51 protein-coding genes and 2 pseudogenes (1 of these 53 running past the window's edge) are annotated in these 57,671 nt (G+C 69.6%); 30 read left to right on the forward strand and 23 right to left on the reverse strand.

The window, feature by feature from the left end:
- Positions 1–302, reverse strand: a pseudogene (locus E3N94_RS04875) (Fe-S cluster assembly protein SufB); the annotation flags it as partial.
- A 428-nt stretch (positions 303–730) separates the two neighbouring features.
- On the opposite strand from E3N94_RS04875, the gene erpA reads away from it, so the two are divergent.
- Positions 731–1,087: an iron-sulfur cluster insertion protein ErpA gene (erpA, locus tag E3N94_RS04880; RefSeq protein WP_104099952.1), complete on the forward strand. Its 357-nt coding sequence runs from the start codon at positions 731–733 to the stop codon at positions 1,085–1,087.
- Positions 1,088–1,203: 116 nt separating this feature from the next.
- Here erpA and E3N94_RS04885 read toward each other — a convergent pair whose 3' ends face one another.
- Complete coding sequence (locus tag E3N94_RS04885) at positions 1,204–2,535, reverse strand: MATE family efflux transporter (RefSeq protein ID WP_233191240.1); 1,332 nt, start codon at positions 2,533–2,535, stop codon at positions 1,204–1,206.
- 297 nt (positions 2,536–2,832) lie between these two features.
- Between E3N94_RS04885 and E3N94_RS04890 the strand changes: the two genes are divergently transcribed.
- The 3 genes from E3N94_RS04890 to E3N94_RS04900 all read left to right on the forward strand — a co-directional run bounded on the left by E3N94_RS04890 (position 2,833) and on the right by E3N94_RS04900 (position 6,661).
- Positions 2,833–3,606: a DUF222 domain-containing protein gene (locus E3N94_RS04890; protein ID WP_241976745.1), complete on the forward strand. Its 774-nt coding sequence runs from the start codon at positions 2,833–2,835 to the stop codon at positions 3,604–3,606.
- 112 nt (positions 3,607–3,718) lie between these two features.
- Positions 3,719–5,683, forward strand: coding sequence for a M13-type metalloendopeptidase (locus tag E3N94_RS04895; RefSeq protein WP_134400978.1), 1,965 nt, complete (start codon positions 3,719–3,721; stop codon positions 5,681–5,683).
- 75 nt (positions 5,684–5,758) lie between these two features.
- On the forward strand, positions 5,759–6,661 hold the full coding sequence (locus E3N94_RS04900) for a serine hydrolase (RefSeq protein ID WP_166785362.1): 903 nt from the start codon (positions 5,759–5,761) through the stop codon (positions 6,659–6,661).
- A gap of 90 nt (positions 6,662–6,751) precedes the next feature.
- On the opposite strand, the gene E3N94_RS04905 is transcribed toward E3N94_RS04900, so the two are convergent.
- Together E3N94_RS04905 and E3N94_RS04910 are read right to left on the reverse strand one after the other, a co-directional pair.
- Entirely contained in the window at positions 6,752–6,985 is a 234-nt protein-coding gene (locus tag E3N94_RS04905) for a YbdD/YjiX family protein (protein ID WP_104099947.1), read from the reverse strand.
- Entirely contained in the window at positions 6,982–9,276 is a 2,295-nt protein-coding gene (locus tag E3N94_RS04910) for a carbon starvation CstA family protein (protein WP_104099946.1), read from the reverse strand. Before E3N94_RS04910 ends, E3N94_RS04905 begins: the two co-directional genes overlap by 4 nt.
- A gap of 164 nt (positions 9,277–9,440) precedes the next feature.
- Between E3N94_RS04910 and E3N94_RS04915 the strand changes: the two genes are divergently transcribed.
- Entirely contained in the window at positions 9,441–10,826 is a 1,386-nt protein-coding gene (locus E3N94_RS04915; RefSeq protein WP_104099945.1) for a glycine--tRNA ligase, read from the forward strand.
- A gap of 249 nt (positions 10,827–11,075) precedes the next feature.
- On the opposite strand, the gene E3N94_RS04920 is transcribed toward E3N94_RS04915, so the two are convergent.
- Both E3N94_RS04920 and E3N94_RS04925 read right to left on the reverse strand, forming a co-directional pair.
- On the reverse strand, positions 11,076–12,140 hold the full coding sequence (locus E3N94_RS04920; RefSeq protein WP_134342522.1) for an alcohol dehydrogenase catalytic domain-containing protein: 1,065 nt from the start codon (positions 12,138–12,140) through the stop codon (positions 11,076–11,078).
- Between the two features lie 88 nt (positions 12,141–12,228).
- Entirely contained in the window at positions 12,229–13,593 is a 1,365-nt protein-coding gene (locus E3N94_RS04925) for a glutamyl-tRNA reductase (protein WP_134400980.1), read from the reverse strand.
- A 71-nt stretch (positions 13,594–13,664) separates the two neighbouring features.
- Between E3N94_RS04925 and hemE the strand changes: the two genes are divergently transcribed.
- From hemE to E3N94_RS04985, 12 genes and pseudogenes are all read left to right on the forward strand, one after another.
- The gene (gene hemE, locus E3N94_RS04930) at positions 13,665–14,855 is read left to right on the forward strand and encodes a uroporphyrinogen decarboxylase (RefSeq protein WP_104099942.1); all 1,191 of its coding nucleotides are present in this window, start codon (positions 13,665–13,667) and stop codon (positions 14,853–14,855) included.
- A gap of 28 nt (positions 14,856–14,883) precedes the next feature.
- Complete coding sequence (locus tag E3N94_RS04935) at positions 14,884–16,365, forward strand: FAD-dependent oxidoreductase (protein WP_134400981.1); 1,482 nt, start codon at positions 14,884–14,886, stop codon at positions 16,363–16,365.
- An 88-nt stretch (positions 16,366–16,453) separates the two neighbouring features.
- Positions 16,454–16,786, forward strand: a complete 333-nt coding sequence (locus E3N94_RS16725; RefSeq protein WP_174720183.1) for a hypothetical protein — start codon at positions 16,454–16,456, stop codon at positions 16,784–16,786.
- Between the two features lie 31 nt (positions 16,787–16,817).
- Positions 16,818–17,234, forward strand: a complete 417-nt coding sequence (locus E3N94_RS04945) for a phage holin family protein (protein WP_166784747.1) — start codon at positions 16,818–16,820, stop codon at positions 17,232–17,234.
- A complete protein-coding gene (locus E3N94_RS04950; RefSeq protein WP_104099939.1) occupies positions 17,224–17,547 on the forward strand; it encodes a DUF3618 domain-containing protein in 324 nt (107 codons plus the stop codon). Before E3N94_RS04945 ends, E3N94_RS04950 begins: the two co-directional genes overlap by 11 nt.
- A 159-nt stretch (positions 17,548–17,706) precedes the next feature.
- Positions 17,707–18,381: pseudogene (gene hemQ / locus E3N94_RS04955) on the forward strand (hydrogen peroxide-dependent heme synthase); the annotation flags it as partial.
- Entirely contained in the window at positions 18,381–19,475 is a 1,095-nt protein-coding gene (locus tag E3N94_RS04960) for a ferrochelatase (RefSeq protein ID WP_134569913.1), read from the forward strand. The pseudogene hemQ and the gene E3N94_RS04960, both read left to right, overlap by 1 nt.
- Positions 19,472–20,425, forward strand: a complete 954-nt coding sequence (gene hemC, locus E3N94_RS04965; RefSeq protein ID WP_134342526.1) for a hydroxymethylbilane synthase — start codon at positions 19,472–19,474, stop codon at positions 20,423–20,425. Before E3N94_RS04960 ends, hemC begins: the two co-directional genes overlap by 4 nt.
- Complete coding sequence (locus tag E3N94_RS04970; RefSeq protein WP_134342572.1) at positions 20,425–21,216, forward strand: uroporphyrinogen-III synthase; 792 nt, start codon at positions 20,425–20,427, stop codon at positions 21,214–21,216. The genes hemC and E3N94_RS04970 overlap by 1 nt, the downstream gene beginning before the upstream one ends.
- Before the next feature lie 40 nt (positions 21,217–21,256).
- Positions 21,257–22,246 carry a porphobilinogen synthase gene (gene hemB, locus E3N94_RS04975; RefSeq protein WP_134342527.1) on the forward strand — a complete coding sequence of 330 codons (990 nt, stop codon included), beginning with the start codon at positions 21,257–21,259 and terminating at the stop codon, positions 22,244–22,246.
- Complete coding sequence (gene hemL, locus E3N94_RS04980) at positions 22,246–23,574, forward strand: glutamate-1-semialdehyde 2,1-aminomutase (RefSeq protein ID WP_134401036.1); 1,329 nt, start codon at positions 22,246–22,248, stop codon at positions 23,572–23,574. The genes hemB and hemL overlap by 1 nt, the downstream gene beginning before the upstream one ends.
- An 88-nt stretch (positions 23,575–23,662) precedes the next feature.
- Positions 23,663–24,013 (forward strand): hypothetical protein, encoded by a 351-nt coding sequence (locus E3N94_RS04985; RefSeq protein ID WP_104099932.1) that lies wholly within the window; start codon positions 23,663–23,665, stop codon positions 24,011–24,013.
- Between the two features lie 199 nt (positions 24,014–24,212).
- Here E3N94_RS04985 and E3N94_RS04990 read toward each other — a convergent pair whose 3' ends face one another.
- From E3N94_RS04990 to E3N94_RS05010, 5 genes are all read right to left on the reverse strand, one after another.
- Complete coding sequence (locus E3N94_RS04990; protein ID WP_134342528.1) at positions 24,213–25,229, reverse strand: MDR family oxidoreductase; 1,017 nt, start codon at positions 25,227–25,229, stop codon at positions 24,213–24,215.
- Positions 25,230–25,263: 34 nt separating this feature from the next.
- Positions 25,264–26,106, reverse strand: coding sequence for an ABC transporter permease (locus E3N94_RS04995; RefSeq protein ID WP_134342529.1), 843 nt, complete (start codon positions 26,104–26,106; stop codon positions 25,264–25,266).
- Positions 26,103–27,023: an ABC transporter ATP-binding protein gene (locus E3N94_RS05000; protein WP_104099929.1), complete on the reverse strand. Its 921-nt coding sequence runs from the start codon at positions 27,021–27,023 to the stop codon at positions 26,103–26,105. Before E3N94_RS05000 ends, E3N94_RS04995 begins: the two co-directional genes overlap by 4 nt.
- Positions 27,024–27,107: 84 nt before the next feature.
- Positions 27,108–28,322: a cysteine desulfurase-like protein gene (locus E3N94_RS05005; RefSeq protein WP_104099928.1), complete on the reverse strand. Its 1,215-nt coding sequence runs from the start codon at positions 28,320–28,322 to the stop codon at positions 27,108–27,110.
- A gap of 79 nt (positions 28,323–28,401) precedes the next feature.
- Complete coding sequence (locus E3N94_RS05010; protein ID WP_134569914.1) at positions 28,402–29,328, reverse strand: rhodanese-related sulfurtransferase; 927 nt, start codon at positions 29,326–29,328, stop codon at positions 28,402–28,404.
- 119 nt (positions 29,329–29,447) lie between these two features.
- Here E3N94_RS05010 and E3N94_RS05015 point away from each other — a divergent pair, with 119 nt between their 5' ends.
- Complete coding sequence (locus E3N94_RS05015) at positions 29,448–29,993, forward strand: YbhB/YbcL family Raf kinase inhibitor-like protein (RefSeq protein ID WP_104099926.1); 546 nt, start codon at positions 29,448–29,450, stop codon at positions 29,991–29,993.
- A 237-nt stretch (positions 29,994–30,230) separates the two neighbouring features.
- The gene (locus E3N94_RS05020) at positions 30,231–30,608 is read left to right on the forward strand and encodes a hypothetical protein (RefSeq protein ID WP_241976749.1); all 378 of its coding nucleotides are present in this window, start codon (positions 30,231–30,233) and stop codon (positions 30,606–30,608) included.
- A 177-nt stretch (positions 30,609–30,785) separates the two neighbouring features.
- Here E3N94_RS05020 and E3N94_RS05025 read toward each other — a convergent pair whose 3' ends face one another.
- Positions 30,786–31,424, reverse strand: coding sequence for a LysE family translocator (locus E3N94_RS05025; RefSeq protein WP_134400983.1), 639 nt, complete (start codon positions 31,422–31,424; stop codon positions 30,786–30,788).
- A 202-nt stretch (positions 31,425–31,626) separates the two neighbouring features.
- Here E3N94_RS05025 and E3N94_RS05030 point away from each other — a divergent pair, with 202 nt between their 5' ends.
- Positions 31,627–32,190 carry a thioesterase family protein gene (locus E3N94_RS05030; protein ID WP_104099923.1) on the forward strand — a complete coding sequence of 188 codons (564 nt, stop codon included), beginning with the start codon at positions 31,627–31,629 and terminating at the stop codon, positions 32,188–32,190.
- A 272-nt stretch (positions 32,191–32,462) separates the two neighbouring features.
- Here E3N94_RS05030 and E3N94_RS05035 read toward each other — a convergent pair whose 3' ends face one another.
- The 4 genes from E3N94_RS05035 to E3N94_RS05045 form a co-directional block, all read right to left on the reverse strand.
- Positions 32,463–32,975 carry a hypothetical protein gene (locus tag E3N94_RS05035; RefSeq protein WP_104099922.1) on the reverse strand — a complete coding sequence of 171 codons (513 nt, stop codon included), beginning with the start codon at positions 32,973–32,975 and terminating at the stop codon, positions 32,463–32,465.
- A 99-nt stretch (positions 32,976–33,074) separates the two neighbouring features.
- Positions 33,075–34,697: an NAD(P)/FAD-dependent oxidoreductase gene (locus E3N94_RS05040; RefSeq protein ID WP_134400984.1), complete on the reverse strand. Its 1,623-nt coding sequence runs from the start codon at positions 34,695–34,697 to the stop codon at positions 33,075–33,077.
- Positions 34,698–34,768: 71 nt separating this feature from the next.
- The gene (locus tag E3N94_RS16465) at positions 34,769–34,927 is read right to left on the reverse strand and encodes a hypothetical protein (RefSeq protein ID WP_166785361.1); all 159 of its coding nucleotides are present in this window, start codon (positions 34,925–34,927) and stop codon (positions 34,769–34,771) included.
- A 72-nt stretch (positions 34,928–34,999) separates the two neighbouring features.
- The gene (locus E3N94_RS05045) at positions 35,000–35,914 is read right to left on the reverse strand and encodes a LysR family transcriptional regulator (RefSeq protein WP_104099920.1); all 915 of its coding nucleotides are present in this window, start codon (positions 35,912–35,914) and stop codon (positions 35,000–35,002) included.
- A 141-nt stretch (positions 35,915–36,055) separates the two neighbouring features.
- Between E3N94_RS05045 and E3N94_RS05050 the strand changes: the two genes are divergently transcribed.
- The 5 genes from E3N94_RS05050 to E3N94_RS05070 all read left to right on the forward strand — a co-directional run bounded on the left by E3N94_RS05050 (position 36,056) and on the right by E3N94_RS05070 (position 45,674).
- Positions 36,056–39,676 (forward strand): bifunctional proline dehydrogenase/L-glutamate gamma-semialdehyde dehydrogenase, encoded by a 3,621-nt coding sequence (locus tag E3N94_RS05050; protein ID WP_134569915.1) that lies wholly within the window; start codon positions 36,056–36,058, stop codon positions 39,674–39,676.
- A 173-nt stretch (positions 39,677–39,849) separates the two neighbouring features.
- Positions 39,850–40,872 (forward strand): 3-oxoacyl-ACP synthase III, encoded by a 1,023-nt coding sequence (locus E3N94_RS05055; RefSeq protein ID WP_104099919.1) that lies wholly within the window; start codon positions 39,850–39,852, stop codon positions 40,870–40,872.
- Positions 40,869–43,682, forward strand: a complete 2,814-nt coding sequence (locus E3N94_RS05060) for an alpha/beta fold hydrolase (protein ID WP_241977357.1) — start codon at positions 40,869–40,871, stop codon at positions 43,680–43,682. Before E3N94_RS05055 ends, E3N94_RS05060 begins: the two co-directional genes overlap by 4 nt.
- 103 nt (positions 43,683–43,785) lie before the next feature.
- On the forward strand, positions 43,786–44,754 hold the full coding sequence (locus E3N94_RS05065; protein ID WP_134415332.1) for an NAD-dependent epimerase/dehydratase family protein: 969 nt from the start codon (positions 43,786–43,788) through the stop codon (positions 44,752–44,754).
- Positions 44,755–44,900: 146 nt separating this feature from the next.
- Positions 44,901–45,674, forward strand: coding sequence for an ABC transporter permease (locus tag E3N94_RS05070; protein ID WP_174720184.1), 774 nt, complete (start codon positions 44,901–44,903; stop codon positions 45,672–45,674).
- A 62-nt stretch (positions 45,675–45,736) separates the two neighbouring features.
- Here E3N94_RS05070 and E3N94_RS05075 read toward each other — a convergent pair whose 3' ends face one another.
- Entirely contained in the window at positions 45,737–46,174 is a 438-nt protein-coding gene (locus E3N94_RS05075; RefSeq protein WP_104099917.1) for an Lrp/AsnC family transcriptional regulator, read from the reverse strand.
- A gap of 434 nt (positions 46,175–46,608) precedes the next feature.
- Between E3N94_RS05075 and ddaH the strand changes: the two genes are divergently transcribed.
- Positions 46,609–47,400, forward strand: coding sequence for a dimethylargininase (ddaH, locus tag E3N94_RS05080; RefSeq protein ID WP_233191239.1), 792 nt, complete (start codon positions 46,609–46,611; stop codon positions 47,398–47,400).
- Between the two features lie 8 nt (positions 47,401–47,408).
- On the forward strand, positions 47,409–48,653 hold the full coding sequence (gene rocD, locus E3N94_RS05085; protein WP_134569923.1) for an ornithine--oxo-acid transaminase: 1,245 nt from the start codon (positions 47,409–47,411) through the stop codon (positions 48,651–48,653).
- A gap of 108 nt (positions 48,654–48,761) precedes the next feature.
- On the opposite strand, the gene E3N94_RS05090 is transcribed toward rocD, so the two are convergent.
- The 4 genes from E3N94_RS05090 to E3N94_RS05105 form a co-directional block, all read right to left on the reverse strand.
- Positions 48,762–50,021 carry an alpha-hydroxy acid oxidase gene (locus tag E3N94_RS05090; RefSeq protein ID WP_104099916.1) on the reverse strand — a complete coding sequence of 420 codons (1,260 nt, stop codon included), beginning with the start codon at positions 50,019–50,021 and terminating at the stop codon, positions 48,762–48,764.
- A 16-nt stretch (positions 50,022–50,037) separates the two neighbouring features.
- Positions 50,038–50,838 (reverse strand): GntR family transcriptional regulator, encoded by an 801-nt coding sequence (locus E3N94_RS05095; protein ID WP_134569916.1) that lies wholly within the window; start codon positions 50,836–50,838, stop codon positions 50,038–50,040.
- A 322-nt stretch (positions 50,839–51,160) separates the two neighbouring features.
- Positions 51,161–51,520, reverse strand: a complete 360-nt coding sequence (locus tag E3N94_RS17110) for a glycerophosphodiester phosphodiesterase family protein (RefSeq protein ID WP_241987069.1) — start codon at positions 51,518–51,520, stop codon at positions 51,161–51,163.
- A gap of 151 nt (positions 51,521–51,671) precedes the next feature.
- Positions 51,672–52,067, reverse strand: a complete 396-nt coding sequence (locus tag E3N94_RS05105; protein WP_134569917.1) for a sortase — start codon at positions 52,065–52,067, stop codon at positions 51,672–51,674.
- Positions 52,068–52,183: 116 nt separating this feature from the next.
- Between E3N94_RS05105 and E3N94_RS05110 the strand changes: the two genes are divergently transcribed.
- Positions 52,184–53,650: a peptide MFS transporter gene (locus E3N94_RS05110; RefSeq protein ID WP_134569918.1), complete on the forward strand. Its 1,467-nt coding sequence runs from the start codon at positions 52,184–52,186 to the stop codon at positions 53,648–53,650.
- A 241-nt stretch (positions 53,651–53,891) separates the two neighbouring features.
- On the opposite strand, the gene E3N94_RS05115 is transcribed toward E3N94_RS05110, so the two are convergent.
- On the reverse strand, positions 53,892–55,205 hold the full coding sequence (locus tag E3N94_RS05115; protein WP_134342539.1) for an MFS transporter: 1,314 nt from the start codon (positions 55,203–55,205) through the stop codon (positions 53,892–53,894).
- Between the two features lie 5 nt (positions 55,206–55,210).
- Positions 55,211–55,615, reverse strand: a complete 405-nt coding sequence (locus tag E3N94_RS05120; protein ID WP_233191233.1) for a MarR family transcriptional regulator — start codon at positions 55,613–55,615, stop codon at positions 55,211–55,213.
- A gap of 192 nt (positions 55,616–55,807) precedes the next feature.
- On the opposite strand from E3N94_RS05120, the gene E3N94_RS05125 reads away from it, so the two are divergent.
- Together E3N94_RS05125 and E3N94_RS05130 are read left to right on the forward strand one after the other, a co-directional pair.
- Positions 55,808–56,659, forward strand: a complete 852-nt coding sequence (locus E3N94_RS05125; protein WP_104099911.1) for an alpha/beta fold hydrolase — start codon at positions 55,808–55,810, stop codon at positions 56,657–56,659.
- A 9-nt stretch (positions 56,660–56,668) separates the two neighbouring features.
- On the forward strand, positions 56,669–57,671 hold the 5' portion of the coding sequence (locus E3N94_RS05130; RefSeq protein ID WP_104099910.1) for a biotin/lipoate A/B protein ligase family protein. The gene runs 47 nt beyond the window's last position; 1,003 of the gene's 1,050 nt are visible here — the first part of the coding sequence; it begins with the start codon at positions 56,669–56,671; the stop codon falls past the right edge of the window.

A 57,671-nucleotide genomic window follows, 5' to 3' on the forward strand; every position in this document is an offset into this window, starting at 1 on the left:
AGGTCGTCCCAAGTCTGGGCCTGCTTCTCCGTGGAACGCACGAAGTACTTGATGTTGTCGAAATCGATGCCCGACAGGTCAGCACCCCAAGTCGGCATCGGCTTGCGCTCAAACAACTCAAGGGCCTTGAGGCGACGCTGCAGCATCCACTCAGGCTCGCCCTTGAGATTGGAGATATCGGTCACCACCTCCGGCGAAATCCCGCGGCGGGCGGAGGCACCAGCAGCATCGGAGTCGGACCACCCGAACTCGTAGACACCGAGCCCCGCAAGTTCGGGGCGGTCAAGAAGGACGTCAGACATATTTACCTCTTCTGCCACCCCGGCAACCCGGATATTAGTCCGGTCATCCCGAGCCGGACTCCGTGAGGAGACCGGCTGAGAACGAGTTGTGAGGACGGCTCAGGTGCGCACCGCTGAGAGATCAAAGACAATCAGGGCCACGCCGTGCTGCGTCGCGGTCATCTGGACCGCGCGCATAAAAAAAACGGGAACACTTCACCCTAGGCTTCAGGGTTTCATCTGGCTACACTTCGGCTCGTTTTGGCGGGTCACCGGCAGGTCGTCGAGGGGTCGTCGGGGAGGCGCGGGCACGCAACGGATGCCGGCGGCAGTCTCCGGGGTTCGCAGAACGGCCGCGGGAGCTTAGAGTGTCTGAATACTCGCGCAGGCGAAACGCTCAAGCGGAGCGGTCCCGACGCGTCCATGCAGCGTGAAGTCCGAGGAGTCTCATGACCGACACCATTGCCCCCATCGCACCGGCCCACGGCGTCGGCCTGACTGACGCTGCCGCGCTGAAGGTGCGCAGCCTGCTTAGCCAGGAGGGTCGCGAAGACCTGAACCTGCGCGTAGCCGTGCAGCCCGGAGGCTGCTCCGGCCTGATCTACCAGCTCTACTTCGACGAGCGCATTCTCGAGGGCGACGTCGTCGTGGACTTCGACGGCGTCGGGGTCGTGCTCGACAAGATGAGTGTGCCGTACCTCGAGGGTGCCTCGATCGACTTCGAGGACACCATCGCGAAGCAGGGCTTCACGATCGACAACCCGAACGCCGGCAGCAGCTGCGCCTGCGGCGACTCCTTCAGCTAGAGTCGCCGCCGCCGTGCCTGGCCTTCCGGCGCCGGTCGCGGAGGCTGGCGCACGGGAGAACCTGCGCCCACCTTCCGAGCTGCGCCGCGGCCGTCAGCGCTGGGGCTGCCCCGGTGTCAGCGGGCGCCGACGACCATCCACTTCGCCGCCCGGGCGCGCAGCCCGAGCGTCACCCCGCGTGCGCCGAGGTAGCCGAACGCGAACGCCGCCATCAGCCAGGCCAGTCCCGCTGGTCCCGACGGCGCCAGCAGCAGCACCGCGACGGCCAGCGGCACGAACGCGGCCAGGTTCACCAATCCGGTCAGGGCCAGGTAGCGCGCGTCGCCGGCACCGATCAGCACTCCGTCGAGCACAAAGACCACCCCGCCGAGCGGAACGGATAGCCCGAGCACGATCAGGGCCGCCGGCAGCAGGTCGCTGACCTCGGTCGCGTTCGTGAACAGTCGGCCGAGCACGCCGCTCGCGGCGATCACCAGCAGCCCGAGCGCGGACCCGCTGAGCACGCCCCATTCGAGGCAGCGCCTGAGCACCGCGCGCACCTCGGCCAGGTTGCCGGCGCCGAGGCCCCGGCCCACCAGCGCCTGTGCCGCGATCGCCAGGGCGTCAAGGGCGAACGCGAGCGTGGCAAACAGGGTCATCGCGATCTGGAAGGCGGCCAGCTCGGGAGAACCGAGGCTCGTGGCCACGAAAACCGCGAGCAACATGGCCGCACGCAGGCTCACCGTGCGCAGGAACAGCCAGCCGCCGGATGCCGCGCCCCGCAACATCCCGACCCGATGCGGGCGCAGCGGCGCACTCTCGCGGCGGGCGTGGCGGCCGACGACGGCAAGATAGACCGCGACCATCGCCCACTGTGCCACGACTGTGCCGAGGGCGGATCCGACGATGCCGAGTCCCAGGCCGTAGATGAACACCGCATTCAGCAGGATGTTGACCGAGAACCCGATCCCGGCCACCCACAGCGGGGTGCGGGTGTCCTGCAGCCCGCGGAGCAGCCCGGTCGCCGCGAAGACGAGCAGCATGGCAGGCAGTCCGAACATCGATGGGCCCAAGTAGCTGACGGCCGCGGCGGTGACGGCGGGCTCGGCGCCGAACGCGCCGACGAGCAGGGGGGTGGCGAACCAGCCCGCAATCGCGAGCAGCACACCGAGGCCGAGGGCCAGCCAGAGTCCGTCGATGCCGACGGCGACCGCACGGCGGCGGTCACCGGCCCCCAGCCAGCGGGCCACCGCGGGCGTGGTGCTGTAGGCCAGGAAGACCATCAGGCCGATGATCGTTTGCAGCACGGCGCCGGCCAGGCCGAGTCCGGCCAGCGGAACGGCGCCGAGGTGCCCGACCATGGCGGAGTCGGCGAGCAGGAAGAGCGGTTCGGCGATGAGCGCGCCGACGGCGGGAATGGCGAGGCGCAGGATCTCGCGGTCGATGGGCTGCGGGCGGAGCACGGTGATGGTGATGCCAAAACTCTAGTTCAGCCCCTCCGCACCCGGTGTCCGCTTCCGGTGGTCGAGCCTGTCGAGACCCGGCGAGCCAATCTCCGCGCTGCCAGACAAGACTTCGAAACTAATGCTATAAAGTGTCCATAATAAGTGACAGAGACTCGACTACCTGTACGACATCAGGTACCCTCGTACCATGACGAACCTCGCGGATGACCTCAGTCGGGCGGCCGACGCCGTCGCCCTGCTGGGCTCCTCGATCAGGCCGGCATCACCGCCCGGGAGAAGCAGGCCCACGACGACCGCTCCCTGAAGGTCTACCGGCTGAGCAATGGCAACGTGCGCCTGAACGGGCTCTTCGCCCCCGAAGACGGCGAGTTCGTGCTCTCCACCTTCGACTCCATCACCAGCCCCCGCCGCGGCGGAGTGCGCTTCGTCGACCCGGAACGCGCCGCCTGGGCCCAAAAAATGCAGGACGACCCGCGCAGCACCGAGCAGATCAACGCGGACTCCCTCGTGCAGCTGCTCACAATCGCCGGCGAAGCCGACCCCGGCCGGGTCTTCGGCGGACGCCGCCCCTCGGTGCGCGTGATCGTGACCGAGAAAGCCCTCACAGCCGAACCCGCCGAGCCGGGTGCCGCCGAACCCGCCGCTCACGGGCAGATCGAAGGCAACCCGGTCCCCATCTCGCAGGAAACCATCGACCGGGTGCTCTGCGACACCGGCACCCGCGGCACCAAGTTCGACGACATCGGCCAAATCATCAACGTCGGCCGTGACGAACGACTCTTCACCGAGAAACAACGCGCCGCGATGGGAGTGCGCGACGGCGGATGCCGGTGGGTCGACTGCGACCGATCACCAGCCTGGACCGAAGCCCACCACATCAACGACTGGCTCACCGACAGCGGAGACACCAACCTCGCCGACGGAGTACTGCTCTGCCACCCGCACCATCTACTGCTGCACAACCAGCACTGGAAGATCACCCGCACCGGAACGCAACACTGGCTGCGGCCACCGGTGGAGAACGATCCGGAGCAGACACTGATCGCGCTGCCGAGCAAGGCGGTGGGGCTGTAGCTCCGGGTCTCGGCGCGCTCGACCAGCGAGCCGGGAGGTCCACCGCCATCCGTGTGCACACCCGATAGGTCTCTACCAGCTCGGCCACTGTCACACCGAATAGGGTGGAGGCATGACTGACCAGGGGACCGCATCCGGAATCGACCGCGACGAACTTGACCTCGAGGTGCGTCCGCAGGACGACCTCTTCCGCCATGTGAACGGCAAGTGGATCGCCCGCAGCGAGATCCCGGCCGACAAGGCCCGCTGGGGCTCGTTCTACCTGCTCGCCGAGGAATCGGAGAAGGCCGTCCGGGAAATCATCCTCGAAGCCCAGACCGCCGCCCCCGGCACCGAGGAGCGCAAATTCGGCGACCTCTATGCCAGCTTCCTGGACGAGGACCGCGTCGAAGAGCTCGGAGCGACCCCGCTCGCGGCCGATCTCGCCATCGTCGACGCCGTCACCTCCATCCCCGAGCTGCTCGGCACCCTCGGCCGCCTCGAGCGCGCGGGCGTGCCCGGCGCCTTCGGTCTCTTCGTCGACAACGATCCGGGGGACCCCGAGCGCTACCTCGTCTTCGTCGAGCAGGGCGGGCTCGGCCTCCCCGACGAGTCCTACTACCGCGACGAGAAGTTCGCCGCGATCCGGGAGTCCTACCAGGCGTTCCTGACCCGGATGTTCGGCCTCGTCGGCACCCCGGATGCCGCCGGTCGCGCCGAGCGCGTGTTCCTTCTCGAAACCGAGCTCGCCACTCACCACTGGGACAAGGTGCGCTCGCGCGACAGCGAGAAGACCTACAACCTCAAGACCTGGGGTCAGGTCACCGCGTTGGCCGCCGGCGCCGACCTGCACCTTTGGCTTGACGGGCTTGACGGCCCGGCCGGTGCTCTCGACGAGGTTGTCGTGCGCCAGCCCAGCTTCGTGACCGGTCTGGCGGAGATGCTCACCGAGGACCAGCTCGAGGGCTGGAAGGACTGGCTACGGTGGCAGATCATCCGTTCCAGCGCCGCGTTCCTGTCGAGCGATTTCGTCGAGTCCAGCTTTGACTTCTACGGTCGCACCCTGACCGGCACTCCCCAGTTGCGCGAGCGCTGGAAGCGTGGCGTCTCGCTCGTCGAGGGGGCGCTCGGCGAGGCCGTCGGGCGCATCTACGTCGAGCGGCACTTCAAGCCCAGCGCGAAGGCGAGCATGGACATACTCGTGGCCAACCTGGTCGAGGCCTACCGCCGGAGCATCACCGAACTCGACTGGATGACCGCGGAGACGCGCGCCCGTGCGCTCGACAAGCTCGAGAAGTTCACCCCCAAGATCGGCTACCCGGTCAAGTGGCGGGACTACTCGACCCTTTCGGTCGACCCGGCCGACCTGATCAAGAACGTGCGCGCCACGAGCGAGTTCGAGTTTCAGCGGGAATTGGGCAAGATCGGCAACCCGCTCGACCGCGACGAGTGGTTCATGACCCCGCAGACGATCAACGCGTACTACAACCCGGGCTTCAACGAGATCGTCTTCCCGGCCGCCATCCTGCAGCCGCCGTTCTTCGACGATGCCCGCGATTCCGCCTCCAACTACGGCGCGATCGGCGCCGTCATCGGCCACGAGATCGGCCACGGCTTCGACGACCAGGGCTCGAAATACGACGGCACCGGGCTACTCACCGATTGGTGGACCGAAGATGACCGCACGGCCTTCGAAGAACGCACCGGCTCCCTGATCGAGCAGTTCAACGAGCTCGCCCCGCATCAGGTTCCCGACCACCACGTGAACGGCGCACTCACCATCGGCGAGAATATCGGCGACCTCGGCGGGCTCTCCATCGCTTGGAAGGCCTACCTGATCTCGCTGGACGGCCAGGCGCCGCCCGTGATCGACGGACTCACCGGCACCCAGCGCTTCTTCCTCTCCTGGGCACAGGCCTGGCAGCTCAAGATGCGTGACGAGGAGGCCGTCCGCCTGCTCTCGATCGACCCGCACTCGCCCAACGAATTCCGCTGCAACCAGATCGTGCGCAACATCGACGAGTTCTATACGGCGTTCGGCGTCACCCCGGACGACGCTCTCTGGCTGGACCCGGAAAAGCGCGTTACGATCTGGTGACCTCAGCGCGACCGTAAGCCCGTGTCACCGGGGTCGAGCAGCCCGAATCTACGTAAGGACCTGCCCACTGTGGCCATGCCATCCCAGGACTCAGAGCGCCGGTCTCGCCACTCCTCGGCGCGCCGCGGCAGGCACGGCGGCGTGGACGCCACGGCGAACTTCAGCCGCGGGTTCCAGGCGCTCGGTGACCTCGCGGTCGACGGGGTGCAGGTCTCGGCCCGCGCCACCGATTTGGTCACCGGCCGGGTGCTGTTCTCCGTGGACGACCACGTGGTCATGCCCACCGCCGGCATCGGCACGGTGCTTCTGCTGATCGAGGTCGCCGCCCGGCTCCGCGACGCCGACTTCGGCGCGTACACGATCCTCGATCGCACCGTGTCCGATTCGGTCGCCGGATCCGGCCTCTGGCAGCACCTGCAGGCTCCCTCGCTGCCGATCGCCGACCTCGCTGCGCTGATCGGTGCCATCAACGACAACCTGGCCACCAATGTGCTGCTCCGCGCAGTCGGCCTGGACGCGGTGCGGTCCCGCGCCGAGCAGCTCGGACTCAGCCGCACCGCCCTGCTCGACCTTGTGCGCGACCGGCGCGGTCCCGATGACGCGCCTCAGCTCTCGGTCGGCAGCGCCAAGGAGCTCACCTGGCTGTTCACGGCGCTGGCCCGGGGGGAGGTCGTCGATGCGGAGGCGAGTGAGCGCGTGCTCGGCTGGCTGTCGCTCGGCGCCGACCTGTCCATGGTCGCCAGCGCGTTCGGGCTCGACCCGCTCGCGCATCGGTCCGGAGATCACGGCCTCCTGCTGGTCAACAAGACCGGAACGGATGCCGGCGTGCGCAGTGAGATCGGCATTCTGCGCGGCCCGCGCGCCGGGGTGACCTACATGGTCTCGATGTCCTTCGCGGACACCCGCCTCTCGTCCCGGCTCGCGGTGCTCGACGGGATGCGCGCGGTCGGCCTCGACCTGCTGGAATACGTGCACTGACCGGCGCCGCCGGTGAAAACAGGAAAACAGGGCTGCCCCCGCGAAGGAATCCTTCGCGGGGGCAGCCCTGGGCGATGGTGGCGCACCCGCTCAGCAGCACCGACCCTGGGGGTTGATGTCCTGGCGGTCGGTCTGGTCGCGCCAGAATTCGCGTTCCGTCATCATCACTGGTCCGGAGCAGGCGGCGGCATCCGGGTCATGAATCGATTCGTCGTGGGCCTCATGGTGGGCCTTGTACTTGTCGTAGGCGTCTTCACCCATGACCCCCCTCATGAACCAGGCGAAGCTCTTCGCGCCGTGGCGGACACTGGCGAGCAGATTCATCGGCGGGTCGTCCTCCCTGCCTTGTCCAGCTTGGCCTGGGCGATCTGGGTGTCCCAGCGTGCGGCCAGCTTCTTCTCTTCCGGAGTGGCTACGAAGCCGGACGGGGCGAACATCTGCGACGCCACCGCGTCATCCTCGTTGGTGCCGAAGCTGCGGGACTTGTAGGACTTCCAGGTGGCTTGCACGGCGGTGACCATCACGATGATGGCCAGCACGACGAACAGGATCGAAAGGACGCCCTGCACCATCGTGTTGCGCACGACCGCCTCCATCGCCTCGACGGTCTTCGCCGTGCCGAAGCTGGTGAGTCCCTCATCCAGAGCGTTGGAGAACGCTCGATTCTGGGCGAAGTAGCCCACGGCGGGAACGGTCGAGAAGATCTTCAGGAACGACGCGTAGATGGTCACGACGGCGGCGAAGGTCAGCGGCAGCGCCACAACCCAGAGGTACGTGAACAGCCCTCGCTTGGCCACGATCGCCAGGCAGACGGCCAGGGCGATGGCCGCCAGCAGCTGGTTCGCGATTCCGAACAGCGGGAACAGGGTGTTGATGCCACCGAGCGGGTCGGTGACGCCCATCACGAGCACGGCACCCCAGGCGGCGACCATGATCCCGGTCGTGACCCAGGCGCCCGGGCGCCAGGAGGTGTTCTTGAACTTCGGGAAGAAGTTGCCGAGGCTGTCCTGCAACATGAACCGGGCCACGCGGGTTCCGGCATCGACGGCGGTCAGGATGAACAGCGCCTCGAACATGATCGCGAAGTGGTACCAGAACGCCATCATCCCCGAGCCGCCCACAAGCTGGTGCATGATGTTGGCGAGGCCGACCGACAGTGTCGGGGCGCCGCCGGTGCGGGACACGATGGTCTCCTCGCCCACGTTCTTCGCGGTCTCGGTGAGCATCTCGGGGGTCAGGTTGACACCGGTCAGTCCGAGGCTGTTCACGAATGTGACAGCACCCTCAACGGTGCCGCCGGTCAGGGCCGGAGAGGAGTTCATGGCGAAGTAGATGCCGCGGTCGATCGACAGCGCGGCGACGAGCGCCATGATGGCGACGAATGATTCCATCAGCATTCCGCCGTAACCGATGAACCGGGTCTGGCGTTCCTTCTCGATCAGCTTCGGTGTCGTGCCGGAGGCGATCAGGGCGTGAAAGCCGGACAGGGCGCCGCAGGCGATGGTGACGAAGAGGAACGGGAAGAGCGAGCCGCTCACCACGGGGCCGCCGCCGTTCACGAACTCGCTGGCGGCCGGGGCCGAGATCTCGGGGCGGACGATGATGATGGCGATTGCCAGCATCCCGATCGTGCCGATTTTCATGAAGGTGGACAGGTAGTCCCGGGGGGCCAGGAGCAGCCAGACCGGAAGGATGGCGGCCACGAAGCCGTAGACGATGATGCCGATCGCGAGGGGCAGCGGTTCAATGGCGAAGAAGGTTGAGCCCCACTCGGTGTCCGCGATCATGCCACCACCGATGATGGCGGCCAGCAGCAGGATGAAGCCGATGATCGAGACCTCGGTGACCCGGCCCGGGCGGAAGAAGCGCAGGTAGACGCCCATGAACAGGGCGATCGGAATGGTCATCGAGACCGAGAAGACGCCCCAGGGGCTGTCCGCGAGGGCGTTGACGACGACGAGGGCGAGGATGGCCACGATGATGACCATGATCGCCAGAGTCGCGACGAGGGCGGCCGTGCCGCCCACCTTGCCGAGCTCGTCCCGGGCCATCTGACCCAGGGAGCGTCCGCCGCGGCGCATTGAAAAGAACAGCACCATGTAGTCCTGCACCGCGCCGGCAAGCACGACACCGACGATGATCCAGATCGTGCCGGGCAGGTAGCCCATCTGGGCGGCCAGCACGGGGCCGACGAGCGGTCCGGCGCCGGCGATCGCGGCGAAGTGGTGACCGAAGAGAACCCGGCGGTCCGTGGCCGCGAAGTCTTTGCCATCGGCCTTGTACTCGGCCGGCGTCGCGCGCCGGTCATCGGGGTGCAGCAGGTGCTTCTGGATGTAGTTGGAGTAGAAACGGTAACCGATCAGGTACGTGCAGACGGCGGCGAAGACGAACCAGATGGCGTTGACGGTCTCGCCGCGAACGACGGCGAGCATCACCCAGCTCAGCCCGCCGAGCAGCGAGATGCCGCCCCAGATCCCGATCTTCAGGGGGGTCCAGTGGGCTTCCTCGGCGTCGTGGGTGGTCTGGTCGAGAGCAACGGGCAACAGGAGGGGATCCCGGTCCAGCTCCTCACCCCGCTTGGCTGAATCGTGTGGCGTTCGGGGCTTGGTGCCCATGATCTCTCCTTTGAGGTACCCGCAAGGACTGCGGAAATCCTTAGCAAGGCTAACAGCTTGGCGGCACCTTCCGGACGGACGCCTAAAATGGACGGAGCGCCGGGCGGCTTCTGCCTGTCCTGTGTGCTTTCCAGATCCCCCGCCCTCTCGACCATTGGAGCCCCGTGGCCGCCCTCTCCCGCCTCGATTCCGTCATCGCCCTTGCCCGCCACCGCGGGTTCGTGTTCCAGGCCGGTGAAATCTACGGTGGGTCCCGGTCTGCCTGGGACTATGGGCCGCTGGGCGTGGAGCTCAAGGAGAACATCAAGAAGCAGTGGTGGCGCTTCATGGTCACCAGCCGCGACAACGTGGTGGGCCTCGACTCCTCGGTGATCCTTCCCCGCAAGGTGTGGGAGGCATCCGGTCACGTCGAGGTCTTCAGCGACCCGCTGGTCGAGTGCACGAGCTGCCACAAGCGCTTCCGCGCAGACCACCTCGAGGAGGAATTCGAGGAGAAGAAGGGCCGCCCGCCCGAGGGCGGCATCGACGGCATCCCCTGCCCGAACTGCGGAAACCGTCATATTTGGACCGAACCGCGCGCTTTCTCCGGCCTGCTCAAGACCTACCTCGGCCCGGTCGACGACGAGGCCGGCATGCACTACCTGCGCCCCGAGACCGCGCAGGGCATCTTCGTGAACTTCGCCAACGTGCTGCAGGCTGCTCGCATGAAGCCGCCGTTCGGCATCGGCCAGATCGGCAAGAGCTTCCGCAACGAGATCACCCCGGGAAATTTCATCTTCCGTACCCGCGAGTTCGAGCAGATGGAGATGGAATTCTTCGTCGAGCCGGGCACGGATGAGACGTGGCACCAGTACTGGATCGACCAGCGCCTGAAGTGGTATACCGGCCTCGGCATCAACGTCGACAACCTGCGCCTGTTCGAACACCCGGCCGAGAAGCTCTCGCACTATTCCAAGCGCACCGTGGACATCGAGTACCGCTTCGGTTTCAGCGGCAGCGAATTCGGCGAGCTCGAGGGTGTTGCCAACCGAACCGACTTCGACCTCAGGACGCACGCGGAGGCATCCGGCAAGGATCTGTCCTACTTCGACCAGACGAAGAATGAGCGCTGGGTTCCCTACGTGATCGAGCCGGCGGCCGGACTGACCCGCTCTCTGATGGCGTTCCTGGTAGACGCGTACCACGAGGAGGAAGTGCCCAACGCGAAAGGCGGCGTCGACAAGCGCACCGTGCTGAAACTCGACCCGCGCCTGGCGCCGATCAAGGTCGCCGTGCTGCCGTTGTCCCGCAACGAGGCGCTCTCGCCGATGGCCAAGTCCCTCGCGGCGCGGCTGCGCGAGTCCTGGAACGTGGACTTCGACGACGCCGGCGCCATCGGCCGCCGCTACCGCCGCCAGGACGAGATCGGCACCCCGTACTGCGTCACGGTCGACTTCGACTCGCTCGAGGACCAGGCCGTCACCGTGCGTGACCGCGACACCATGGCGCAGGAGCGCGTGCCGCTCGACAAGCTCGACGCCTACCTGGCCGAGCGCCTCCGCGGCGCATAGCCGAGTCCGCCGGCCGCGCGCTTTCGGCTGGGGCCGGGGGTACCGCTGGCGGTACCGGTGGGGTGCTGGGGCCGGGGGATACCGGTGGCGGTGCCGGTGCCGGTGGGGTGCTAACTCAGGAGAAGTCCCGCGGGCGAGCTTCGGCGGTCCCGGAACGGCGGCACCGCGGCGACCGGACACACCGGTTTTCCTGAGTTGGCCCCACAGGTGGAGGGAGACGGATACCTAGCGAGCCGCCGCCGCACGAGTTCAGGGGCGGGCGAGCTCGATCAGGGTAACGCCGCCCGGCGTGGCCGGGTCACTCATGGCGGCGAGGGCGGCGGGCGCCTCGGCCAGGCTGAGGCGGCGGCCGATCAGGTCCTGCGGGCGCAGCCGGCCGGAGGTGACCAGGGCCAGCAGGGCCGGATAGTCGCCCGCGGGCATCCCGTGGCTGCCCATCACGGTCAGTTCGCGGGCGATGACGTCGCCGAGCGGAAGCCGTGGGTCTTCCGCCAGCAATCCGATCTGGACGTGGCGTCCCCGGGTTGCCAGTGAACGGATGGCGATGCCCACCGTGCTCTCCCGGCCGAGCGCCTCGACGCTGACCTGCGCACCCGCACCCGCATCCGTGCCCCTGCCTGTCACCGAGCGGATCCGCGCCACCACCTCATCGTTCGAGAGCCCGGCGGAGTCCACCGTGAAGGTCGCGCCCACTCGCGCGGCCGTCTCACGGGCCGCGGCACTGATGTCCACGGCGATCACGGTCGCACCGAGCGCCGCGCCGATCATGACCGCGGAGAGACCGACGCCGCCGCAGCCGACCACGACGAGGGTCTCGCCCGCCTGCAACCGGGCCTGATGCACGAGTCCGCGATAGGAGGTGGCGAAGCGGCAGCCGAGCAGTGCGGCGGCGCCGGCATCCAGTCCAACGGGAATCGCGATCAGGTTGACGTCGGCGTTGTGCAGGGCCACCCGCTCCGCATAGGAGCCCCAGTGGGTGAAGCCGGGCTGGGTCTGGTTGCGGCAGACCTGGCCGTTGCCGTCCCGGCACTCCGGGCAGTCGCCGCAGGCGCAGACGAACGGCACGGTGACGCGCTGGCCCACGGCGAAGCGGCGCACCTCGGGCCCCACGGCGTCGATCACGCCGACGAGCTCGTGGCCCGGAACGTGCGGCAGGGCGATGCCGGCGTCGTGCCCGAGCCAGCCGTGCCAGTCGCTGCGACAGAGGCCGGTGGCCTCCACTCGCACGACGACCCCGGACGCGGACGGCACCGGGTCAGGAACCTCCCGCAGCTCGGGTACGGCACCGAACGCGTCGAACCAGACGGCTCTCACCCGCGGATCCCGGCCGTGCTGTGCACGCTCGCACCGTGCAGGCTCGCACCGTGTGCGCTCGCACCGTGCGGGGCCAGGCCGCCCACCGTCAGGATGCCACGGGGCCGATATCGGCGACCGTGGCCGCGGTCCCGGCGGCGGGCAGCTCAACCTGGACTCCGAACAGGGCATCGAGTCCGGTCAGGAATGCGGCCTGCTCGCCCGCTCGGGCCAGCTCGCGGGATCGCACCATCGGGGTGTGCAGAAGCACGCCGGCCAAGTGGCGCAGGGCCGCCTCGGTCTGCTCGCTGTTGTCGCCGCGGTTGCGCGCCCGTTCGATCTCACCGTCGAGGAGGTCGAAGACGTAGCTGCGAAGGGCCACGACGGCCGGGGCGAGGCTCTGCTCCTCGGCAACCGCGGAGAACTTGCGGGCGGCGCGGCCCACGAGCAGTCGGGCGTCGCTGGTGGCGTTGAGCTCCTCGAGCGGCGCGTGGATGCGGATGGTCTCGAGGTCGAGCAGCTCGACGCCGGCCAGGTCGGTGACGTCCGGGTCGACGTTGCGCGGCAGACCCAGGTCGATGATGAGCCGGCGCGGGATCTCGGTCGGGGCATCCGTCATCGGGCAGGAGGGCAGTGTGCGCGCTTCGGCGGCCGGGAGCTGCAGGGAGAGTGCGCGGCCCGAGTGGAGCAGGGCCGCGTCGATCACGTGGGTGTCGGCGGTCGTGCAGGTGAGGATCAGGTCGGCCTCGGCGGCTTCGATGGCGAACGCCGACTCGGCGACGGCGGTGATCTGATGCGAGGTGGCGAACTTCTGAGCGCGGCCCGAGGGGGAGTACACCCGCACGTCCTCGGCGCCGAGGTCCCGCAGCGCGGCGAGGGAAGCCCCCGCGTAACGGCCCGTGCCGACCAGGAGCACGCGGGTCTGGGCCCAGTCCGTGATGCGGCTTTCGGCCAGTTCGAGGGCCAGGCGCACGAGTGAACGTCCCGCGGCTCCGATGCCGGTGCGGTTCTTGACGCCCCGCGAGGTCTGCGACGCACGCTGGAAGAGGCGTTCGAGTTCGGGGCTGGTGGTGCGGGAGAGCCGGGCCTGCTCGAGGGAGCGGCGCACCTGGCCGGCGATTTCGCCCTCGCCGACGACCACCGATTCGAGGCCGCTCGTCACGGCGAAGAGGTGCTCGGCGACGCCGCTGCCGTGCACCAGGTCCAGGGTGTTCCGCAGAACGTCGACGGCCACGCCGGTGCTCGCACTGACGCCGTCGATGGCGGCGTGCACGGCCGAAAGTGGGGAGGAGCCGAGCGGTTCGTCGAGGTCGAGGTAGGCCTCGAACCGGTTGCAGGTGGCCACGACCACGGCACCGACCAGGGCCGGGTGCCGCTCGAGAATGCCACCCGCCGTGTCGTTCGCACCGACAGACAATTTCTCCAGCACGTCGAAGCTGGAGTTCTTATGGCTGGCGGACAGGCAGATCAACACCAGACGAGTCTACGACCTGTGGCTGAGGGCCCGAATCGCCCGAGTGTCGGAAGTTTGACAGAATCTAGATAATGAACCTCGACGCGCAACACCCACTCGCAACCGGACTCACGGCCGATTCACGTCTCATCCGCGCCTACCAGGGCACCAGGCCAGACGTCACCCCCGTCTGGTTCATGCGCCAGGCTGGCCGTTCGCTGCCCGAATATCGCTCGCTGCGGGTCGGTACGCGCATGCTCGACGCCTGCCTCGACCCGGAGATGGCGAGCGAAATCACGCTGCAGCCGGTGCGCCGCCACAACGTCGACGCCGGCATCCTCTTCAGCGACATCGTCATTCCGCTCAAGCTCGTGGGCGTCGACGTCGAGATCGTCGCAGGCACCGGCCCCGTCCTCGGCACGGCCGTGCGCACGGCGAAGGATGTCGCGGAGCTCACTGCTCTCGACCCTGCCGTGCTTGAGGGGAACCTCGCCCCGATCACCGCGGCGGTCGCGCGCACAGTCGCCGAGCTCGGCTCGACGCCGCTGATCGGATTCGCCGGGGCCCCGTTCACGCTGGCGGCCTATCTCGTGGAGGGCGGTCCGTCGAAGGACCACATCAACGCTCGCACGCTCATGCATGCGGACCCCGACGCCTGGGCCACCCTGATGGAGTGGACGGCCGAGGTCACCGGACGATTCCTGCGCGCGCAGGTTCTGGCCGGCGCCAGCGCCGCCCAGCTATTCGACTCCTGGGCCGGCGCGCTCTCGCTGGCCGACTACACGCGCTTCGTCGCTCCTGCCTCCACCGCGGCGATCGCCCACGTGCGCGACCTCACCTATGGCGAGGGCGCCGCGGGCACAGATGCCGAGGGCGTCGCATCCGTGCGCCGCAACGTGCCCGTTGTGCACTTCGGAGTGGGCACGGGCGAGCTGCTCAGGGAGATGCACGGGGTGGGCGCCGACGTCGTCGGAGTCGACTACCGGGTGCCGCTCGATGAAGCCAACCGTCGCCTCGGCGGACTGGTCCCGGTGCAGGGCAACGTCGATCCGGCGCTCCTCGCGGCACCGTGGCCGGTGCTCGAAGCGCATGTCCTCGACGTGCTCGAGCGTGGGCGCACGGCACCGTCCCACGTGCTGAACCTGGGCCACGGCGTTCCGCCGATGACCGACCCGAACGTGCTGACTCGCCTGGTGGCCTTCGTGCACGAGGTCACCGCGGTCTCCGCCGGCCCGGCCGCCGCCGTCCCGGAAGCCCCGGCCGCCGCGCCGTCCGCGTCCTGACAATCGCACGCAGGCTCAGGGGGCGCGAATGAAAGACGTCATCGTCATCGGTGGAGGGGTGGCGGGCCTGATCGCCGCCCGAGCCTGCGCCCGGGTCGGACTCAGCGTGACCGTGCTCGAAGCCACCGGTGTGCCGGGCGGAGCACTCGGCAGCCACCAAGTGGCCGACCTCACCCTCGACAGCGGTGCCGAGAGCTTCGCCGTGCGGCGCGACGCGGTGGCCGAGTTCATCGCCGACCTCGGTTTGTCCGACGAGGTTGTCGCGCCGAACCCCGCCGGCGCGTGGCTGCACCTGCCCGACGACCGCGTGCCGAATGGTTCGGTCAGCGTTCCGCTGCCCAAGGCCGGCGTGCTCGGCATCCCCGGTTCTCCGCTCGCCGACGACGTGCGCCGCGTGATCGGCTGGAGTGGCGCCTGGCGCGCCTACGCGGACCGGCTGATGCCGGTGTTGACGATCGGCCGGGAACACAGCCTGGGTGAACTCGTGCGCAAGCGCATGGGGCGCCGCGTGCTCGAACGGCTCGTCGAACCCGTGACCGCGGGGGTGTACTCGTCCGCGGCCGACGATCTCGAGATCGACGTCGTGGCCCCGGGCCTCAACTCCGCCCTCACGGTGACGGGTTCGCTCTCCGGGGCCGTGCTGTCGTTGCGCTCCGGCGCCCCGGCCGGCTCGAACGTGGCCGGGCTCCGGGGCGGCATGTTCCGGCTCGTGACCGCTCTGGTGGCCGACCTCGTGTACTTCGGCGCCGAGATCGTGACGGATGCCCCGGTCACCGCATTGCAGCGCTCCGGCACCGAGGACGCGCCCACCTGGACGGCCACCTGCGCGGCACCGGACACGGCGGCGGACGCAGACGCGCCGGCAGCCCCGGCGCCGGAGACCACCCTCGACGCCCACTTCGTGATCATCGCGACTCCAGGCGCGCAGGCGCTCGGCCTACTGGCCGGCCTGAGCCCGGCCCATGCGGCGCTCGCCGAACTCGACTGGCCGCAGCCGACGGCGATCGAGCTGGCCACGATCGTCATCGACGCCCCGGAGCTCGACCTGCACCCGCGCGGCACCGGCGTGCTGGTCGCGGCCGCGACCCCCGGGGTCACCGCCAAGGCGCTCACCCACGTGACCGCGAAGTGGGACTGGCTGGCCGAGGCCGCCGGACCGGGCCGACACGTCATCCGTCTGTCCTACGGTCGCGCCGGCCAGGACAGCCCCACCGCCGGTCTTCGCGATGACGAGCTCCTCGCGCTGTCCCTGGCGGACGCCCGCACGATCCTGGGCGTCGACCTCGACGCGACCGCCGTGCGCGGTTTCGCGCGCACGGTCTGGGGCGATGCCCTCTCGCCCGCGACCGTCGGCGCACCCGAGCGGGTCGACCAGGTGCGCGAGGTCGTGGCCGCCACCCCGGGACTCGAACTCACGGGTGCGTGGCTCGCCGGCACCGGCCTGGCCTCGGTGATCCCGGATGCCGTCGCCGCGGCCTCCCGCACCCGGCAGGAGGCCCTCGGCATCTGATCGCCGGGTCACCGGCCGTGCCGACCTGCTCTTATCCCTAATGGGGGATACTCTGAGGGATACGTGCACCTTGAGGAATGGAGTGACAATGCGGGGAAAGCTTCTGTTCATCACGGGTGGACTCGTCGGATACGTCCTCGGCGCGCGCGCCGGGCGCAAGCGCTACGACCAGATCGTGGCCGCGGCAGACAACGTATGGAACGCGCCGCCCGTTCAGCGCCGGGTGAACGAGGCTCGCGACTTCGCGCTCGAGCGGGTCGGGGATGTGCCGTCGGCACTCCTCGAGACCGGCAAGAAGATCGCCTCGGCCCTGCAGTCCAAGGCGTCCAAGACGTCCGGGACCAGTTACACCGTGCCGACGCCGGCGACCGCAGCGCCGACCGCACCGACGACGGTCGCCGACGACACCACCACGAAATAATCACCGCGACACTCCGAACGAAGGGGAAACTGTGAGAAACAGCGAATTCAACCCGAAGAGCCGGAAATCGACGTTCGACCTTCTCGGTGAGCTGCCCGGTCAGATCATCGCCCTGGTCAAGGCCGAACTCGACGCGGCTAAGGCGGAGTTCGCCGGTAAGGCCAAGAACATCGGGCTGGGCATCGGGCTCTTCGTCGGGGCGGCCCTGTTCGCGTTCTTCGCGGCTCTGGTGCTGGTCGCCCTCGCGGTCATCGCGCTCGCCCTCGTCCTGCCGCTCTGGCTCGCGACCCTGATCGTGGCGGTCGCCCTGTTGCTGCTCGCGCTCCTGTTGGGGCTGGTCGGCAGAAACCGGCTGCAGGCTGGAACGTCATCGGATCCGGACGGCGTGACGGAAAGCATCCGTCGCGACGTCGACGCCCTCAAGGGAGTTGGCAAATATGAGCACTGAAGTGAACACGACGACACATGAGGCCGTCCGCGGGAGCGTCGCAGCTGTCACGGTTGAGGCCGTTCCGCGCACCAAGACCGAGTTGCGCGCCGAGGCCGCCCGTGCCCGCGTCGAACTCGCGCAAACGCTCGACGCGATCGAGTACAGGCTCAACGTGCCGAGGCAGTTGCGCGTACGCTCGCGCCTGGCCAACGTGCGCCTGCGCGAACTCGGCGAGAAGAATCCCCTCGCACTGGCCGGCATCGTCCTGGGCGCGGCCACGGCCGCGGTGGGCGCCATCTGGCTCGGTGTCAGGGCCGTGCAGCGCCGCTGAGGCCAACGGAAGCCGGTACCCGACCGCGCAATTTTGGCTCTCGCGGCAAAGGAGTAGAGACTAGTAGTTATGACTCACCCGGCTGCCGGAGAGGCAGTAAACCCACCTCACTCCACCACCTCTGCCGAGACCCACGGAACGACTGACGCGCCAGACGCGTCGCCGCAGGGTTTCACGCTCTTCGCTGTGCTGCGCAAAGATCCGAGCAACCCGGACGACCTCGACGGCCACGATGTGCCCCGAGCCGTCCTGGAGCTCGACGACGTCATCGGTCTGGTTGAGGCCGAGGGCGTCACCGTCCGCGGCTTCTATGACGTCTCCGGGCTCCGCGCCGACGCCGACGTGATGATCTGGACCCACGCACCGGAGGCCGAGACCCTGCAGTGGGCCCACCGCCAGCTGCGTCGTAGCCGCCTCCTCAAAAGCCTCCTGCCGACCTGGAACGCCATGGGCGTGCACCGCGACGCCGAGTTCAACAAGAGCCATGTGCCTGGGTTCCTGCGCGGAGTGGAGCCGAAGGGCTGGCTGACCCTCTACCCGTTCGTGCGCAGCTACGAGTGGTACCTGCTGCCGGAGGCCGAGCGCAGCGCCATGCTCGCCGACCACGGCCGCAAGGGCGCGGCCTTCCGCGGAGCCATCGCCAACACCGTCTCCTCGTTCGCCCTCGGCGACTACGAGTGGCTGCTGCCGATCGAAAGCGACGAGCTCACCGAGCTCGTCGACCTGATGCGCGAACTGCGCAACACCGAGGCGCGCCGCCACGTGCGCGAAGAGGTCCCGTTCTACACCGGCCGCCGCATCTCGACGGCCGAACTGGTGGAGGTTCTGCAGTAATGACTACCTACGATGCCATCCTGCTCGCCGGCTTCGGCGGCCCCGAGGGTCAGGACGATGTGATCCCGTTCCTGCGCAACGTCACCGGCGGGCGCGGCATCCCCGAGGAGCGCCTCGAAGAGGTCGCCAAGCACTACCGCCATTTCGGCGGGGTCAGCCCGATCAACGACCAGAACCGTGTGCTTCGCGCCGCGCTCCAGGCCGAACTCGAACGCCGCGGCATCAACCTGCCCGTGCTCTGGGGCAACCGCAACTGGGCACCCTACCTGCGCGACACCATCAGCGAGGCCAACGACAACGGCCAGACCCGGCTCCTGGCCATCGCCACCAGCGCCTACAGCTCCTACTCCGGCTGCCGCCAGTACCGCGAGGACTTCGCGGCCGCGCTGACCGCGACCGGGCTGGAGGGCGTGGTGCACATCGACAAGGTGCGCCAGTTCTTCGACCACCCCGGATTCGTCACCCCGTTCGTGACCGCCCTCCAGAAGGGGCTCGCGGATGTCGTGGCCCAGGTCCCCGGAATCGACCTGGCCACCGAGGTCGAAATCCTGTTCTCGACCCACTCGATCCCGATGACCGACGCCAACAAGAGCGGCCCGGCCGAGCGCGGCTTCGGCGAGGGCGGCGCCTACGCGGCGCAGCACCTCGCCGTCGCCCAGAAGGTCATGGTCGGGGTGGACACCCCGTGGCAGCTGGTCTTCCAGTCCCGCAGCGGGCCGCCCACCATGCCGTGGCTCGAGCCCGACATCAACGACGCCATCGCGTTGCTGCCGAAGCGGGGCATCCGTGCCATCGTCATCGTGCCGCTCGGCTTCGTCAGTGACCACATGGAGGTCATGTGGGACCTCGACAACGAGGCCACCGAGACCGCCGGGGACCTCGGCCTGGTGTCCGTGCGGGTGCCGACGCCCGGCGTCGACCCGGCCTTCGTGAGCGGGCTCATCGACCTGGTTGAGGAGCGCATGAACGACACCCCCGCCGACGCTCGTCCGCACGAGACCGACCTCGGACCCTGGTACGACGTCTGCCGCCCCGGTTGCTGCGAGAACGTGCGCCTGGGCTTCAAGCCGGCCGTCGCCGGGATGGCTCCGTGAGCCTGATCCGCGTCGGAACCCGTGGCAGCGCGCTCGCCCTGGCGCAGACCACTGCGATTGCGAACCGCATCGCGACCGCGTCCGGCTCCGAGGTCGAAATCGTCACGGTCACGACGCACGGCGACACCTCCCGCGAGTCTCTGTCAAGCCTGGGCGGCACGGGCGTCTTCGCCAGCGCCCTGCGGGAGTCGCTCCTGGCCGAAGAATGCGACGTCGTCGTGCATTCCTTCAAGGATCTGCCGACGGCCGCCTACCCGGGCCTCCGAATCGGCGCCACCCCGAAGCGGGCGGATGCGCGCGACGTGCTCTGCGCCCGCGAGGGGCTGAACCTGACCACGCTGCCCGAGGGCGCGCGAGTCGGCACAGGGTCACCGCGCCGGGCCGCCCAGCTGCGATCGCTGCGCCCGGACCTGGACGTCGTGGACATCCGTGGCAACGTGGAGACCCGTCTGAACCGTGTGGCCGAGGGCGACCTCGACGCCGTCGTGCTCGCCGCCGCGGGCCTCAGCCGGCTGGCGCTGCTCGAGTCCGTGGACGGCGAATACCTGGAACTGTCGGATTGGCCGACCGCTCCCGGCCAGGGCGCGCTCGCGCTCGAGGTGCGCGACGGGAAGCTCGACCGTACTCTCGCCACGGCCCTCACTGCGATCAATCACTCGACCAGCCAGACCACCGTCATGGCCGAGCGTCTGGTGCTGGAGCGGCTCGAAGCCGGCTGCGCCGCGCCCATCGGCGCCATGGCCGCGATCGACGACGGGCTCCTGTTCCTCACCGCCACGGTGTACAGCCCGGACGGCTCCCGCAGCGTCGTGAGCTCCCATGCCGCCACCCCCGACTCCCACTCCATTGCGCACCTGGCCGAAGCCGCGCAAGACGTGTCCAACCGTGTTTCGTTTGACCTGCTCGCCGGCGGCGCTGCCGACTTCGCCCCGATCAAGGTGACTTCGTGATGAACTCGCGTTACAAGACAAAAGCCAGCCTCGCCAAGCCGCTCACCGGCTGGCGGGTTCTCGTGCCGCGCGGCGGCCCGTGGGGCGACCACGTCGCCGCCGACCTGCGTTCCAAGGGCGCCCAGCCGATCGTGGCCCCCATGATCAACTTCGCCCCGACCGACGACGCCCCCGCGCTCGAGGCCGCCCTGGCACGCCTCGCGGCGGGCGACTTCGACTGGATGACCGTGACCAGCGCCACGACCGTTGACGTTCTGTCGTCGCACCGTGCCGTCGTGGCCGCGTCCACGCGCATCGCGGCGGTCGGCGAGACAACGGCCGCGGCTCTGATCGCGGCCGGTTACCGGGTCGACATCGTCCCCTCCGAAGACAACTCGGCCCGCGGACTCCTCGAGGAGTGGGAAACGGCCACCTCGGGCCAGGTGCCGCTGCGCATCCTCACTCTCCGCTCGGAAATCGCCAAGCCGCTGCTGACCGAGGGGCTGCGCCGGATCGGCCACGACGTCGAATCGGTCGTCGCATACCGCACCATCGGCGTCCCGGTCGACCAGCGCGTCGTCGCGGACGTCGCGGCCGGCACTGTCCAGGCCCTGCTCGTCACCTCCGGAAGCGTGGCGCAGCAGGTGCAGGACCAACTCGGGCCGATCCCCGAATCGACCGTGGTGGCCTGCATCGGGCCGCGCACGGCGCGGGATGCGGCGGCCATCGGCCTGCGCGTCGACGTCGTGGCCGATTCGCCCAGCGCCGAGTCCTTGATCCAGGCCCTGGTGCACGTCGCCCAATCCCGCTGACGGTTCGCGCACGCCCGGCCCGGCGACGTAGCATTGACGGGTGATAAACCCCGTCATCCGCCCGCGACGGTTGCGCACCACTCCCGCGCTCCGTCGCTTGGCCAGCGAAATCCGTCTGCACCCCTCCGAATTGGTTCTTCCGATGTTCGTGCGGGAGGGCAGCGGCGACCCGATGCCGATCCAGTCGATGCCCGGGGTGGTTCAGCACACCATTGACAGCGCCCGGCGGGCGGTGACCGAGGCCGCGGGAGCGGGCATCGGCGGCGTCATGCTCTTCGGGGTGCCGACCGTGCGCGACGCCGTCGGCTCCGGGGCGACCGATCCCGACGGCATCCTCAACGCCGCCACCCGCGCGCTGGCCGACGAGGTCGGCGACGCCCTCGTCGTGCAGACCGACCTCTGCCTCGACGAGTTCACCGACCACGGCCACTGCGGATTGGTCGGCGCAGACGGCAGCGTCGACAACGATTCCACCCTCGAGCGCTACTGCGACATGGCGCTCGTGCAGGCGGCCTCCGGCTCGCAGCTACTCGGCCTGAGCGGAATGATGGACGGCCAGGTTGCCGCCGTGCGCCAGGCGCTCGACCAGAACGGCTACGTCGATACGGCCGTGCTCGCCTACTCGGCCAAGTACGCCTCGGCCTTCTACGGTCCCTTCCGCGACGCGGTGGAGTCAACCCTCGACGGTGACCGGCGCAGCTACCAGCTCGACCCGGCGAACCGCCGGGAGGGCGTGCGCGAGGCCCGGCTCGACATCCAGGAGGGCGCCGACATCGTGATGGTGAAGCCCGCCGGCAGCTATCTCGACGTGCTCGCCGAGGTCGCCGCCGTCAGTGACGTTCCGGTCTGGGCCTACCAGGTGTCCGGTGAATACGCGATGATTGAGGCCGCAGCCGCCCACGGCTGGATCGACCGCCGCCGGGCCGTCGAGGAGTCCGTGCTCAGCATCCGTCGCGCCGGAGCGGACGCCGTGCTCACCTACTGGGCGGTCGAACTGGCCACCTGGTTCAACGAAAGACAGGCCCGATGATGTCCCGCAACGACGATCTCTTCGCCCGCGCGCAGCGCGCCATCCCCGGCGGAGTGAACTCACCCGTTCGGGCCTTCCGGTCGGTCGGGGGCACCCCGCTGTTCCTGGTGAAAGCGAAGGGCGCCTACGTCACCGACTCGGACGGGCGTGAATACGTCGACCTGGTCAGCTCCTGGGGCCCGGCCATCCTCGGCCACGCCCACCCGGAGGTCGTGCAGGCGGTGCAGGATGCCGCCGCGCTCGGCCTGTCCTTCGGTGCCTCTACGCCCGGCGAGACCATCCTGGCCGAACTGATCGAGGAACGCGTCGGCGCGGTCGAGAAGCTGCGCCTGGTCTCGACCGGCACCGAGGCCACCATGACGGCCATCCGTCTGGCCCGCGGTTTCACCGGTCGCGACCTGCTGATCAAGTTCGCCGGGCATTACCACGGTCACTCGGACGGACTGCTGGCTCAGGCAGGGTCCGGCCTGGCCACGTTGGCCCTGCCCGGCTCGGCCGGGGTCACGGCAGCGACGGCCGCGCAGACCCTCGTGCTGCCGTACAACGACCTGGATGCCGTACGAGTCGCCTTCGAGGCGCACCCGGGCCGGATCGCCGCCGTGATCACCGAGGCGGCGGCGGCGAACATGGGTGTCGTGGCTCCCGACGCCGGCTTCAACGCCGCGCTCACCGCCCTCGCGCACGAGCAAGGCGCGCTCCTCATCATCGACGAGGTCCTCACCGGCTTCCGGGTGCATCCGGCCGGCTACTGGGGACTGGACACCGTGGGCCAGGGGCAGGCGGACTACACGCCGGACCTGTTCACCTACGGCAAGGTCATCGGCGGAGGCCTGCCGGTGGCGGCCCTCGGCGGTCGCGCCGACGTGATGGACTTCCTGGCTCCGAACGGCCCGGTCTATCAGGCCGGCACGCTCTCCGGGAACCCGGTGGCGGTCGCCGCCGGCATCGCCACCTTGCGGGCCCTGGACGAGAGCGTCTACGAGCGCATCGACGCCACCGCGCTGCTGCTCTCCGAGGCCGTCTCCGCCGCCTTCTCGGCCGAGGGTGTCGCGCACAGCGTGCAGCGGGCCGGCAACCTGTTCAGCTTCGTATTCGGTGCCGAAGCCGCCGCCAGCGCGCCTCGGAACTACGCTCAGGTGCAGCGCCAGGAGACGTTCCGCTACGGTCCGTTCTTCCACTCCATGCTGGATCAGGGCGTTTCGCTGCCGCCGTCCGTGTTCGAGGCCTGGTTCGTCTCCAACGCCCACGACGAGCGCGCGGTCGGCTGGATCCTTGACGCCCTCCCTGCCGCAGCGAAGGCCGCGGCCGCCGCGACCCCGCAGGTGTGACCCGCAGGTGTGACCCGTACACCCGGGAGTTATTCCTTTGTGAGGTTCCGACAGGTGGATTTCGTCCCGGAACAGGCAGACTAGACGCATGGCTTCCCTCCGCGTTCACCCTGACCGGCTTGAGATCCACCTCACGAAAGCGGAGAAGACCCTCGCCCTGCGGCGCGAGGACATCGTCGTGCCGCGCGGGAACATCCGTTCGGTGACGATCACGGATGACCCGTGGATCTGGATCCGCGGGATCCGTTCTCCCGGGGTGGGCCTGCCCCTGGTGGTCGCGGTGGGCACCTGGAAGTTCCGCGGCGGCAAGGACTTCCTGGCGATCAAGCGCAAGCGCCAGGCGGTCGTGATCGACCTCATTGACGACGAGTTCTCCCGGGTGATCCTGACCACCAACCACGCCCCGGACCTGATCGCGTCGCTCAAGCTCGGCGGTTGACCGTCCCACTGGTCGAGCACGTCCGCTGTCGAACCGATTCGACGGAGATTCTACCGATTCCGGACTGAGACGGATGTTTAGGGCCTGTTTTGAGCAAAATCTCGGCTCCCCTGCTGTATCCGTCGAATTCGTTCGGGACGACGTTAAGCCGCAGCGGCAGCGGCAGCGGCAGCCGCAGCCGCAGCCTCGGAGTCGCGTGCTAGCGGCGCACGTCGACGACGGTTCGACCGTGCATGGTGCCCGCGAGGATGCCCGCGGCGGCATCGAAGCTCGCCTCCAGCGGGATCACCTGGGTGAGGTGGTCGAGCAGGCCCAGGTCGAGGTCCGAGGCGAGGCGCTGCCAGGCCTCCTCGCGCTGGGCGAGCGGAGCCTCGACCGAATTGATCCCGATCAGGCTGACGGCGCGCAGGATGAAGGGCATGACCGTGGCCGGAAGGTCGGCCCCCTGGGCCAGGCCGCAGGAGGTGACCACTCCGCCGTAGTTCGTCTGGGCGAGGACGTTGGCGAGGGTGGCGCTGCCGACCGAATCGACGGCCCCGGCCCAGCGCTGGCCCTGCAGCGGTTTGCCGGCCTCGCTGAGGGTGCGGCGATCGACGAGTTCGACGGCACCGAGCCCGCGCAGGTAGTCCCCGAGCTCATCGATGCGGCCGGTTGACGCGTGCACCTGGAAGCCGCGGGCGGCGAGCAGTGCCACGGCGACGCTGCCGACCCCGCCGGCAGCGCCGGTCACGAGCACGGCACCGGACTCCGGCGTGACCCCACCCCGTTCGAGGCCAAGCACGGACAGCATGGCGGTGAACCCGGCCGTGCCGATCGCGGCGGCCCGCACGGCGCTGATACCGTTAGGCAGCCGCACCAGGGAGCCCCCCGACACGCGGGCCCGTTCGGCCAACCCGCCGTGGTGCGTCTCGCTCAGACCGGCCCCGTTGAGGATGACCTGGTCTCCGGCCGACCAGCGCGGGTCGGCGCTCTGCTCGACCGTTCCGACCAGGTCGATCCCGGCGACCAGGGGCCAGGCGCGCACGACCCCGGGGCGGCCCATCAGGGCGAGCCCGTCCTTGTAGTTGATGCTTGAGTACTCGACCGCGATGGTGACGTCGCCGGCCATCAGGAAGCCGTCGTCAACCACGCGAATGGCCGCGCTCTGCGTCTTCCGGCCCTCGGCATTTTCGATGCGGTCGACGACGATGGCCCGGAACTCAGTCTCAATACCCATGCGTCGAGACTACGCGGGCGTTCGGGTCAGGTGGTCAGGTGACGTCGCGCTTCCAGCTGACCGCATAGCCGATCACGGTCGCGGCGAGCATGTAGGCCAGGAGGACGAGCCCGCCCTGCCACCACTCGAGCAGCGCCGCCGGGGTGCCTCCCGGCGCGGCGAGGGTGAAAAAGCTCGCGCCGACCAGGGCATCGGAGGCGGCCCCCGGCAGGTAGTTGCCGATCCCTCGCGTCACGTCGGTGAACAGGGATGCGAAGCGCAGCAGCGGTTCGACGAACTGGGTGAAGGCGAGCACGATGACGATCGACGCTACTTGGCTATGCACGAGCACGCCGAGGCCCACACCGATGGTCGACCAGATGGCCATGGCGAGCACCGTGCGGCCGATCAGCGCCCAGGTAGCGCTATCGGCCAGCAGCGGGTCGACGTCGAACGCGTTGATGACGAGCGCGCCGACGCCGACGGATGCGAGCAGCGCGACGACCCCGAAGACCGCGCCGACCACGAAGAGAGCGATCGTCTTGGCCCCGAGCACCTGGGCCCGCCTGGGATTGGCGAGGAACGTGGGGGTGAGGGTCTGGTGCCGGAATTCGCCCGTGGTGGCGAGGGCCCCGAGCAGAACCGGGAAGACATAGCCGACGGATGACGCGAAGCTGTAGATCAGGGGTGGGAGGCTGCCGAACCCGGCGAGTCCCTGGGATCCGGTACCGGCGGCATCCGGGCTGATCGCGCCGCTCTCGATCCCCGCGAACAGCGCCGAGAGGCCGCCGGCGAGCAGGGCGATATAACCGAACATGACCGCGGCGAGGACCCACCACAGGCGCGTTGTGCCGAGCTTGGCGAACTCGGCACCGAGGGCGCGGCTGAAGGACGTCATCGCGACTCGCCTCCGTTTCCGTTTGCGTGGCCGTTCACGAGGGCGAGGAATGCCTCCTCGAGCCCCTTCCTCTCCCGGTGCAAAGCGCTGAGTTCCACGCCGGCCGAGAACGCGATGTGGCCGATCAGGGCCGGGTCGGGCGCAGCGGCGAACAACCCGGTGCGCCCGGTGGAAAACTCGATGCCGGCCTGGCTGAGGGCGGCCTCAAGAGCAGTGCGGTCGGGGGAGTCGACCAGGATGCGCGGCGCCGCCTCGGTCTCGAGGCTCGACAGGGTGCCTCGGTGCACGAGGGCTCCGTCGGCGATGATGATCACGTCGTCGACGCTCTGCTGCACCTCGGAGAGCAGGTGGGAGCTGACCAGGACCGTGCGCCCCTCGTCGGCCATGGTGCGGAGGAAGCCGCGGATCCATTTGATCCCCTCCGGGTCGAGCCCGTTGATCGGCTCGTCCAACACGAGCACGCCGGGGTCGCCGAGCAGGGTGAAGGCCAGGCCGAGCCGCTGCCGCATGCCGAGCGAGAAGCCGCCGACACGCTGGGCGCCGTGTGCGCCGAGGCCGACCGTGTGCAGCACCGCGTCGATGCGGGCGGAGGGCAGCCCCGCCGCGATGGCGTAGACCGCCAGGTGGTTCCGGGCACTGCGGCCGGGATGGAAGCTGGCTGCCTCCAGGGCGGCCCCGACGGTCTGCAGCGGGCGCGGCAGGTCACGGTAGCGGATGCCGTCGATGGTGGCCGTGCCGGACGTGGGCGCGACCAGCCCGAGCAGCATGCGCAGCGTGGTGGTCTTTCCGGCGCCGTTGGGGCCGAGAAAGCCGGTGACCCGGCCGGGCTCCACGGTGAAGGACAGGTTGTCCACCGCGGTGACGTTGCCGAACGTCTTGGTGATGTTGCTGAACTCGATGACCGCGCCGACCGGCATCCGTTCCCCCTTCGTTGCTGGTAGTCCCGCGCTGATAGTCGATCTCTGGGATCTGGTTCCAGCCTAGGGGCGGAGACGACCGGGTCAGGTGACGCGGAGGAAGACGCTCAGTGCGGCGAGCAGCCGGGCCACCTCATCGACGGTGTTGTAGGGGGCGAGGCCGATCCGCAGGCCGCCACGGTCGCCGAGTCCGAGGTGCCGGGAGGCTTCGAGGGCGTAGAACGAGCCGGCGGGGGCGAGGATGCCCTGCTTGCACAGGTGGCGGGACGCATCCGCGGTGTCGTGGCCGGTGAACGTGACCAGCACGGTGGGTGTGCGCACGGCAGCCCTCGAGTGCAGTCGCGCCCCCGGCAGCTCCGCCAGGCCGGCCTCCAGTTTGCCGCGCAGGGTCTCCTCGTGGTGTTCGAGAGCCTGGGACGAGCGGATCAGGCGCTCCCGCCGAGAGGCCCCGGCCGGCGCGGCGTCGCCGAGGCCGGCGAGGAATTCGACGGCAGCCGTGACCCCCGCCATCGTCTCGTAGGGGAGCGTGCCCAGCTCGAAACGCTCGGGCACCTGGTCGCTCGAGGGCACCAGCTTGTCGGGATATATCGTTTCGAGCAGCGCGGGCGCGGAAGCGAGAATCCCGCAGTGCGGACCGAAGAACTTGTAGGCCGAGCAGACGAAGAAGTCCGCTCCCAGCGCCGCGACGTCCACCGACGCGTGCGGCGTGTAGTGCACGCCGTCGACGTAGAGGAGCGCGCCGACGGAATGTGCGAGCCGGGCGATCGCCGCCACGGGCGGGCGGGTGCCGATCAGGTTGGAGGCGGCGGTCACGGCTACCAGCCGGGTGCGCTCGCTGAGGACCGCGGCGATGTCCGGGACGCTCAGCTCACCGGTGGCCGGGTCGAAGTCCGCCCAACGCACCGTGGCGCCGGCCCGGTCGGCGGCCTGCATCCACGGGCGGATGTTCGCGTCGTGGTCGAGCCGGGTGACCACGACCTCGTCGCCCGGGCCCCATCCGGCGGACAGGGCGTTCGCCAGGTCGTAGGTCAGCTGCGTGGCGCTGCGTCCGTAGACGATTCCGCGTTCTTCGGCGCCGAGCAGATCCGCCATGGCGCTCCGGAACCCGGTGACGGCGTCCTCCGCGTTCTGCTGGGAGGTACTTCCGGTTCCCCGGATCGAGAGCGGACCGGTCAGCGTCGACGCGATCGCGGAACCGACCGCCAGAGGGGTCTGGGTGCCGCCCGGGCCGTCGAAGAAGGCCGTGCCGGTGGCGAGGGCGGGAAAGCTGGGTCGGATCGTCTGCGCATCAAAGGTCACAGTGCATCCAATCACAGCCCCGCCTCCTGCCCCGGGGAAGTAGCATGTCGGCATCTGCGAGAGGGCGCACCGCGGCCGGTCAGGCCCGGGTGTGCGCGTCAGCGTGGGCGGTGGCGTGGGCCGCGCACGCCGGGGCCTTGGCAGCGACGCAGCCCGGGCAGACGACGAGCTGTTCCCGGCAGGAGGGATCTCGGCAGTTGAGCAGATTCTTCGTCGGTTCACCGCACACCAAGCAGCGCCCGATCATGGCGGTATGGTCGCTGAAGTCCAGCGACATCCGCTGGTCGAAGACGTAGAGCGAACCGTTCCAGAGGCCGTCGTCGCCGAAGGCCTCGCCGTAGCGCACGACGCCGCCGTCAAGCTGGTAGACCTCGCCGAAGCCGCGCTCCTTCATCAGGGAACTGAGCACCTCGCAGCGGATGCCGCCGGTGCAGTAGGTGACGACGGGCTTGTCCTTGAGGTGGTCGTACGTGCCGCTCTCCAGCTCAGCCACGAACTCGCGGGTGTTGGCGACATCCGGCACGATCGCGTTCTGGAAGCGGCCGATCTCGGCCTCGAACGCGTTGCGGCCGTCAAAGAAAACGACCTCGTCGCCTCGCTCACCGACGAGGGCGTGCAGCTCGGCCGGGGAGAGCTTGGCGCCGCCGCCGACCACGCCGCCGGCGTCGACGCGCAACTCGCCGGGTGCGCCGAAGCTCACGATCTCATCCCGCACCTTCACGACCAGCCGGGGGAAGTCGAGGCTCAAACCCTGCTCATCGAGCCCGGTGCCCTCGCTCCACTTGACGTCGAGATTCTTGAACGGGGCGTAGTCCCGAGTCTTGCGCAGATAGCGCTTGATCGCGGGAAGATCGCCGCCGACGGTGCCGTTGAGGCCGTCGGTGGAGATCAGGATTCGCCCGCGCAGGCCCAGCGATTCGCACAGGTCTCGCTGCCAGAGACGCACGGCCCCGGGGTCGGCCAGCGGGGTGAAGACGTAATAGAGCAGGATCTTCGGAATAGCCACCGCGCCATTTTACCGAGTTCGCCAGCTGGTAATCGGCTGATATCCGGGTGGGTGCTTGGGTGGGGGGCGCGGGCCGGGTGGCCGGCTGGCTAAGCTTCTGGCAACCAATTGGAGGCCCAATGGCCCAGAACGATCCTCTCGCCCGGTTCGGCGCTGTACCGCTATTCACGCTGACGAGCACGGACATGACCGACGGAGTGCCCCTCACCGCGGCGCAGTACGGTACCGGCTCCGGCGGCCGGAACCTGTCCCCGCACCTGGAGTGGTCGGGATTCCCGGCCGACACGAAGAGTTTCGCGGTGACCCTGTACGACCCGGACGCTCCGACCGGGTCCGGATTCTGGCATTGGGCGGTCGTCAACCTGCCGGCCGACTGCGTGGCCCTGCCCGCAGACGCCGGCGCTCCGGGCGGCCGGCTGCTGCCGAGGGGTGCCGTGACCCTGCCCAATGAAGGCCGTCAGTCGGCTTTCGTCGGCGCGAGCCCTCCGGCCGGCACCGGCACGCACCGGTACCAGTTCATCGTGCACGCGGTCGATGTGGCCCGGCTCGACATCGACCCGGACTCCACGCCGGCCGTGCTGGGGTTCAACCTGCACTTCCACACCCTGGCGCGCGCGGTGCTCGAGGCCACGGGTGTGCACGGAGGAGCCGCCCACAACCCCTGAGCTGAGGTCTTCCGAGGTTGTCCACGGGCGACAAGGCGCCGCTGACGGAGTACGCGGCCAGCCAGGCGGTCAACGGCATGATCGTCGTCAACGCGAACTACCGGATGGCGACGCGCTTCCAGCTGAAGCACATGTTGGACGACGGCAACGAGGTGTTGCGCTGGGTGGCCCGCCACATCGAGGAGTTCGGCGGGGATCCCCACCGGATCGCGCTCGAACATCGCCGACATCTCGGTGATGTTCGAGCGCGGATTCGTGCTGAGCCTGAATCTTCTGCGGATGCTGCTGCCGGAGCGCGGCCGCGGGGTCGTGCTGCGTACCGCGGCCCGGTTCATGTCCCCGATCGAGTGGCTCGAGCGCAGGTTCCCGCCGGAGTTCGTGACCACCTCGGAGCGTGACCACTTCTACCGGGCGAACCTCAATTTCATCGCTGCGCTGCGCCGGCGCTCCATCGCGGTCGACGCGCTGATCTACGACCGGAAGCAGACCAACACGCGCCACACCTGGCAGCAGGACGCCGCACATCCGGAATCGCAAGAGGTCTACCGCCGCCTGGGTGCCTTCGTGCGCCGCGTCGCCGGGGTGCCGCTCGCGGCCGTCGCAACCGTCGCCTAGAACGTTCATGGCGCACCCTGTGGAAGCCGGCGCATGTTCTACGGTCCGCCAGCTTCCACCGGGTGCGCCGCGACGGATGCGGGCCGCAGAGAAACCTTCGGACATCGGCTCACCGGGTCCGACAGGCCCGACTTTCGGGGCCGATATCGGAACCGCGGTCGACCACCGGGGGCAAGGTCAGGCTTGGGCGCCCGTGGCGGCGAGCACGCCGCCGAGGCCGATCATCATGACGCCGCCGCCCGCGGAGAGGTGCTCCATGCGGCGGGGGGACGAGGCGAACCAATCGCGGGCCGAGCCTGCCGCGAGGGCCCACACGCTGTCGCCGAGCAGGGCAAGCAGCACGAACACAAGGCCCAGGGTCAGCAGCTGCAGCGGGACGGCCCCGGCCGAGTAGTCCACGAACTGGGGCAGCACGGCCACGAAGAACACGATCGACTTGGGGTTGCTGATCCCCACGACCGATCCCTCGGCCAGCAGGCGCCACTTCGTCTTCGGCACGCTGCTCAGACCGATGCTCCGGGCGGCCGCGTGCCGGTGCCGGATGGCCTGCACGCCGAGGTAGACGATGTACGCGGCGCCGGCGAACTTGATCGTCGTGAACACCACGATCGACCCGGTCACGATTGCGCCGAGGCCAAGCGCGACGGCCGCGACCGCCGGGATCAGCCCGAGGGCGTTGCCGAGCACGCTCAGCAGGCCGCCGAGGCGTCCGAGCGCCAGGGACCGCCCGATCACGAACAGCACGGTGGGTCCGGGCAGCACGATCAGGGCGACGGATGCCAGCGCGAACGTCAGCAGGTTGGGCAATGGGACCATATACGAAAGGTTAACCCGGCCGGGAGTCCGGGGCATCCGCTGTCGCGAGTGTGCCTGGTCCGGTCGAGAGTGACCCGCGGAACGGGCACGCTCAACCGGAGGCACTGTGGTAATCGTGCAGGTTCCGGTCGTGCGGGCCCGGATGCTTGTGGCTCGCGGCAGCAGAATGCGCCCCGGCACCGCCGGTGGCTAGCCTCTCAAGATGCACATGCTCTGGCGCACCCTCCTGCACTCCGTCCTCTCCCGCTTCGGCCCGCGCCTGGGCCACTACGACGTGGCCAGCACCCGGTTCATCACTTTGCCGACCGACCAGGACATCCTTCGGCATATGAACAACGGCGTATACCTGTCGATCATGGACATCGCCCGCTTCGACATGCTGCACCGTACCGGCATCTGGGCGATCTTCCTGAAGCGCGGCTGGTACCCGGTGGTGGTGTCGGAGACGATTAGTTTCCGCAAGTCGCTGACCCTCGGCCAGAAGTTCACGGTGGAGTCGCGCATCCTGGGCTTCGACGAGAAGGCCGTCTACGTGGAGCAGCGGTTCGTGCGGCCGGACGCCGACGGCACCCCGGAGATCTACGCGCAGGGCTTCATCCGCGGACGGTTCCTGAAGCGCAGCGGAGGGGTCGTGGGCATCGACGAGCTCGTCGACGCCGTGGGCGCGGTGCCCGAGGACGTGACGGTGCCGGCCTGGCTGCTCGAGTGGAGCGCGGATGTCGCGATGCCCGCCACCCGCGCCGCCGCCCCCAGCCACTGGACCTGAGTGGGAGCGCCACGCGCCGTGTCTGCCGTGTCAGCCGAGCCCAGGGTCCTGCGGCACCCTCGCCCGTAGCCCGAACGAATTCGACGGAGATTCTGCCCGAATCAACCCGAAACAGTACGGAAATGCAGTTTTACCCGAGAATCTCCGTCGAATTGGTTCGACGCCGGGTCTGGCGTGGCGCCTGTGCTGACCAGCGTCCACGCGGGCGACCAGCGTCCACGCGGGGCGATCAGCTCTGATCCTCCGCGAGCGACACAACCAATCGATCAGGACTAGACGGTGGGTTCGGTGGCCTTCTTGGGCGGGATGAGCTCACTGTAATACTCGACGTGGGGCTTGTAGTGGGTCCGGGCGGGTATCGGCTGGCCGGTGCGCGCCGCAACGAGACGGTCGAAGTAGTAGTCCCAGAACGGGCCGACGGTGGCGGCCTCCGCGGCGGAGTGCAGGCGCTGGCCGAAGGTGAGGGTGGTCATCCCCGCCCCCTCGACGAGGTGCAGAATCACGTGCCGGGCGGCGGCACCCTCGCCGATGTCGGCGGTGAACCGCTTCGGCGGGATGCACTTGATAATGCTCACGTACTCCCACTCGGCATCCGCTTCGTCCAACTTGAATCGCACGGCGCCGGTCTCGGGAGCGCCCGTGTAGGTTCCGATCCAGCCGTGGAGACCGGCGGACCGGCTCACGCTCGCCCACACGTCGTCCTTCGACGCGCTGAAGAGCCGGTCGAGCATGAGGTACAGACCGTCTTCGCGATAGGCAAGGCGTCCGGTTGGCTTGAATGACATGCGAACCTCCACGGTGAGTGAGGCACGGGCCTCAGTACAAAACTATGCCCTTCTCCGGGCGGGGATCAACAGCCACACCCTCCGGCCGGGACCCGGCGCCTACCCCTCGAGCACCGCCATCGCCGCATTGTGACCGCCGATGCCGCTGACGCCGCCGCCGCGTCTGGCGCCCGCCCCACAGATCAGAATCCGCGGATGCTCCGTCGCCACCCCCCAACGCTCGGCCGCGGTGGATCGCGGCGCGTCGTCCTCGAGGAACGGCCATTCCAGAGGACCGTGGAAGATGTTGCCGCCGGGGAGGTTGAGGGCGTGCTCCAGGTCGAGCGTGGTCTTCGTCTCGATGCAGGGCCGGCCGGCGGCATCGCTCAGCAAGAGGTCCTCGATGGGTTCGGCCAGAACGGAATTCAGCGACGCCAGAACGGCGGCTTGCAGCCGGTCGCGGCTGACGTCGTTGTTCTCCTCGGTGAGCCAGCGGTGCGGGGCGTGCAGCGCGAACACCGTGAGGGTCTGCGCGCCGGCGGCGACGAGCTCGGGGGAGAGGATGCTCGGGTCGCTGAGCGAGTGGCAGTAGATCTCGCAGGGCAGCAGCTCGGGGAAGCCGTCGTGGTCGGCCTGGTCGTAGGCGCTCTCCAGCTGCGTCAGGGTCTCGTTGATGTGGAAGGTGCCGCCGAACGCGGCCTCGGGGGACACGTCCTCGTCGCGCAGCAGCGGCAGTCGGCGGAGCAGCAGGTTCACCTTGACCTGCGCGCCCTCCGGTTTGGCGTCGGGCCCCGCGCTCGGCCCGGCACTCGGGCCGGCACCCGGCTCGACGTCGGGGCGCACGGATGCCGGCGCGGCCTCGCCGAGGAGACCCCGCAGCACCCACGGGGCGACGTTGGCGAGCACGTGCCGGCCCTGAACGACCCGCAGGGCGCCGCCGTGCCGGTAGCTCACCTCGCCCTCCGGCGTGACGCCGGTGACCTCGGCCTCCGTCACGATCCGGGCGCCGGCCTGCCGGGCGGCCTTCTCCAGCTCGCCGGAGACGGCGCCCATGCCGCCGACCGGCACGTCCCAGTCCCCGGTCCCGTTGCCGATGACGTGGTACAGGAAGCAGCGGTTCGCGTCGAGCTCCGCGCTGTCCAGCGACGTGAAGGTGCCGATCAGGCCGTCGGTGGCGACCACCCCGCGCACGAGGTCGTTCTGGAAGCGATCACGGAGCGCGCCGCCGAGCGGCCGCTCGAAGAACTGCTCCCAAAGCATGTCGTCTCCGAGCAGGGTCCTGGCCTCCGAGCGCGTGGGCAGCGGCTCGCAGACGGTGGGGAAGAGCGCCCGGGCAACGCTCTCCGTGTCACGGTAGAAGGCATTCCAGGCGGAAAAATCGGCGGCCGCGCCGACCCGGTCGAAGCTGGCGCGGGTGGCCGGCTCGTCGCCGCGGTCGACCAGGAGTCCGGTTCGGGTGTCGGCCGGATCGGGGGTGTACGAGGAGTACCGGCGCCGGGCCAGCCCGATCTCGAGACCGAGCTCGTCGATGATTCGCTGCGGGAGCAGGCTGACCAGGTAGGAGTAGCGCGAGAGCCGCGCGTCGACGCCGGGGAAGGCCGGGGCGGAGATGGCCGCGCCTCCGACGTGTTCGCCTTGCTCGAGTAGGAGAACGCTTTTGCCGGCCAGGGCCAGATAGGTGGCGGCCGTCAGGCCGTTGTGTCCGCCGCCGATGATCACGACATCGTGTGTGGGTTCGCTCATGCACCGAGACTACTCAGGAACCGAGACCAGCCCGGGGCGTCGGGCCCGCGCAGCTTGCCCGCCCGGCCGGGTCAGTCGGCACGTTCGAGCGCGCCGAGCTCGTCGGCGTCGCCACTCATCGACCAGGTGCCGACGAGCCGGTTGCAGCCGTCGGTGCCGGTGGAGCATCCGGTCAGGCCCAGCGCGAGGGCGACGGCGGCGAAGGCGAGCACAGCGGTTGGCTTCGTCATGGTGGGGCTCCGTTCACGGGTGTCGACGCGAGCCGCCGGACGCGCCCGTTCAACGATCAAAGCCGGGGAAGGTCAGCCTGTCACCGGGGCGGCTACCAGTTCCACGGCGCGGGCCAGGGCGTCGCGCACGGCGAGCACGCCCGGTCGGCTGGCACTCGAGCGCCGGGCCGAGGAGAAGACGGTGCGTAGCGGCCCGCCGGGCAGCTCGACACCGCGGACGGTCGGCATCTTCCCGGCCCAGATCAGGTCCGGCAGGATGCCGACGGCATTGCCGGATTCGATCAGGCGGATGTGCGCGATCAGGTCGGCCGTCTCGAACCTCACGTCGGGCTCGAATCCCGCCGACCGGCAGAGCTGGGTCGCCCAGTGCCGTGAGGCGGTTCCCTCCGGCTCCATCACCCAGGGCAGATCGGCGGCGTCGGCGAGCGACGCTGCCGCCGCGCGGCCGCCGCGCGAGGGCGGAACGGCCAGCCGGAGCGCATCCGTCGCCAGGTTCACACGGTCCAGGTCAGGCCAGTGCACCCGGGTGTGCCCGGGATACTGTTCGGCGAGCACGAGGTCGAAATCGCGCGCAGACACCTCGAACAGGCCGCGCTCCGGCTCGCGCTCGGTGACCTCGACCCGCAGCTCGGGGAACTCCTCGGCGAGCAACGTGAGGGCCTGAGGGATGAGGGCGTGCGCCGCGGACTGGAACAGGGCCACGCGCACCGTGCCGGACACGGTCGTCAGCGACGCGGTCATCTCCGCCTCGGCCAGTTCCAGCCGTTCGAGCAGGTAGGTCGTGTGCAGCACCAGAACCTCGGCCTGCGGGGTGAGCCGCACCCGGCGCCCGACCTTCTGCAACAGGGAAACCCCGGCCTCTTTCTCCAGTAGCGCAAGCTGCTGCGACACGGCGGACGGGCTGTAAGCGAGGGCCTCAGCGACTCCCGCCAGGGTGCCGCGGATCTTGAGCTCGTGCAGCAGACGCAGTCGGCGCACATCCAGCATCCGTCACCCTCCTCGATCGTCTCAATACTGATCATAAATGCTAATCAATATCGATCATAAAGATTCGCTTTTGCTAAAGGAACGGAAACCTCACACTGAGAGCAGCCGTCCGCCGTGAACGAAAGAACTAGCCTCGTGACCATGACCAACTCCACTCCATCCGTGCAGCACGATCTCAGCGCCGATGTGGTCGCCCTCGTGCAGAAGTGGCTCGCCGAGAGCGCCACGATCCCCGCCGACCTGTCGGCCCAGCGCCTCGCCGGCGTGCTGAAAGACCCGAACGGGCTCGACTTCACCGTGGGCTTCGTCGACGGCGTCATGCGCCCGGAAGACCTCATGGTCGCCGGCTACAACCTGCAGAAGGTTGCAAAACAGGCGCCCGGCTTCCTGCCCTCCTACCTGCGCGCGGCCATCGGCCTCGGCGGCGTGCTCGGCCCGGTGGTGCCCTGGGTGGTCATCCCCGCTGCGCGAAAGGTGCTGCGCCAGATGGTCGGGCACCTGGTCGTGGACGCCACGCCCGAGAAGCTCGGTCCGGCGATCGCCCACCTGCGCGAGTCCGGCAACCGGCTCAACATCAACCTGCTCGGCGAGGCCGTGCTCGGGGAGAAGGAGGCGCTGCGCCGCCTCGAGGGAACCCGCGCCCTGCTGGCCCGCGACGACGTGGACTACGTCTCGATCAAGGTCTCCTCCATCGCCAGCCAGCTGTCGATGTGGTCCTTCGACGAGGCCGTCGACCGCGTCGTCGAACGCCTGACCCCGCTCTACGAGCTGGCGGCGGGGGGCGGTTCGACCACCGGGGGCGGCTCCACCACCGGGGCCAAGTTCATCAACCTCGACATGGAGGAGTACCGCGACCTCGACCTCACCATCGCGGTGTTCGAGCGCATCCTCGACCAGCCTCAGCTGCTGCACTTGGAGGCCGGCATCGTGCTGCAGGCCTATCTGCCCGACGCCCTCGGGGCCCTGCAGGGTCTTACCCACTGGGCGCAGGGCCGCCGGGCCGCGGGCGGAGCCCCGATCAAGGTGCGCGTCGTCAAGGGCGCCAACCTGGCGATGGAACACGTCGACTCGGCCGTGCACGACTGGCCGCTGGCGACCTACTCCACCAAGCAGGACAGTGACACGAACTACAAGCGCGTGCTCGACTGGGCCTTCACCCCGCAGAACACGGATGCCGTCAAGATCGGCGTCGCCGGCCACAACCTCTTCGACGTGGCCTGGGCCCATCTCCTGGCCACGAAGCGCGGCGTGGACGACCGGGTCGAGTTCGAGATGCTGCTGGGCATGGCCACCAGCCAGGCCGAGGCCGTGAGCCGCGACGTCGGCCGCCTCCTGCTCTACACGCCCGTCGTGAACCCGGCCGAATTCGACGTGGCCATCAGCTACCTGATCCGCCGCCTCGAGGAGAACGCCAGCCAGGACAACTTCATGTCGGCGGTGTTCGAGCTGACGAGTTCCCCGCAGCTCTTCGACCGCGAGAAGGAGCGGTTCCTGGCCTCTCTCGCGGGCCTCGACGCGGTCGTCCCACAGCCGAACCGCCGCCAGGACCGTACCCAGGTCACCCAGCTCGATGCAGCCGGCCGCGGCGAGGTACCCGCAAGCGAATCCGGCGATGACGAGGATGAATTCGGCGACGAGTCCGGCGTCGGGCTCACCGCAGCCGTGCTCGGGCTCACCCGCGGCTCGGTCGAGAGCCTGCCGCACCCCGGTTTCCACAACGAACCCGACACAGACCCGTCCCTGCCCGCGAACCGGGCCTGGGGTCGTCACATCCTGAGCCGGGTCGAGACCTCCACGCTCGGGCTGGACGCCATCCGTGACGCCCGGGTCAGCGACCCGGCCGAGCTGGACCGCCTGATTGAGGCCGCGGCGGCCTGCGGCGCCGCCTGGGGGCAGCGCACCGGAGCGGAGCGCGCCGCAGTGCTTCACCGGGCCGGGCTCGCGCTCGCCGCGAACCGCGACCGCCTGATCGAGGTGATGGCCGCCGAAACCGGTAAGACCATCGCCGAGGGTGACCCCGAGGTCAGCGAGGCGATCGACTTCGCCCACTACTACGCCGAACGGGCCCGCGACCTCGACGCCGTGCAGGGTGCGATCTTCGTGCCCTCGAAGCTGACCGTGGTCACCCCGCCGTGGAATTTCCCGGTAGCCATCTCCGCCGGCGGCGTGCTCGCCGCCCTCGCGGCCGGCTCCGGCGTCATCGTCAAGCCCGCCAAGCTCGCCCAGCGTTCCGGCGCGGTCATGGTCGAGGCGCTCTGGGAAGCCGGCGTGCCGCGCGACCTGCTCGTGCTCGTGGACCTCGCCGACCGGGAACTGGGTACCCGCCTGATCTCGCACCCGGCCGTCGACCGCGTCATCCTGACCGGGGGCTACGAGACCGCGCAGCTGTTCCGCAGCTTCCGCGAGGACCTGCCCCTCCTGGCCGAGACAAGCGGCAAGAACGCCATCATCGTCACTCCCTCCGCCGACCTCGACCTCGCCGCCGCCGATGTCATCAAAAGCGCCTTCGGGCACGCCGGGCAGAAGTGCTCGGCCGCGAGCCTGGTCATCCTGGTCGGATCGGTCGCCAAATCGGAGCGCTTCATCAGTCAGTTGACGGATGCCGCGACCTCCCTGCGCGTCGGCCGCCCCTCCGACCCGGTCACCCAGATGGGCCCCATCATCGAGCGGGCCGAGGGCAAGCTGCGCCACGCCCTCACCACGCTCGGCGTCGGCGAAAAGTGGCTGGTCGAGCCCCAGCAGCTCGACGAGTCCGGCACCCTCTGGTCGCCGGGCATCCGCACCGGGGTGCTGCCCGGCTCCTACGTGCACCTGACCGAGTTCTTCGGGCCCGTGCTCGGAGTGATGCACGCCCGCAACCTGGCGGAAGCCATCCGTTTCCAGAACGCGGTCGACTACGGCCTCACCTCGGGGCTGCACTCGCTCGACCCGGCCGAGCTGACCGAATGGCTGGACACGATCGAGGCCGGCAACCTCTACGTGAATCGTGGCATCACCGGCGCGATCGTGCAGCGCCAGCCCTTCGGCGGCTGGAAGCGCTCGGCCGTGGGACCGGGCACCAAGGCCGGCGGCCCGAACTACCTGTACGGGTTCGGCAGCTGGGTGAGCGAAGCCGGCCGCAACAGCTCGACGCTCCACCTGCGCGGCCTCGACCAAACCGTCACCGCCCTGATAGAGGCGGCGCAGACCGTGCTCGACTACGCGGACTTCGACGTGCTGCGCCGGTCGGCGCTGAGTGACGCGCTGGCCTGGCGCGACGAGTTCGGCGCGGTCAGGGACGTCTCAGACCTCGGTCTCGAACGCAACCTGTTCCGCTACCGCCCGCTGCCCGTCACCGTGCGCCTGACCGAGGCCGGCACCCTCGCCGACCTGCTGCGCGTGATCATTGCCGCGACCCTGTCGACGGCGTCGTTCGAGGTCTCCAGCGCCATCCCGGTGCCGCCGATGGTGCGCAACGTGCTCGCCGAGCGCGAGATCGCGGTCTCGGTCGAGAGCGACGACGAATGGCTGCAGCGGGCCGAGGCCGGTGGCATCCGCACCAGCCGGGTGCGCCTGATCGGCGGGGACCGCCTGACAGGGGCGCAGGCGGAGGCCTCCCGCCTGGCCCACGCGCTCGGCGGCAGCCCGGACATCGCGGTGTACGCACACCCCGTCACCCAGGCCGGCCGGGTCGAGCTGCTCCCGTTCCTGCGCGAGCAGGCGATCTCGATCACGGCGCACCGCTTCGGCAACCCGAGCACACTCTCCGAGGGGATCATCTAGGGGCCGGGCTGCGGCCCGTGCGACGGCGGTCGACCACAAGGCTAAAATAGGACTTTGGTGGCCGCAGTCTGCGGTCGACTGCACCAGCAGGAGTGCGGACAACGATCAGGCTTCTGGTGCACAATGATCGAGGCGCGGCTGACCACTGCTGCAATTCGACAGGGGATCCACAGTTGGACGGTAACGCAACGACGACGCACCGCAATGTCGCCCTGCTGTCGGTGGCGACCGAGCTCGCCCCGCAGGTCACGACCTCGGTGGACATCGATCGTCGCCTGCAGCCGGCCCTCAAACGGCTGAAGCTGCCGAGCGGCCTGCTCCAGCGGGTGGCGGGCGTGCACGAGCGCCGCAACTGGGCGCCCGGCCAGGCCTTCGACGACGCGGCCGTCGCGGCCGGCACGCGCGCCCTGGCCGCCGCCGGCATCCAACCGGGCCAGGTCGGCCTGATGATCAACACCTCGGTGACCCGCAAGCACCTCGAGCCCTCGGTGGCCGTGCGCATCCACCACGGCCTCGGCCTGCCCTCCTCGGCCACGAACTTCGACATCGCGAACGCCTGCCTCGGTTTCGTCAACGGCATGACCCTGGCCGCACAGCTGATCGACTCCGGCCAGGTGCAGTACGCCGTGATCATCGACGGGGAGGACGCCGACGAGATCCAGACCAACACGATCGAGCGCCTCGGCCGCCCGGACATCAACCGCAAGGACTTCATGAGCGAGTTCGCGAGCCTGACGCTCGGCTCCGGCGCGGCCGCGGCCGTGCTCGGTCGGGCCGACGCGCATCCGGAGGGGCACCGCATCCTCGGCGGCGTGACCCGCGCCGCCACCGAGTTCAACGGCCTCTGCGTCGGCAGCGTCGACGGCATGTTCACCGACGCCAAGGCGCTGCTCAAGGGTGGCATGGAGCTCGTCGTTTCGGCCTGGACCGAGGCCAAACGCGACTGGAACTGGTCGGGCATGGACCGGTACATCCTGCACCAGGTATCGGATGTGCACACCGACGCGATCGTGAAGGCGACCGGGCTGGACCGCAGCCGGGTGCCGCTCACCTACCCGCTGTACGGCAATGTGGGGCCCGCGTCGATCCCGATCACCCTGGCCGAGGAAGCCGCGCGGCTCAGGACCGGCGACCGGGTGCTGCTGATGGGCGTCGGCAGTGGCCTGAACACGGCCATGATGGAACTCGCCTGGTGAAGCGCGGCTCTGCCCCCGTGTCCTACCGTCTCCCGCGCGCCGCGGCGACGCCGGCGCCCGCGTCCCTGCCTCCGGCCGGCCTGTCGGGGCTCGATGCCGCGTTCTCGCGCCTGGTGCCGGTCGTGTCGACCGCCTCCGGGCATCCGGTCACCCGCACCTGGCACCTGCTCGACAACGCGGAGCGTCTCGCCGAGCTGGGCGTCACCCCCGTGGGCACGGTGCTCTGCGTGCACGGTAACCCCACCTGGTCCTACCTGTGGCGCGAGTTCGTCACGGCGGCGACGGATGCGGCCTGTCACGGCGGCGAGGCCTGGCGCGTCATCGCCGTCGACCAGCTCGAGATGGGCTTCTCCGAGCGAAGCGGCGCGGTGCGCCCGCTCGCCACGCGCGTGCGGGACCTGGGCGAGCTCACCGACACCCTCGGCCTGGCCGGCCCGGTGGTCACCTTCGGTCACGACTGGGGCGGGTCGATCTCGCTCGGCTGGGCCGTCGACCACCCGGACGTGCTCGCCGGGGTCATGCTGCTGAACACGGCCGTGCACCAGCCGAGCGATGCGCCGGTGCCGGCCCCGCTGCGGCTGGCCCTGCGGAGCAGCGTGCTCGGCTCCGGCACTGTGGCCACGCCGGCGTTTCTGGAGACGACACTGGCACTGGCGCACCCGCCGCTTCCGGCCGCGGTGAAGCAGGCGTATCGCGCGCCCTACCGCGGCGCGGCCCGCCGCGGCGGGATCGGCGCGTTCGTCGCCGACATCCCGGTGCATGGCGCACACGAAAGCGCGGCCGAAATCGCCCGCATCTCCGGCGGCATCCGCGACCTGACCGTACCGGCCCTGATGCTCTGGGGCCCGACCGACCCGATCTTCAGCGATCGCTACCTCGACGACCTCGTGGACCGCCTGCCGCACGCGGACGTGCATCGCTTCGAGGGTGCCGGGCATCTCGTCATGGAAGACGTCGACTACGCCGCGGCCGCCCTGACCTGGCTCGGCGACCGCGCGGTGCCTGCCGCTGCAATCGCCGCTGCCGCCTCCGCCGCTTCCTCCGCTGCCCCTCAGGTTGCCGTTTCGGTCGAACAGGGTGTGGACGGCTGGGCGGCCGGCGAGCGGCATCCGCTCTGGCACTATCTGGACGAACTGCAGAACAGCGACGAGACCGCGCTGATCGACATGGCCCCGCCCGGGGGCGGCGCACCCCGCGTCGTCAGCTGGCGCCTGCTCTCCCGGCGGGTGCGGCAGCTCGCCTGCGGCCTCGATCGTATCGGCGTGCGGAAAGGCGACCGGGTCTCGCTGCTCGTTCCACCCGGCGCCGACCTGACCGCGGTGCTCTACGCCTGCGTGCGGATCGGCGCGGTCGTGGTGGTCGCGGATGCCGGTCTCGGCCTACGCGGGCTGACCCGCGCCGTGCGCGGCGCGCGCCCCGACCACGTGATCGGCGCCGCCCCCGGGCTGCTCGCCGCCCGGGCCCTCGACTGGCCCGGCCAGAAGATCTCCGTGGCGCGGTTTCCCCGCGCCGCCATGCGCGCCCTCGACATCTCCGCCACCCTCACCGAGCTGATCGCGCTCGGCGGGGACGAGCAGCTTCCGCCGCCGCCGGAACCCGGAGACACTGCCGCCGTGCTGTTCACCTCCGGCTCGACCGGGCCGGCCAAGGGCGTCGTCTACACGCACGGCCAGCTCGCCGCGGTCAGCCACGCGCTGTTCGCGCAGTACGGCGTGGGCCGCGGCACCGGCCTGGTGGCCGGCTTCGCCCCGTTCGCGCTGCTCGGCCCGGCCCTCGGCGCCCGCTCGGTGACCCCGGACATGGACGTGACGAAGCCGAAGACCCTGACCGCCGCATCCGTCGCCGCCGCGGTCGCCGCCATCGACGCGACCGTGGTATTCCTGTCGCCGGCCGCGCTGGCCAACGTCGTGGCCACCGCCGGCAGCCTGACCGCCGCCGACCATGTCAGCCTCGCCGGCGTGTCGAGCTTTCTCTCCGCTGGTGCCCCCGTCTCCGAGCCACTGCTCGCGGCCGCGGCCCGGCTGATGCCGTCGGCCTCCGCGCACACGCCCTACGGCATGACCGAGGGGCTGCTGATGGCCGACATCTCGCTCGACGGCATCCGCGAGGCGATGGCCACGGCGACCACGCCGGGGGTCTCGCCGTCTGCCTTGTCCTCTGCCGCGACGGCGACGGATGCCCCGGCCGGCCCCGGCGGGGTCTGCGTCGGCCGCGCGACGGCGACCACGCGCATCCGCACGAGCGCCCTCGACGCCCAGGGGCACGCCACCGGCGAGCTGTCGGAGGCCGCCGGGGTCACCGGCGAGATCGTGGTCTCCGCGCCGCACGTCGAGGACCACTACGACCGCCTGTGGCTGACCGACCGGGCCGCCCGCAGCGGCGCCGTGCCCGGTGAACGCTGGCACCGCACGGGCGACGTCGGGCACTTCGACGACGCCGGACGCCTCTGGGTGGAAGGGCGCCTGCCGCATGTGATCACGACGGCGACCGGCGTCGTGACCCCGGTCGGTCCCGAGCAGCGCATCGAGTCCGTCGCAGCGGTGGCCCGGGCCGCCGTCGTCGGGGTTGGGCCGACCGGCACCCAGCAGGTGGTCGCCGTGGTCGAGACCCGCACGCCGACCCGCCGGGTCGCGCTGGCCGACCCCGGGCTGGCCGCCGCCGTGCGTGCCGTCGCGGGGCTGCCGCTGGCCGCGGTGCTGGTCGTGCCGCACCTGCCCACGGACATCCGTCACAACTCGAAGATCGACCGCACCCGGCTGGGGCGCTGGGCCGGCGGCATCCTATCCGGCGCGCGGATGACCCGCCCGTGAGGCGCCTCTCGCGTCACGCGCAGGCTGCGCCCCTCCGCTGCCGGCACGCCACGCGCGCAGCGACGCAGCACCCGCGCAGCACATTTTCGCCGACGGTGCTGCCGTGAGGGTGCTTGTCACCGGGGCCAGCGGCTTCCTCGGCCGGGCCGTCGCGGCCGAGATCGCGGCCGCCGGACACGAGGTGCGAGCCTTCCAGCGGCGCCCGTCGGGCGTGCCCGGCGTGACCGACCTACTCGGCTCGGTCACCGCGCCCGCCGAGGCCCGGCGCGCCGTCACCGGAATGGACGCGGTCGTGCACCTGGCCGCCAAGGTGTCCCTGGCCGGCAGCCCGGCCGAGTTCGCCGCCGTGAACGTGGGCGGCACGCGCACCCTGCTGGCCGCGGCCGCGGATGCCGGAGCCTCCCGCTTCGTCTTCGTGTCGTCGCCCTCGGTCGCCCACACCGGGGCATCCATTGTCGGCAGCGACGCCGAGCCGGCCGACCCGGCCGAAGCCCGCGGTCCCTACGCCCGCACCAAGGCCGAGGCCGAACTGGTCGCCCTCGCCGCGGATTCGGCCGCCCTGCGCGTGGTCGCCGTGCGGCCGCACCTGGTCTGGGGCCCGGGAGACACCCAGCTCGTGGCCCGGATCGTCGAGCGTGCCCGCGCCGGACGCCTGCCGCTGCTCGGCCACGGCGCCGCCCTGATCGACACCACCTACATCGACAACGCCGCCACGGCCATCGCGGCAGCCCTCGATCAGGCCGACGCCGTGCACGGCCGCTCCTACGTGATCACGAACGGGGAGCCGCGGCCGGTCGCCGAACTGCTCGCGGGCATGTGCCGGGCCGCCGGCGTGCCGGCGCCGGCCTGGCGGGTCCCGGCCGGGGTTGCCCGCGGTGCGGGGGCGCTGATCGAGGCGGCCTGGCGCATCCGTCCGGGCGCCGACGAGCCGCCGATGACCCGGTTCCTGGCCGAGCAGCTCTCGACCGCGCACTGGTTCGACCAGCGCCGCACCCGGTCCGAGCTGCGGTGGACGCCCGCGGTGAGCCTCGATGAGGGCTTCCGCCGCCTCGCCGCCTCGTACGACGGCTAGCTTTCTCGGGCACTGGCGGCCTCAACGGATGCCCAGGGCCGTCCGTGCGATCGCCAGCGCCCCTTCCGCGCGCTGACGGAGCCCAGTCGTTGACGGATTCCGATCACCGGGGCCTGCCGGGCGCGGCGGCTCGCTAGGCTCGTCACGTGACCTGGCCCCGCGACCTCCCCGCCCAGCTGGCCGGACTGGCGCCGACCCTGCTCGGGATCGCGCTGCTCATCGCGATCGTCACGCTGGTGCTGCGCGGCTACCGGGTGCCGCATCCGTTCGCACCGGCCCTCGCCGTGCTGCGCGGCGCCCTGCAGCTCGCCGCGATCAGCCTGATCCTCAGCGGCATCATCTCCGACCCGTTCTGGGTCGGCGTGGGTCTGGCGGTCATGTTCACCGCTGCGGTCGGCACGGTCACCCGCCGGATCGGCGCCACCCGGCGGCACGCGGCCTGGGTGGCCGCCTCGATGGGCCTGGGCGTGATGGTCACCCTCCTCGTGGTCTTCGGCACCGGCGCGCTCGAGTTCACGCCGCGCTACGTGTTGTCGTTCGGCGGCATCATCATCGGCAACGCCATGTCGATCGCCACGCTCTCCGGCCGGCGCTTCACCGAGGGCGTGACCGAGCACTGGGAGGAGGTCGAGGGCTGGCTGGCCCTCGGCGCCACCCCGCGCCAGTCCACCCGAGAACTGGCCTGCCGCGCGGTGTACTTCGCCCTGATCCCCTCGACCGACCAGACGAAGACCACCGGGCTGGTCACGCTGCCCGGAGCCTTCGTGGGAGCGATTTTCGGTGGAGCCTCGCCGCTCGAGGCAGGGCGGTTCCAGATCGTGGTGCTTGCCGGCATCCTCTGCGCCGGATCGATCGCGGCGGTCGCCCTGATCCACCTGCTGGCCCCCGTGACCCGGCGCCCCGTCCCGGTGCCGGGCTAGCGACACGCGCCGCGCTGATGTCCTCGGCGCCGGCCGGTCCGATCCTGCTGGGAGCCGGGCGGCTACTCGGCGGAGCGGTGAATCAGCCGGGAGAGCACGATCGCGCTGCGGGTGTGGTCCACGTTGGGTGCCAAACGCACCTTTTCCAGCGCCGCCTCCAGACCGGGGATGTCCCGGGCCCGGATGTGCACGATGGCGTCGGCGCTGCCCGTGACGGTTCCGGCGTCCACGACCTCTGGCACCCCGGACAGGATGCGCAGTAATTCCTCGGGCGCCACGGTGCCGCGGCAGAACAGCTCGACGTAGGCCTCGGTGCTCATGCCGTCGATGGCCGGATCCACCTGGATGGTGAAACCGCGGATGACGCGGTCGGCCACGAGCCGGTCGACTCGGCGTTTCACGGCCGACGCCGAGAGTCCGACGACCGAGCCGATATCGCCGTATCCCGCCCGGGCGTTCTGGCGGAGCAGGTCGAGAATGCCACGGTCGAGGTTGTCCATGCCGAGAGTCTAGGGGGCATCGTTGCGCTGGCGCACTCATTAACGCAGAAAACCCGCGCCCGATAGCGCAATTCACTGGATAGCTGCGCCGTGGCGAGCGGACCAGCGGGCGGACGTGCGGCATCCGTCATCGCCCGTTGTGGCGGAAAACTGCGTGAGGGGCCGGACGCGCGCACGTTTTCGGCGCAGAGTGGGGTGCACATCCGATTCGTGCTGTGTGAGACTAAGCATGGCGTCTCTGCCCAGGCGTTTCGTGCCGGCAGAGCTCTCGTGAGTGACCTGGTCCGCCATCCACCCCGCCAGCCGACCTCACCCGAAGGGGGCGGATGGCCGCCGAAGGAGTCACCATGTCGACCAACCTCACCGCCCCGAACCTGGACGAGCTCGTCTCGCCGGCCCTTCCCGTGCGCACGCCCGTCAAGCGCACCGTGCTGATGTGCAAGCCCGAATTCTTTTCCGTCGTCTATCGCATCAACCCCTGGATGGATCCCGCCATCCCGACGGACACCGCGCTCGCCGTCGCCCAGTGGCAAACGCTTCACGACACCTATGTCGGCCTCGGCTTCGACGTGCACCTGATCGAACCCGTCGACGGCCTGCCGGACATGGTCTACGCGGCCAATGGCGGATTCGTCATCGACAACATCTCCTACGGCGCGGCCTTCACCTACGCCGAACGCCAGCCGGAAGGTCCGGCCTACATGGACTGGTTCGGCGCCAACGGCTTCGACGTGCGCGTGCCGGCGGAGATCAACGAGGGCGAGGGCGACTTCCTGCTCGTGGGCGACGTGATCCTCGCGGGCACCGGGTTCCGCAGCGCCTCGAACAGCCATGAAGAGGTGTCGGCGATCTACGGCCGCCCCGTGATCACGCTCAACCTGATCAATCCGAGCTTCTACCACCTCGACACGGCCATCGCCGTGCTCGACGCGTCGCCGGCCACGGGCAACGGCGAGATCGCCTACCTGCCGAGCGCGTTCGACGAGCCGAGCCTGGCCATCCTGCGCGAGCGATTCCCGGACGCCATCATCGTCGCCGAGGAGGACGCGGCCATCCTCGGCCTCAACTCCTATTCCGACGGCTACAACGTGGTCATCGCCGCGCGGGCGAAGGGCTTCGAGGCCCAACTGCGCGCCCGCGGCTTCAACCCGATCGGGGTCGACCTGTCCGAGCTGCTGCTCGGTGGAGGAGGCGTGAAGTGCTGCACCCTGGAGCTGCGCCGATGACCGACCCGATGACCGACCAGGCCACCGCCCCGGCCGCCGCGCTCGGACAGGCCGCGTATATCGCGCTGGAAGACGAGCACGCGGCCCACAATTACCATCCGCTGCCCGTGGTCGTCGCGTCCGGCGACGGCGCCTGGGTGACGGATGTCGACGGCCGCCGCTACCTGGACTGCCTGGCCGCGTACTCCGCGGTCAACTTCGGCCACTCCAACCCGCTCCTGTTGGACGCCGCTCGCGAGCAACTGGGCCGCATCACGCTCACCAGCCGCGCCTTCCACAACGACCAGCTCGGCCCGTTCGTGACCGCGCTCGCCGAGCTCTCCGGCAAGGACATGGTCCTGCCGATGAACACGGGCGCCGAGGCGGTGGAGTCCGGCATCAAGGTGGCCCGCGCCTGGGGCTATCGGGTCAAGGGCGTCGCCGCCGGGATGGCGAACATCATCGTGGCCGGGGAGAACTTTCACGGCCGCACCACCACGATCGTCAGCTTCTCCGACGACGAGTCGGCCCGTAAGGATTTCGGGCCGTTCACGCCGGGGTTCCGCACGGTTCCCTACGGAGACGCCGCGGCCCTCGAGGCTGCTATCGACGCGAACACGGTCGCGGTGCTGCTCGAGCCCATCCAGGGCGAGGCCGGCATCGTCGTGCCGCCGGCCGACTACCTGCCGGCCGTGCGCGAGATCACGAACCGCGACAATGTGCTGTTCATCGCCGACGAGATCCAGTCCGGCCTCGGCCGCACGGGAGCGACCTTCGCTTGCGACCTGGTGGGCGTCGTTCCTGACCTCTACCTGCTCGGCAAGGCACTCGGCGGCGGCATCGTGCCGGTCTCGGCGGTCGTCGGCAATCGGGACATCCTCGGTGTGCTCCGCCCCGGCGAGCACGGCTCGACCTTCGGCGGCAACCCGCTGGCGGCGGCCGTCGGCCTCGCCGTGGTGAAACTGCTGGCCACCGGCGAGCAGCAGGAGCGCGCGCGCGTTCTCGGCGCCCGCCTGCACGACGGGCTGACCGGGTTGATCGGCCAGGGCGTCGTGGCCGTGCGTGGCGCCGGCCTCTGGGCCGGCATCGACATCGACCCGACGCTGGCCCCCGGCCGGGTGGTCTGCGAGGCCCTCCTGGCCCGCGGCGTGCTCGCGAAGGACACCCACGGCTTCACCATCCGGTTGGCCCCGCCGATCGTGGTCTCCGAGGCCGACCTCGACTGGGCGGTCGAACAATTGGCCGCCGTGCTCGCAGAGCTCGCCGCCGCGTAGCCGAGCCGCCGAGTTATCCCGCTTGTGCCGAGTTGACCCGCTGGAACGGGTCAGCTCGGCACAAACGCCGACACTCGGCGAGGTGCGACCGGCCGGGCGGCCACGACACTACACGCCGACGGATGCCGCCACCGGCTGCGCGATGCGGCCGAGGCGTGCGAGCTGGGTGACGTGGCCCGGCTCGAGCTCCTCCAGGCTGTTCACGCCGAGCAGTCGCATGGTGCGGGAGACCTGCTCGGAGAGGATCTGGACGGCCCGGTCGACGCCGGCCTCGCCGCCGGCCATCAGGCCGTAGAGGTAGGCGCGGCCGATCAGGGTGAAGCGGGCACCGAGGGCAACGGACGCGACGATGTCGGCGCCGCTCATGATGCCCGTGTCCAGGTGCACCTCGTATTCGCTGCCGACCTCGCGCACGACGTTCGGCAGCAGGTGGAACGGGATCGGGGCGCGGTCGAGCTGGCGCCCGCCGTGGTTGGAGAGGATGATGCCGTCCACGCCGAGGGCGGCGAGCGTGCGCGCATCCGCCAGGCTCTGTACGCCCTTGACGACGATCTTGCCGGGCCACTGCGCCTTGATCCAGGCCAGGTCCTCGAAGGTGACGGTGGGGTCGAACATGGTGTCGAGCAGGTCGGCGACTGTGCCGCTCCAGCGGTCGAGGCTGGCGAAGGCGAGCGGTTCGGTGGTGAGGAAGTTGATCCACCACTCCGGCCGCGGCAGTGCGTTGATGACCGTTCCGGCGGTCAGGGCCGGCGGGATCGAGAAACCGTTGCGCTTGTCGCGCAGGCGCGCGCCGGCCACGGGCACGTCCACAGTCACCAGCAGGGTGTCGTAGCCGGCCTTCGCGGCCCGGTCCACGAGCGCCATCGAGCGGTCGCGGTCCTTCCACATGTAGAGCTGGAACCAGTTGCGCCCGTGGGGGTTCGCGGCCTTGACGTCCTCGATCGACGTGGTGCCCATGGTCGACAGGGAGAAGGGAATGCCGGCCCGGGCCGCGACGTGGGCGCCCGCGATCTCACCCTCGGTCTGCATCATCCGGGTGAACCCGGTCGGGGCGATTCCGAAGGGCTGGGCCACGGGGGCGCCGAGCACGTCCCAGCCCGTCGACACGGCCGACACGTCCCGCAGGATCGACGGGTTGAACTCGATGTCCTCGAAGGCCTGGCGGGCACGGCCCAGCGACAGCTCAGCCTCGGCGGCGCCGTCGGTGTAGTCGAACGCGGCCTTGGGGGTGCGCTTCTTGGCGATGTCGCGCAGGTCGTAGATGGTGAGCGCGCCCTCGAGGCGGCGCTTCTTCGCGTTCAGTTCGGGGGTCTTGAAGTGCATCAGCGGGGCAAGGTCTTTGATCTTCGGGATGCGTCGTTGAACCATGGTCGAAGGGTCCTTTCTATCGGGCCACCGAGTGCCCGTTGGCATCCGTGTGGTCGTTGGCGAAGAGGTCGGGCAGGTGGTTGGCAAGGTGGGTTTCGGCGTAGTAACCCGCGATATGGGACTGCACGAGGCTGCGGGCGGCCGGGGGATCGCCGGCCTCGATCGCGCCGAGGATCGCGCGGTGTTCGGTGCGGAGCCGGGCGGAGGTGTCGGGCCAGGAAGTGAGGCTGGTCGCGCCCGCCCGCACATAGCCCTCGATGGCACTGCGCAGCCCCGCCATCGTGGCGGTCACGACCTGGTTGCCCGATGCGGTGGCCAGGGCCAGGTGGAACGCGGCGTCGAGGGCCAGGAATTCCCCCTCGGTCAGCGCGGGAGACTCCATGGCGCAGAGCAGCAGCTCGGGCGTCGTCAGGTCGGGGTGCAGGGAGGCGTTGGCGTCCATGGTGGAACTGGCCTGGGCGGATGCCTCCGCCAGCTCGGTCACGACCGAGGCCTCGAGCACCAGCCGGGTCTTGACCACGTCAGAGACGGGGAACCCCTGCGCCGCCACCTGCAGACGCATCAGCGCCGACATGCCGCCGCCGGGCAGGGCCACGATGATCGCACCCGCCGTGGGCCCCGACCCGGCGGACGTGCGAAGCAGCCCGAGCACTTCGAGCACCCGGATGGCCTCGCGCACGCTGGACCGTCCGACGCCCAGCTCGGCGGCGAGGGCCCGCTCGGGCGGGAGATGGTCACCCGGGCGTAGTCGCCCACTGAGGAGATCCAGCTCGATGTTCTGCAACACGACTTCCCAGGCACGGCGTTCGATGCTCATGGGCTCCTCCTCGACGTTGGGGTGGCATGCGGTGTGCCCGGCGGGGATCATGCGTCGGGCGGTGTGGTCTGACCACACGCTACACGACGCGCCCGATGCGCACCAGCGCCCGGGGCGCATCCGTCACCGGGTATACGCCGCCGGCACCTTCAGGCCGCACTCAGGCTGGTCAAGTCCGCGGTCTCGTTCACCGTCCACGGGACGACTGGGAGGCCGAGGCCGCCTAGGTTCGGGCTGGATTCGGGCTGCCCGACGCCCGGTCAGGAATCCCCGCTCGATCGGGCCCCCAGGGTCAGATCCGGGGCGATTTGCCGGGTGAGGTTCAGTGACGCCCAGTCGAAGCTCTGCAGGACTGACCGATCCGACTGCCGGGGGTGTTCGCCTGCTCAGGGAAGCCCGGCGACTGCTGGTAGCCGCAGTCCAGGGTGCGGATCTCGGCCAGGCTCAGGTCGCGCACCCGGTCGTCGGCATAGGGAAAGGCCAAGTCGCCGGGGAACGCGGGCGCGGCGTCGGCGCATTTGCTGGACGTCATCACGTCGTCGTGCCACACCACCACCTGGTTGGCACTGGACAAATGGGTGTCCAGCTCGAGTGTGCTCACACCCAACTCGGGAGACCCGGCGAAGGCGGTCAGTGATTCCTCGGTCCACTGGCCGCGGCCGCCGCGATCAGGATTGAGCACATTGCGTGGTTCCCCTGGAGTTGCGTGAACCGGCGGCAGTCCGCCTCCGGTTCTCCACGCTGCGAACCGGACGTGGCCGGGGTGGAGAGGTCGTTCCGAGCGCTGACCGGGCCTGGTCACGGCGGCGGGCTCCGTGCGAACGCAGAGGATCTCAGATGAAGAGCAGCACGATGCCGAGCACGCCGGACGCGGCACCGATGCCGAGCAGGATCAGGCCGGTCAGGCGCAGTGCCCGGCCCTCGACCTCCGGGGTGTGGGTGCGGCACCGGGAGGGGGTGCGGAGGCTGAACCAGACCGGCACGTCGTCGCCGGGCGCGAGCCCGTGCGTCTCGTGTGTGTTCGCCGGGCACTCGTGCACCTCGCCGTCACGGTCGAACCAGCGGATGACCGTTCCGGCCCGGGAGGACGCGATGACGCCATCCGTCAGTACCCAGCGACCCTTCACGCCGCGCGCGACGAGACCGGCCGCGAAGAGTGCCCCGCCGACGGCCAGGCCGATCAGAGTCAGCACCTCGCTGAGGAGGGAAACGAGCGAGTAGGTGTCCACGTTGCCCCTTCCCGGTCGTCGTAACGGTACGGGCAAAATCGTACCGTGCCCTCCGGGCCGGATGCCGCGACCCTGCCGATGCCCCCAGGTCTGGGGGCACACGGTAAGGTCAAGCAATGAGCTCGGTCGTTGAACAATCCCCCACCCGTGACGACCGAAGCTTCCTCGGACAGCCTCGCGCCCTCGCCAACGTGTTCGGCGTCGAGATGTGGGAGCGGTTTTCGTTCTACGGGATGCAGGGCATCCTGCTGCTCTATTTGTACTACTCCGCGGCCGACGGCGGCCTCGGGATCCCGCAGGCCACCGCGGCAGGCATCGTGGGGGCCTACGGCGGCGGCGTTTACCTGTCGACCATTCTGGGAGCCTGGGTGGCCGACCGCCTGGTGGGCTCGGAGCGGGTGCTCTTCTGCAGCGCCATCGTGATCGCGGTGGGGCACGTGGCACTCGCTCTCCTGCCGGGCCTCGGCGGCGTGGCGACCGGGCTCATCCTGATCGCGTTGGGCAGCGGCGGGCTCAAGGCCAACGCGACCAGCGTCGTGGGCGCGCTCTACGCCAAGGACGACCCTCGGCTCGACGCGGGCTTCTCGCTCTTCTACCTCGGCATCAACCTGGGTGCCTTCTTCGGGCCGGTCCTGACCGGCCTGCTGCAGACGACCCTCGGCTTCCACTACGGGTTCGGGCTCGCCGCCGTGGGGATGGCGATCGGCCTGGTGCAGTACTCCTTCGGCCGCAAGCGCCTGCCGGCCATCGTGCACGAGGTGCCGAACCCGCTGCCGGCGTCGCGCCACGCCGGCTACCTCTGGGCCGCGATCGCAGCGACCGCCGTGATCGTGGTGCTGGTCCTGCTCGGCGTGATCACGGCATCCGGCCTGGTCACCATCGTTATCGCGCTGACCCTGATCGCCACGGTCTGCTACTTCGTGGTCATCCTGCGCAACCGTCAGATCACCGCCCTCGAGCGCAAACGCGTCTACGCGTTCATGCCGCTGTTCGTGGCCAGTGCCGCGTTCTGGTCCCTCTCCCAGCAGCAGTTCACGGTGGTGACCATCTACACCGACGAACGGCTCAACCGCGACGTGTTCGGCTGGGAGCTGCCGGTGTCGTGGGTGCAGTCGTTCAACCCGGTCTTCATCATCCTGCTCTCGGGTGCCTTCGCCGCGCTGTGGACGCGCTGGGGTTCCCGTCAGCCGTCCACCCCGGTCAAGTTCGCGTTCGGCACCGCGCTGATGGGTTCCGCGTTCCTGCTGTTCCTCCCGTTCGTCGACGGCGGCCCGAATTCGACGCCACTGCTCGCGATGATCGCGATCCTGTTCGTGCTCACGGTGGCGGAGCTTCTGATCGGACCGGTCGGCCTGGCCGTCACGACGCGGCTCGCCCCGGAACCCTTCAAGACCCAGATGGTCGCGCTGTTCTTCCTCTCGATCGCCCTGGGCACCGCGGTGTCCGGCTGGCTCGCCGAGTGGTACACATCGGTGTCGGAGACGGTCTACTTCAGCGTGATCGGCGGGGTCGCGATCGTGCTCGGGCTGTTGCTCGCACTGATCGCCCGACCGATCCTGCGGCTGATGAACGGCGTGCGCTGACCGGCATCCGTCAGCCGAGTGGATGCCAAGCGATTCGTTGTGTTGTGCCCGCAGGCTCAGAGCTGGCTGCACCGCGCGGACTCTGTTCAGCAAGGGGGGGCGCGGTGTCCGGTGTTGAACCAATTCGACGGAGAATCTGAGCGAAACCTGCTTTTTCGGGCCTTATGGCAACGATTTGGGCAGAATCTCCGTCGAATTCGTTCGGGGAGAACTGCCGCCAGGCTCGTCGGGTCTCACTCCGCTAGCGCGTCGCCGTGGCCTCGACGATCGCGATTTCGCGGGTGGCGGTCTCGGCGGTGCGGCCGTCTCCGTCGTGGTGCACCCGCATTCGTGGGGTCATGCCCCGGCGGAACCGTACCCGCAGGCTGCGGTAGCGCACCATCCAGAAGAGCACCGCCCCGGCCGCGAGGAGGCCCGAGAGCGCGGCCACGCCCAGCGCCCAGCGCGGGCCGAACTGGTCGGCTACCCAGCCCACCAGGGGCGCCCCGAGTGGCGTGCCGCCGGCGAAGATCGCCATATAGAGCGCCATCACCCGGCCGCGCATGGCCGGCCGCGTCGTGGTCTGCACGTAGGCGTTCGCGGTGGTCATCAGGGTCAGCGAGGACAGGCCGACGAAGGTCAGGGAGATCGCGAAGGTCAGGTAGTTGGGCATCACCGCGGCCACAGCGCAGGACAGGCCGAACGCGAAGGATCCGACGATGACCAGACGCAGCCGCGGCCGGCCGCGACGGGCGGCCATCAGCGCGCCCGCGACGGAGCCGATGGCCATGATCGAACTGAGCAGCCCGAACTCGCTGGCACCCATGCCGAACTCGACCGTGGCCATCGTTGCCGTGAAGATCGCGAAGTTGAAGCCGAAGGTGCCCACCAGGAAGACGGTGATCAACACGACGATGATGTCTGGCCGGCGGGACACGTACCGGAAGCCAGCCATCAGCTGTCCCCGCTCGCGGGTGGCCCGCGGCTGCGGCCTCAGCTGCACGGTGCGCAGAAGAGTCATCGCGAGCACCGTCGCCGCGAACGTCGCCGAGTTGATCATGAAGACCCAGCCGGCGCCGACGGCGACCGTGAGCAGCCCCGCGGCGGCCGGTCCGATCAGCCGGGCGCCGTTGAACGATGCGGAGTTGAGGGCCACGGCGTTCGGGAGGTCGTTGTCGGAGACCAGCTCCGACACGAAGGTCTGGCGGGCGGGGGCGTCGATCGCCGCGACGATCCCGAGGCCCAGGGCGAAGAGGTAGACGTGCCACAGCTCCGCGACTCCGGTGACGGTGATCACACCGAGGCCGAGGGCGAGCAGGCCCATCAGGGTCTGCGTCAGGATGAGCAGTCTGCGCCGGTTGAACCGGTCCGCGATGAGGCCGGACCAGGGCATCAGCACGAGCTGGGGCCCGAATTGCAAAGCCATCACGATGCCCACCGCGGTGGCGTTGTAATCGGTCAGTTCGGTCAGCACGATCCAGTCCTGGGCCGTGCGCTGCATCCAGGTTCCGATGTTCGACACGAGGGCCCCCGCGAACCAGATTCGATAGTTCGGGATGCTCAGGGAGCGGAACATGTTGTTCAACTGTTGGCGAGTTCCTTCATGATGTCGACGGCCTCGGTGAGGATCCGGCGCTGGTCGGGGCTGAGCGTGACGATGCGCTGGGCGAGCCAGGCATCCCTGCGTTTGCGCGTCTCCCGCATCAGGGTGCGCCCCTGGTCGGTCACCGTGAGCACCACCTTGCGGCCGTCGTCTGCAGAGCCGGCCCGGTTCACGAGGCCAGCCTCGACCAGCGCGTTGACCGTGCGGTTCATCGACGGCGGCGTGACCCGCTCGCGTTCGCTGAGCTCGCGGAGGGTGAACGGGCCATGGAAAAACAGGGTGCCGAGGGCCGAGAACTGGCTCGAGCTGAGCTCATTGTCGGCCTTCTCCTGCCGCAGGCGGCGGGCCAGCCGGCCGTTGGCCAGCCGGAAATCGTGACTCAACTCGGCTACCGTCGCACGTCGACCAGGGGAGACCTCCGGCGCAAGCACGTGAGATGTCGGTGAAGATTCCATAGCTACCCACCCTAACCACTTAGCCTCGCTAAGTATTCCCTGCTCGCAGCCTAGTTCAGGATCGACGGCAAAGAACCGGAATCCAGAGACGCGCGGGGCGAGTCCTGCCAGACTGGCCTCGTGCCTACCTACACGGATGACTTTGGCGTCTCGATCACGTATTTCACCTGGCCGGTCGATCGCCCGCGGGCCATCGTGCAGCTCGCTCACGGGGTCGGTGAGCATGCGCAGCGGTATGCGGAGCTCGCCACCCGACTGAACACGGCCGGCTACACGGTCTACGCCGACGACCACCGCGGCCACGGCCAGACCGGAGTGCACCAGTATGACGGCGACCTGTCCCGCCTCGGCCGCCTCGGCCCCGGCGGACTGCGCGCGGCAGTGGCCGGCGTACGCCAGCTGAGTGGGATCATCCGCGCCACTCACCCTGACCTGCCGCTCGTGCTGCTCGGCCACAGCTGGGGGTCCTTCATGGTGCAGATGATCGTCAATGCGCACGCCGCCGACTACGACGCGGTCGTGCTCAGCGGCACGGCCTACCGGATGCCCGGCTACCTGGACAGCGGCGACCTCAACCGCCGACACAAGCACCTCGGCGACACCGGGGTGGAGTGGCTCAGCCGCGATCCAGAGGTGGCCCGCGCTTTCATCGCCGACCCGCTCACGACCACGACCCCGCTGGCCAAGCTGTTCGGGCTGCGAGAGGCGGCGCGCCTCTTCGGCAGGCCGGGCCGCGACCTGCCGCCGGGCCTGCCGCTGCTCATCCTGGTCGGCGGTGACGACATCGTGGGCGGGGAGCGCAGCGCTCGCAGGCTGGTTCGGGCCTATTCCGGGCGGTCGGGACTTCGGGACATCCGGGTCATCACCTACCCCGGTGCCCGCCACGAGGTGTTCAACGAGACGAACCGTGAGGATGTCTTCGACGACCTGATCGGGTGGCTGGCCAAACGTTTTGCCGTGCGCGCCGATTAGGCTGGCGTCATGCACGGTGAATATAAAGTTCCAGGCGGCAAGCTCGTCGTCGTCGATCTCGATGTCGTTGACAACACGATCGTCGACTTCCGGCTGGCCGGTGATTTCTTCCTCGAGCCCGACAGTGCGCTCGGCGACATCAACGCGGCCGTGAACGGCCTGTCCGCCGACAGCGACGCGGTCAGCATCGCCGCCGCAGTGCGCGCCGCGCTCCCGGCCCATGCCACGCTGCTCGGGTTCTCGCCCGAATCGGTGGCGGTGGCCATCCGTCGCTCCCTCGCCCAGGCCAGCGGCTGGCGCGACTACGAGTGGCAGCTGATCCACACCAAGGCTGTCGCTCCCGTCATGCAGATGGCGCTTGACGAGGTGCTCGCGATCGAGGTTGGCGAGGGGCGCCGCAACCCCACGATGCGGATCTGGGAATGGACGGAGCCGGCCGTCGTCATCGGCAGCTTCCAGTCCCTGAAGAACGAGGTCGACCCAGTCCAGGCCGCCAAGCACGGCTTCACCGTCGTGCGCCGGATCAGCGGCGGCGGCGCCATGTTCATGGAAGCCGGCTCGGTCATCACCTACTCGATCTACGCACCGACCGACCTCGTTCAGGGCATGACGTTCGCTGACTCCTATGCATTCCTCGACGAGTGGGTGCTCACGGCGCTCAAATCCCTCGGCATCGACGCTTACTACCAGCCGCTGAACGACATCACGAGCCCCAAGGGCAAGATCGGCGGGGCCGCGCAGAAACGTCTCGGCAGCGGCGCCGTGCTGCACCACGTCACCATGAGCTACGACATGGACGGCGACAAGATGGTGCAGGTGCTCCGCATCGGCCGGGAGAAACTCAGCGACAAGGGCATCACGAGCGCCGCGAAGCGCGTCGACCCGCTGCGCAGCCAGACCGGCCTCAGCCGGGATGCGATCATCGACCGGATGAAGGCGACCTTCACCGGGCTCTATGGCGCCGTCGCCGGAGAGATCACCGAAGCGGAATATGCCAGGGCGACCGAGCTGG

Origin of the sequence: Cryobacterium sp. Sr3 (assembly GCF_004402835.1) — a bacterium.
GTDB classification, from domain to species: domain Bacteria; phylum Actinomycetota; class Actinomycetes; order Actinomycetales; family Microbacteriaceae; genus Cryobacterium; species Cryobacterium sandaracinum.

Bases quoted from the DNA above. Each gene is read 5' to 3' on its own strand.
- erpA (WP_104099952.1), top strand. From the start codon at position 731: ATGACCGACACCATTGCCCCCATCGCACCGGCCCACGGCGTCGGCCTG.
- E3N94_RS04895 (WP_134400978.1), top strand. From the start codon at position 3,719: ATGACTGACCAGGGGACCGCATCCGGAATCGACCGCGACGAACTTGAC.
- E3N94_RS04900 (WP_166785362.1), top strand. From the start codon at position 5,759: ATGCCATCCCAGGACTCAGAGCGCCGGTCTCGCCACTCCTCGGCGCGC.
- E3N94_RS04905 (WP_104099947.1), bottom strand. From the start codon at position 6,985: ATGAATCTGCTCGCCAGTGTCCGCCACGGCGCGAAGAGCTTCGCCTGG.
- E3N94_RS04910 (WP_104099946.1), bottom strand. From the start codon at position 9,276: ATGGGCACCAAGCCCCGAACGCCACACGATTCAGCCAAGCGGGGTGAG.
- hemE (WP_104099942.1), top strand. From the start codon at position 13,665: ATGAACCTCGACGCGCAACACCCACTCGCAACCGGACTCACGGCCGAT.
- E3N94_RS04935 (WP_134400981.1), top strand. From the start codon at position 14,884: ATGAAAGACGTCATCGTCATCGGTGGAGGGGTGGCGGGCCTGATCGCC.
- E3N94_RS16725 (WP_174720183.1), top strand. From the start codon at position 16,454: ATGCGGGGAAAGCTTCTGTTCATCACGGGTGGACTCGTCGGATACGTC.
- E3N94_RS04950 (WP_104099939.1), top strand. From the start codon at position 17,224: ATGAGCACTGAAGTGAACACGACGACACATGAGGCCGTCCGCGGGAGC.
- E3N94_RS04960 (WP_134569913.1), top strand. From the start codon at position 18,381: ATGACTACCTACGATGCCATCCTGCTCGCCGGCTTCGGCGGCCCCGAG.
- E3N94_RS04970 (WP_134342572.1), top strand. From the start codon at position 20,425: ATGAACTCGCGTTACAAGACAAAAGCCAGCCTCGCCAAGCCGCTCACC.
- hemL (WP_134401036.1), top strand. From the start codon at position 22,246: ATGTCCCGCAACGACGATCTCTTCGCCCGCGCGCAGCGCGCCATCCCC.
- E3N94_RS04985 (WP_104099932.1), top strand. From the start codon at position 23,663: ATGGCTTCCCTCCGCGTTCACCCTGACCGGCTTGAGATCCACCTCACG.
- E3N94_RS04990 (WP_134342528.1), bottom strand. From the start codon at position 25,229: ATGGGTATTGAGACTGAGTTCCGGGCCATCGTCGTCGACCGCATCGAA.
- E3N94_RS04995 (WP_134342529.1), bottom strand. From the start codon at position 26,106: ATGACGTCCTTCAGCCGCGCCCTCGGTGCCGAGTTCGCCAAGCTCGGC.
- E3N94_RS05000 (WP_104099929.1), bottom strand. From the start codon at position 27,023: ATGCCGGTCGGCGCGGTCATCGAGTTCAGCAACATCACCAAGACGTTC.
- E3N94_RS05015 (WP_104099926.1), top strand. From the start codon at position 29,448: ATGGCCCAGAACGATCCTCTCGCCCGGTTCGGCGCTGTACCGCTATTC.
- E3N94_RS05020 (WP_241976749.1), top strand. From the start codon at position 30,231: ATGTTCGAGCGCGGATTCGTGCTGAGCCTGAATCTTCTGCGGATGCTG.
- E3N94_RS05025 (WP_134400983.1), bottom strand. From the start codon at position 31,424: ATGGTCCCATTGCCCAACCTGCTGACGTTCGCGCTGGCATCCGTCGCC.
- E3N94_RS05030 (WP_104099923.1), top strand. From the start codon at position 31,627: ATGCACATGCTCTGGCGCACCCTCCTGCACTCCGTCCTCTCCCGCTTC.
- E3N94_RS05035 (WP_104099922.1), bottom strand. From the start codon at position 32,975: ATGTCATTCAAGCCAACCGGACGCCTTGCCTATCGCGAAGACGGTCTG.
- E3N94_RS05040 (WP_134400984.1), bottom strand. From the start codon at position 34,697: ATGAGCGAACCCACACACGATGTCGTGATCATCGGCGGCGGACACAAC.
- E3N94_RS16465 (WP_166785361.1), bottom strand. From the start codon at position 34,927: ATGACGAAGCCAACCGCTGTGCTCGCCTTCGCCGCCGTCGCCCTCGCG.
- E3N94_RS05045 (WP_104099920.1), bottom strand. From the start codon at position 35,914: ATGCTGGATGTGCGCCGACTGCGTCTGCTGCACGAGCTCAAGATCCGC.
- E3N94_RS05050 (WP_134569915.1), top strand. From the start codon at position 36,056: ATGACCAACTCCACTCCATCCGTGCAGCACGATCTCAGCGCCGATGTG.
- E3N94_RS05075 (WP_104099917.1), bottom strand. From the start codon at position 46,174: ATGGACAACCTCGACCGTGGCATTCTCGACCTGCTCCGCCAGAACGCC.
- ddaH (WP_233191239.1), top strand. From the start codon at position 46,609: ATGTGCAAGCCCGAATTCTTTTCCGTCGTCTATCGCATCAACCCCTGG.
- rocD (WP_134569923.1), top strand. From the start codon at position 47,409: ATGACCGACCAGGCCACCGCCCCGGCCGCCGCGCTCGGACAGGCCGCG.
- E3N94_RS05090 (WP_104099916.1), bottom strand. From the start codon at position 50,021: ATGGTTCAACGACGCATCCCGAAGATCAAAGACCTTGCCCCGCTGATG.
- E3N94_RS05095 (WP_134569916.1), bottom strand. From the start codon at position 50,838: ATGAGCATCGAACGCCGTGCCTGGGAAGTCGTGTTGCAGAACATCGAG.
- E3N94_RS05110 (WP_134569918.1), top strand. From the start codon at position 52,184: ATGAGCTCGGTCGTTGAACAATCCCCCACCCGTGACGACCGAAGCTTC.
- E3N94_RS05115 (WP_134342539.1), bottom strand. From the start codon at position 55,205: ATGTTCCGCTCCCTGAGCATCCCGAACTATCGAATCTGGTTCGCGGGG.